This is a genomic window from Flavobacterium sp., from assembly GCF_024642105.1.
GTDB lineage: Bacteria > Bacteroidota > Bacteroidia > Flavobacteriales > Flavobacteriaceae > Flavobacterium.
Genome location: NZ_JAHEBT010000002.1, coordinates 1 through 57671, shown reverse-complemented (window position 1 = coordinate 57671; position 57671 = coordinate 1). Strand labels below are relative to the sequence as shown.

The window sequence follows — 57671 nt, the reverse complement described above, 5'->3', positions numbered from 1 at the left end:
CATCTATTCACAGTTCTGATTTTTCATCAGGAAGTTATACCTACATTGCCGAAGGTGATAAGGAATTAAAAACTTTTTCAATTGCTCACGACCAACAATTTAGAATCCCCATGATTAAACGCGCCATTCAAATTGCTGGGGGTAAATTATTGTTGTATGCTTCGCCTTGGAGCCCACCTTCTTTTATGAAAAGTAATGGCACGATGCTTCAAGGCGGAACTTTACTACCTCAGTTTTATCAAGCGTGGGCAAATTATTATGTAAAATTTGTTAAAGCATACGAAAAAGAAGGAATGCCTATTTGGGGAATTACCATTCAAAACGAACCTATGGCTACTCAAAAATGGGAATCTTGTTTATTCACAGCTGCTACTGAAAGAGATTTTCTGAAAAAATATTTAGGACCAACGATGCAAAAAGGAGGTTTGGGGTCGAAAAAAATTGTGGTTTGGGATCATAATCGTGATTTGATGAACCAAAGAGCGAATGTGATTTTTGATGACCCTGAAGCTTCAAAGTATGCCTGGGGGATGGGATTTCATTGGTACGAAACTTGGGCAGGAGAACAGCCTATGTTTGATAACGTTAGAAAAGTACGCGAAGCTTATCCGACTAAAAATCTATTGTTTACCGAAGGCTGTGTAGAACGGTTTGATGCTAAAAAATACCAGTTTTGGGGTAATGCAGAACGTTACGGAATTTCGATGATCAATGATTTTAATAATGGAACAGTGGGTTGGACAGATTGGAATATTTTGTTAGACGAAAACGGAGGGCCTAATCATAAAGGTAACTTTTGTTTTGCTCCGATTCATGCTGATTCTAAAACAGGGGAATTAATTTACACACCAAGTTATTATTATATCGGGCATTTTTCTAAATTTATTCGTCCGAATGCAAAGCGGGTAAGCACAGCTTCTAGTAGAAGTAATCTATTAAGCACTTCTTTTGTGAATACTGATGGAAAAATGGTTACTATTGTAATGAACCAATCGTCAAAAAAAATAACTTATAATTTAGTTGTAGGTAATGAAAAATCGGTAGTTACGATCCTGCCACACGCAATTCAAACTTTGGTTTATTAATTTATTAAAATAAATATTTCATGAAAAAAACGAGTATTCTTGGACTACTATTGGTTTCTTTTTTAGGTTTTTCGCAACAAAAAACAATTGATCAAAGAGTAGAGGCTTTGCTCAAACAAATGACTTTAGAAGAAAAAATAGGTCAATTAAATCAATACACTGGTAATAATCAAGCAACGGGGCCCATCACGATTAATCCGAATAAAGAAGCGGAAATTAAGGGTGGTTTGATAGGTTCGATGCTAAATGTTATTGGCACAAAATACACCCGACAATACCAAGAATTAGCGATGCAATCCCGATTGAAGATTCCGTTGTTGTTTGGCCAAGACGTGATTCATGGTTATAAAACGACTTTCCCAATTCCGTTAGCAGAAGCGGCGAGTTGGGATTTAGATGCCATTGCTTTAGGTGCACGAATTGCAGCTGTTGAAGCTTCGGCCAGCGGTATTCATTGGACATTTGCCCCTATGGTAGATATTGCTCGTGACCCACGTTGGGGGCGTGTAATGGAAGGAGCAGGAGAAGATACCTATTTGGGGTCTAAAATTGCAATTGCCAGAGTAAAAGGTTTTCAAGGGAACTTGGGCGATATTAATTCGGTAATGGCTTGTGTCAAACACTTTGTAGGCTACGGTGCTGCTGTGGGTGGCCGTGATTACAATTCGGTGGATATGAGCGATAGAATGTTATGGGAAACGTATTTGCCTCCTTTCAAAGCAGCTTTGGATGCAGGTGCGGCAACTTTTATGAATTCGTTCAACGATTTGAACGGTGTGCCAGCGACAGGAAATAGATTTTTACAAAGAGACATTCTAAAAGGGAAATGGAATTTCCAAGGATTTGTAGTTTCTGATTGGGGTTCTATTGGAGAAATGGTCAATCACGGTAATGTGAAAGATAATAAAGAAGCGGCTCAATTAGCTATTACGGCTGGAAGTGATATGGATATGGAAAGCAATGCGTATCGTTATAACTTGGCGCAATTAGTCCAAGAAGGTAAAGTTGATGTCACTTTGATTGATGATGCTGTAAAGCGTATTTTGCGTAAGAAAATGGAGTTAGGTTTATTTGAAGATCCTTACAAGTATTCCAATCCAAAACGAGAAGCAAAAGAATTAAACAATCCGTTGCATCGAAAAATAGCGCGTGATATGGCAGTTAAAAGTATTGTTTTGTTGAAAAATGAAAAACAACTTTTGCCTTTATCTAAAGACATTAAAAAGATTGCGTTTATTGGTCCATTAGTCAAAGAACACAAAGAGAACATGGGATTTTGGGCAGTAGAGCTACCTGAGTTAGATTACAATAAACATGTGGTTTCACAATGGGAAGGATTACAAAATAAAGTAGGTAAAACTGCTCAATTGTTATATGCTAAAGGATGTGAAATAGAAGGAAATAATAAAGACGGTTTTGCCGAAGCTGTTGCCGTTGCCAATCAAGCTGATGTAGTGATTGTGAGTATTGGTGAACGAGGCAATATGAGTGGCGAAGCCAAAAGTAGAAGTAATATTCACATTCCGGGAGTACAAGAAGAGTTGGTAAAAGTACTTCAGGCAACTGGAAAACCAGTGGTAGTTTTAATTAATGCAGGACGCCCCCTTATTTTTAATCAGACTGCCGATACTGCTCCCGCTATTTTATATACTTGGTGGTTAGGAACTGAAGCGGGTAATGCTATTGCAGATGTATTGTTTGGCGATTATAATCCGTCAGGGAAATTGCCGATGACATTTCCAAGAGAAGAAGGACAATTACCTATTTATTACAATCATTTCAATACCGGAAGGCCTGCGCCAAATGAAACGGCTTTCAATTACGTTTCGGCTTATACCGATTTGAAGAATAGTCCTAAATTTCCGTTCGGATTTGGATTAAGTTATACCACATTTGATTATACTGATTTGAAATTATCTAAAAATAAAATCAACGATGCTGAAACGATTGAGGTGAGTTTCAATTTGACCAATTCTGGAAAATTTGAAGGGAATGAAGTAGTTCAATTGTATTTGAGAGATAAGGTAGGATCTGTGGTTCGTCCAATTATTGAATTGAAAGATTTTCAAAAGATTCATTTGAATGCTGGAGAAACAAAAACGATTCAATTTCAAATTGATAAAGAGAAGTTGTCGTTTTATAATCAACAATTAGTATGTGGCACTGAACCTGGAGATTTTGATTTAATGATTGGCTCCTCATCATCCGATATTCGATTGAGAGCGACATTTGAACTAATCAAATAAAAAATGTAATAGCTCTCTTTTTTAATTCAAAATGAATATATTTGGTTCATTCTTTTTATTTGCTTACTTAGAAATTCAAATTCTATAGTAAAAAAATAAAAAGTATTGACTCTAAATCATTTTCCCAATAAGCTTGTAGTTATGACCTATCAGGGAATCTAAATTGAAAAAGAGAGAATTAAATTAGAGGTTGTCTTAAGCAGCCTCTTTTTATTTCCTTTTCAATACTTTTTCCAACAATAATGAACTTAAATTCTAGTATTTTAAATATAAAAATAAAATGCGTAATTTTGACGCAATGTACATATTTTTTGTTTTCAAATCCATATTTTGGATTGTATTTTTAACGAATTTTGCCAAGTAAGATTTTAAATAGTATATTCGTCGAGTTCGAAATAAATAAAAACAGAGGAGTAATAAAATTGATTAAATGTTAAAAGGGGTTTTAGCCAATAAAGAAAATTTACAGCCAGGGTTGTCGATTGATTGTGTGATTTTTGGCTTTCATGACAATCAACTGAAAGTGCTATTAATCAAAACAAAATACAGTGAACAATGGGCATTGCCTGGAGGTTTTGTTCGTATTGATGAAAGTATAGATGATGCTGCAGTAAATGTTCTGCAAGGCCGTACTGGTTTAAAAGGCATTTTCTTGAGACAATTTGCCACTTTTGGACAAGCTAATAGAAATCCAGCTGAGACCAGTCAAAAGGTTTTGAATTTTTTCGGAATCCCTTTAGAAGAAGCGCAATGGTATTTGAGCCGTTTTGTAACTATTGGCTATTATGCCTTAGTTGATTTTTTGCAAGCTGTTCCACAGCCAGAAGGGAATAACGAAATAGTAGAGTGGATTGATTATAACGCTGTGCCAGAATTGATTTTGGATCATAAAGAAATCTTTGACAAAGCACTTGAAACGCTGCGAATGGAGCTGAATTTGATGCCTGTTGGTTATAATTTATTGCCTGAAAAATTTACTATTCCAGAGTTGCAACGATTGTATGAAACTATTTTGGGTAGAAAATTAGATCGTCGTAATTTTCTTCGGAAAATCACTTCGATAGGTATTTTAGCTAAGTTAGATGAGAAGAAAAGTAATGTAGCTCACAAAGCACCTAATTTATATTCGTTTGATAAAGAACGATACGAAGAAGTATTGAAAATTGGTTTGCACCAAGGTTGGTAATACCACATTAATTAATAATTTGAAAAGGGTTGTCTGAAAAGACAGCCCTTTTTTGATTTGATTGCTAATTAATTTAACTTAATTATTTTGGAATCAATATTTTTTTAAATGTTTTTATATAGGAAATGCTTTTTTTATTATATTTCAATTCGATTTATATATAATAAAGGTTAATCAAAAGTTTAAGGGGATGCAACAAGCAGAAAAGTTATCAAAATTGAAAAAGTTCTTGGACGAGCATAAAATAACGGATTCCAATTTCCAATTGCGAATGGGAGCTAATTTTCCTATTATAACCGATTTGTTCCAACAACTATATGCTGATAGTCCTTATGGAGCACAAGCTTTTCAGGACTTGTTAGTTGCTTTGGTCAAGCATTTTGAGGAACGTTCTTCGTATCAAAAAGAACGTGATTTAGATCGCGTGGCTCATCCTAATTGGTATTCGAGTGAGAAGATAGTGGGGATGATGTTGTATGTGGATCTTTTTAATCAGGATTTCAATGGATTGAAAGAAAAAATTCCCTATTTCAAAGATTTAGGAATCAATACCATTCACTTGATGCCCTTTTTGGATGTGCCTGAATTTGAAAATGACGGAGGTTATGCTGTACGTGATTATAGAAAAGTAAATCCAAAATTTGGAACCATGGAAGATTTTGAATCTTTGGTAGCCGAATTTCAAAAGAATGACATGAATTTGGTGATGGATTTTGTCTTGAATCATTGTGCCTCCGAACACGAATGGGCCGTGGAAGGGAGCAAGGGACATCCTAAATACAAAGATTTTTTTTATTTCTTTCCAGACCGCACTTTACCTGACGAATACGAGAAAACAATGAATGAGATTTTTCCAGACACAGCACCTGGAAATTTTAGTTATTTACCTCAAAGTAATCAATGGGTGATGACCTTATTTTATGGCTATCAATGGGATTTAAATTATAAAAACCCAATGGTTTTAGTCGAAATGATTGATACGATGTTGTATTGGTCTAATAAAGGAATAGATGTTTTTCGTTTGGATGCAGTAGCTTTTATGTGGAAAGAAATTGGGAAATACAACCAGAATTTACCCGAAGTTCATATTCTATTACAACTGTTTAAATTGTGTGGCCAAATTGTAGCGCCAGGAGTAGCGTATATTGCCGAAGCGATTGTGCAACCCGAAGAAATTATCAAATATTTTGGTGAGGGAATTGCTGCTGGAGACGAATGCGATATTGCTTATAATGCTAATTTTATGGCATTGAGTTGGGAGGCAATGGCTACTCGAAGTACCGAATTGATTAAAAAATCAATGAAAGCAGTGCCAGTCAAACCTCGTAATACCACTTGGATTAACTATGCACGTTGTCACGACGATATTGGGTTAGGATTTGATGATGCATTAGTGAAAGAATTAGGATTGGATAGCTTAGCGCATCGCTTGTATATTTTACAATATTTTTGCGATGGATTCAATGGAAGTGCCGCTTTAGGACAACGTTTTATGACCGAACCAGAAACGGGTAAAGCGCGAATTTCAGGCTCGTTGGCTGCGTTGTGCGGACTAGAAAAAGCAGTAAGCGAAAACAATGGCAATGAAATTTATTTGGCTGTAAAACGAATTAATCTGCAACACGCTATTATTTTATCTTTGGGTGGTTTGCCAATGATTTACAGCGGTGACGAAATTGCAACGCCTAATAATTATGCTTATTTAGAAGATAAAAGTAAAAAGTACGACAACCGTTGGTTACACCGTTCGCCAATGAATTGGGAAGTAGTTGCGGGATTGTCTTCTTCTAATTTTGTGCCGACTCAGGTATACAATCAGTTGAAAAAATTAATTGCGATTCGGAAACAAACTCCAGCTTTTTCAGACGATAACGATTTGCAATTTTTAGACTGTGCCAACAGTCATTTGCTAGTGTACAAAAAAGCAGATCAACAAGGCGGAATAGTGTATGTAATTGCGAACTTCTCTGAATTTGATACGGTTTTTGAAAAAGATATTTTTGGAACAAACGATTATACGGAACTTCATGACTTAATTACAGATAGTCGAGTAGCAATTCATCAAAGCACTTTCATAAGTGCGTATGATGTGTTGTGGTTGAAGGCATAACTCTAAATAAAAAACTCCTTAATTTCTTAAGGAGTTTTTTATGGTTCAATTTAAAGGGGAAAGTAAATTATAAAGTTTTCACTTCTCCTGAATCGCTGTATTGAATTGAGAATTCGTGAGTGGTCAAATTGGCATTCAATTGTGCGAATTCCTCTTCGTTTCTCCAAATTAGATTCAATTCATTTTCAGCAGCCACTCCAAATTCTAAAGTTCCTGAGAATGCTTTAGAGGTATTGCGCAGACGTAGCATGTCCAATTGTTTGAGTACCACTTCTTTTTTCAGTCCTTTTTGAATATTTTCTAGGCTCAATGTAGTTCGGTTGATTTCTTTGTGACCGTCTTTACCTGCTTTTTCAACTCCTGCGTAATCATTGGCTCCCGCAAAAATATCCAGATACCAAATCTGTGGAATTCCCGGCATAAAGAGTTGGATGGCTCTAGCTAAAGCTAATTTTTGTTCGTTTTCGCCCAAAGCGCTAAAGTAGGTGGCGTTAACTTGGTAATACGAGATTTTTTTACCGTCGGCACCGTATAAGTTCTTTACCAAACCACCGCGTTCAATGATGAGGTTCATCAACTCTTCAATTTCGTTGTCTTCTAACAATCCTTTTTGGTATACTCCATTCACTTCTTTTCCTTTCAAGTCCAAAACAGGGATTCCGTCGTGACAACCCAGCATGTTTACCGTTTTCAATCCTTTGGCAACAATTTCTTTTGCCCAAGTTAGAATCGCTTTGTTGGTTCCTTTTTCAATAGCGTGAATGCACAATCCTGGCAGGAAGAAGTCGTAAATGGCATAACCTTCTTTGGCTACTTCTTCGTGCAAATGCAAACCGTATTCGGCATGAATTTCGGGTAATAATTCCAAGTTATTTCTTTTGGCAATATCGTTGATTCGTGCCAAATACTCCCAAGTCCCAGGTTTGTTGAAGAAATTGCTTTCGCCAATAGCTTTGTGCAAATAAGCAAAGGCGTCTAGACGTAGAATTTGTCCGCCGTAACTCGCTACTTTAGCCAATACGTCTTCGTAAAACTCCCAAACTAAAGGCGATTGAGCGTTTACATCCATTTGGCCTAAATACTCGCGTTTGTTGTTGACGATTTTCAGAACTTCGGTATGGAGTTGCGCATTGCTACCTAAATCAAGGCTTTGAATATCTTGGTTTTCGTCAATAGCACGATTTATTTTTTCGCAAATAGCATTGGCTTCTTCAGGAGTGATATTAAGTGATTGTAAATCGGAAACAGTTATTTTTTGAAACGTTATTTTTTGGTAAAAAGTGTTCCAGTACGGTCTTTCTTGTCCGTCAGGGAATACTATTTTTAAAATAGGCAAACCTGATTTTCGCATAAACAGTTTGTCTAAATATTCTTTATTAGGAACAATGATGCCATCTTCTCCAAGCGTTCCGTTGCCTTTCCAGAATTCGTTCCAATCAATAAAAAAGTCTTTGTATTTCGATTGATCTCCATTGGCAATCAAATCTTTAAATTGAGGAGAGGCTACCGACAAGTGATTTAAAACGATGTCAAATTTCAATTGGATATTCAATTCTTTTAAGGCTGCAATATCTTGTTTGGATACTAATTCCTCGTTGATGTCGTAATTGATAATAGAGAAACCTCTGTCTAAGTCACTATTGAAAAAGGTAGGTAATACATAAAAAAGAGAAAAAGTATTCTTGAACTCGGGCAGTTGTAGCATATTGACAATGTCCTTTAGATTGTGTCCAATGCTATCGGGATAGGCGTTCAACATAACCCCGTTAGGAATGCTTTTTTTTGGTGTGATTGCTGACATTATTTAGTATAGTTTGTTGTGTGTAGTTTTGGTATTTAATTTTTAGACGAGAATATATTCGAGCCCGCTTGATTTTTTGCCAAAGTTACTAATAAAAAATGCGAACTAAAAGAAGTGATTTTTACTTTTTTCATAGTTCAAAGTCCAGCAAACGATGATTAGGGATAGTTTTATTTTACAATATTTGCTTAAATTCAGTAGCCTTTGAGCAACTGGTTTAATTATTTTGCCTATTGGAAGATTTTCTGATTAGTAGTTCAGGGACAAGAACTACTTTCTTTTCCATCTTTAAATTAGTATTTATGTTGATTTGTTCCAGAAAAACTTTCGCAGCCATTTCTCCCATCTCTTTTGGGGATTGATTTACAGAGGAAATAGACAATTCCATGAATTTAGTAAATGGTTCATTTCCAAAACCTACTACACAAAAATCTTCAGGAATTGCAATGTTTTTTTCTTTTAATTCTTGGATAGCACCTAGCGCAGCAAAATCGCTAGAAGAAAAGATGGCATCTGGTGGATTGTGTAGGCCTAGTAATTTTTCAGTTGCTTGTTTTCCCGCTTCTACATTACTTTTTGTATGGACTACATATTCCTCACGATATTCAATTTTATTGTCGCTAAGGGCTTTTTTGTAGCCGTTTAATCGGGATTTAAAAATAGCTAAAGATTGGTCGCCGGCTAAGTGGGCAATCTTAGTGCAACCTTCTTTAATTAAATGTTCTGTGGCAAGATATCCTCCCTCAAAATCATTAATAGTAACTGAACTGATGCCTTCAAGATGTAACTGTCGGTCAAAAAATATCAGAGGAATAGTATTGCTACTAACTTGTTGTATTATAGATTCCGTTTCTTTTGTAGCATTTGAAACTGAGATTAGTATGCCATCCACTTGTGCGTTTAAAAGTGTCGTAATATTTTCAATTTCTCTTTTTTCATCTTCATGAGTTTGGCAAATAATGATTTGATAGCCTTTGGATTGTAGTTCTTCTTCGATACCACGAATCACTAAAGCGAAAAAATTACTGTCAATCCTAGGAACAATTACTCCAACATAATTACTTTTTCCATTGCGTAGTGCTTGGGCCAGCTTGTTTTGTTTGTAATTCATTTTGTTAGCGGTATCCAAAACCAAGGACCTCGTTGCCATACTAATTTTGGAATTACTATTGAATGCTCTTGAAACAGTTGCAGCTGTTATGTCAAGTTTTTTGGCAATATCATAAATGGTAACTTTTTCAGGCATCAAAAGATGTTTTTTTGGCGGTTAGTAAATGTTTCAAAAAAACGAAAATACAAATTTTATGTGTTCGAGCACATTTTTTTATATTTATCTTTGTTATGTGCAACTGTTTTTATAACATTGCAATACAAATTAACTGTTTTTCAAATAAAAATATATGAAAAATTACCTTCTATCGAATCACAATACCAATTGGAAATCCCAAAATGAATCAACGGGAATGAGGTTACTGATTTTAAGTATTTGTCTTTTCTTCAGCTTTGGAACAATAAAAGCCCAAGAATTTAATCATCCCAATCTTTTCTCATTTGAAGAGAACACTAATCCTTTTAAGGCAAATTCTTCATCATTGTTAAAAACAACTAATGAGCATTTTAAACATGGGAATCGTTCGTTAAGTTGGAAATGGGTAAAACCTTCTGCTTCAATTAATATAAATCAATCTATTGGGTATTTGAAAAATAATCCAGACCCTAAAGATACCTCGTTATCTACTTTTGTTTTTTGGATCTATGGTAAAAAGGCATTAGAAGGGAAGTCAATACGTTTTGAGTTTTTGAAAAATAAAAAAGTTTGCTGTTGGTTTGATTATGGTTTGAACTTTACTGGATGGAGAGGAGCGTGGGTTGCTTTTGATAGAGATATGCAGGGTACTCCCGAAGATGGAATGGACGAATTACGAATTATAGCCCCTAATGTAAGCACAGGAGAATTGTTGTTGGATCATGTGATTCTTTCTTCGTATCAAGATGTTCGACATCATACAGCTGATTTTCAAGCTCCTTATATCAATAAGGAAACAGATAGCCATTGGTTAATTTTGAATAAATCATGGGGCAATTCATTTGAATTTCCAGTAAAAAGTAGTGTGAGTGAAGAGGAGTTGAAAGGTCTTAGAAGCGTAGAAGAGAATCTTAAAAAACAGTTGCTGACTAAAAAAGGGATAAAGGTAGAACGATTAAAGAAACGATTTCAAAACTACGCTATTAGCTCAAATGCAGATGGCAGTATAGTTGGAAAACCAATTTATTTTGAACGTTATGCTGAAACGTATTACAGTCTTGGTGGAATTAGAAATACAACTATTTTTGACTCCATTGGTCAGTCGCTAAAAGAGGCTAATGATTTATTGTTAGATTTAGCCAATGCGTATCATAACGAGAGTGATAGCCAAAGTAAAGAAGAAATTGCGTCTATGTTTGTTCTTCTTACCAAGCACATGACTGATCAAGGATTTGCAGCAGGTAGTGCCATGGGGACATTACATCACTTAGGCTACAATATGAGGAATTATTATCCTGCGATGTTTTTAATGAAAGAGGTTTTAGTAAAAGCAAATTTAGACCAATCGATACAGCAATCTATGGAATGGTTCTCAGGCGCTGGTGAAGTGAAGCTTAAACCTACTGCTTTAGGGATAGACGTAGATTCATTCAACACTTCGCTAATAGGAAGATTGTCAAGTATTTTGATGCTTAAAGATTCTCCTGAAAAAATAACCTATCTTACATCATTCAGTCGTTGGGCAGATAATGGATTAAAGATAGCTCCAGGATTGGCGCCAGCAATCAAATCAGATAGTACAATTTTTCATCACAGAAATCATTATCCAGCTTACGCTATTGGAGGTACAGAAGGAGCGGTAGGAGCAGTGTCACTTTTGTCTAGAACACCATTTGCAATTTCGCAAGAAAGTCATGAAAATTTAAAAAATGCGTTATTGGCTTTTCGTTTTTACTGTAATCTTACCGAATGGCCTTTATCACTTTCTGGGCGCCATCCAGAAGGAAAAGGGAAGTTAATACCAGAGCATTTTTCTCAACTGGCATTGGCTGGTTCACCTGACCGAACCGAAAAAATAGACAAAGATCTAGCCTCTGCTTATATGCGTCTTACGCAGACTAAGAAAGATCGCTTTAATACTATTTTTAAAACGGAAGGTTTACAAGCGGAGTTGTCTCCTGTAGGGAATAAAACTTTTCCATATTCTTGTTTGTCTATTCATCGTCGTGGGAATTGGATGGTCTCTTTTAAAGGGTTTAGTCGCTATCTTTGGAATAGCGAAATATACGAATCGGCAAATCTATATGGTCGTTATCTTAATTTTGGGAATATGCAGATAATGGCATCTGGTGACCCCATTACTAATTCAGCCTCAGGGTTTAGACAAGAAGGTTGGGATTGGAATCACTGGTGGGGAACTACAGCTATGGTTTTGCCTATAGAACAATTGAAAGGAAATGTGTTAAATGTAGATGCTTTTTCAGGAGTGGAAGAGATGTTACTTTCAGACGAGTCCTATGCAGGAGGTGTTTCCTTGGCTAATGAACAAGGTGTTTTTGCGATGAAACTTCACGATCACGACAAATACAATGGGAAATTGAAAGCGAATAAGTCTTGGTTTATGTTTGATAATCGAATTATCGCTTTAGGATCAAATATTAGAAATGAAAGCAAAGAATTTCCTGTTGAAACAACACTTTTTCAAGAAGAAATTGTAAGTAAAACAGACGCTACCATGGTTAATGGAAATCAAATTTCAGAGTTTCCTTATGGAAATCAATTTATGGGGAAAACAATACTGGGAGATGCACATGGCAATGTTTATTTTGTGAAAAATGGAGAGGTAAGGGTAGAGCGAAAAGAACAACATTCGTTTCACCAAAAGAATTCAAAACCAACAAAAGGGGATTTTACAACTGCAGTTATATCACATGGATTTGCTCCTATTGATGGAAGGTATGAATATGCTGTTTTGGTTCAACCAACTCCAACAGAAGTGAGTTCTTTTACAAAAAAACAATCGTATAGTGTTTTGCGATGCGATAATCAAGTACATATTGTGAATGATAAAATAGCCAACACCACTGGTTATGCTTTTTTTGAAGCAGGTAATGCTAATGTGAAAACGGAAATTTTGAAAACTTCATTACCTTCGTTATTAATGACTCGTAGAGAAGGTAAACTACTTAGATTAAGTGTTGCCGATCCTGATTTGCGTTTTTATGAAGGTGCTGCAGATGAAAAATTTGATTCAAATGGAAAAAGTATTGAACGTAGTATTTATAGTAGAGATTGGATTGATAATGAATCTAAAGAATCAAAATTACAAGTTGAACTTGCAGGAATATGGGATATCAATTCAACAACATCAAACGTTTCTATAGTAAAAACTACTGCGACAACTACAATAATTGAGTTTGTATGTAGAGAAGGTATGACTAGAGAAGTGTTGCTTATCCAGAAAAAATAAGATTTTAGTTTTTTCAAAGAGAAATATAAAAGTGTTAACTAATTAAATAAAAAAACATGAATAATAAAATTTATGGTATTAAGACATCTAAATTCTATCTTACGTTATTTATCGTACTATTTGGAATTAGGATTAGTGCTCAACAATCTCCCAATGTTGTTTTTATTGCCGTTGATGATTTAAACGACTGGGTTGGATGTCTTAAAGGTCATCCGCAAACGGTGACTCCTAATATTGATAGATTAGCATCTAAAGGGATTCTTTTTACCAATGCTAGTTGTCCAGCACCAATTTGTGGTCCTTCGAGAGCTGCTGTGATGACAGGACTTTTGCCAACTACATCGGGTAATTATCTTCAGTTAGACGATTTAAATATTAAAAAGTCTAATGATGCGGTTCAAAAATCAATTTATCTTCCAGATTATTTTGAACAATATGGATATACAACTATGGGAGTTGGAAAATTGTTTCATCTTGGTGACAATGACCATGTTTTCGATGAATATAAAACGGTTTCTAATAATTTATACGGGCCATTCCCTCCGAAACGAATTAATTATAATCCAGAATGGTTTGGAAAACCAAAAGGAACAGATACTGATTGGGGAGCTTTCCCTGAAGACGAGAGTGAAATGCCTGATTTTAAATCAGCGGCTTGGGCAGTTGAAAAATTGCAATCAGCCCATCAAAAACCATTTTTCTTAGCAGTTGGTTTTGTTCGTCCTCATGTGCCTTGGTATGTTCCTCAAAAATATATGGATAGATTTCCGTTAGATAAGATTCAAACCCCACCTTATCTAAAATCTGATATGGATGATGTTCCAAAACTAGGACAAATGGTAGCTGAAGTGCCGATGATGCCAACAACAGATTGGTTGATTGAAACTAACCAATGGAAAAATGCGGTACAGTCTTATTTAGCTTGTATCAATTTTGTAGATGAACAGGTTGGGAAAGTGCTAGACGCCTTGGAGAAAAGCCAGTATGCTAAAAATACAATTGTTGTACTTTGGTCTGATCATGGCTATCATTTAGGAGAAAAGAATAGGTTTGCCAAAGCAGCATTATGGCAACGAGACACAAGATCAGTGCTTATTTTTAAATCACCTCAGGCAAAAGAAAATACTAAATGTGATAAACCAGTTCAACTTTTAGATATTTATCCTACACTTACTGATTTATGTAAATTACCTAAAAATAAAACAAATGAGGGACACACTTTACTTCCTCTTATTCAAAATCCAGTAGACTATAAATGGCCATACGTTGCGATTACAGCATATGGTAAAGGTAATGTTGCAGTAACTGATTCTCGATATCGATTGATTCAATACGAAGATAATTCGACGGAATTTTATGATTTATTTGCAGACCCGAACGAATGGAATAATCTATCAGCAGATAAAAAATACAAGAGAGAAATCGAGCGATTAAAAAAACATATTCCTAAAAATCAAGCAGCATTATCTCCTTTTTCAAAGTACAATGTGAATGAATATTTTAGAAGTACTACCAAAGAAAAATAGATCTTAAAATTAAGAACAGAAAGCGAAACATTTTTAATGTTTCGCTTTTTTAGTTTTAAAGTGTTTTTTTTTAATAGAGACAGTAAATTAAAGATAGTATTTCATAAGTTCTTGATTTTCAAAATGAATGTAAATAACAATTTGTAATTATTAACTTACAAATTAAATTAATTTATGTGCTCGAGCACATTTTTTTGGATTTTAGCTTGTTTATATGATAACGTTTACATAATATTGTCTTAATAATTTAACCTATAACTATTAAAATTATGCATGCAGAAAGAAAAATTAAGTTTAAAAAACTAGGCTTTGTAAATAAATATTTACTCGTTAGTATACTTTTATTTGGAATCTCAGTATCTGCTCAGAACCAAAATAAAACTATAAACGGTGTAGTTACAGATGAAAGTTCAATTCCTCTTGTAGGTGTAACTGTTAAAGTAAAAGGATTAAAAGTGGGAACTTTAACGGATAAAGAAGGGAAGTTTGTAATACAAGCAAATCCTACTAACTCTCTTGTCTTTTCTTATATTGGATTCGAAGATAAATCAATTGCTGTGAATAATAAAAAAGTAATCAATGTTGTAATGCAATCTTTGACTACTAGTCTTGAAGAAGTTGTAGTAGTTGGATACGGTACTCAAAAGAAGAGCGATGTAACTGGGTCGGTAGGTAAAATATCAGTTAAGGATATGTTGAGAGCTCCAGTAAGATCTTTTGATGAAGCATTGGCTGGTCGTGTTTCGGGCGTGCAAGTGACATCTTCAGATGGGCAACCAGGTGCAGGAATTAATATCGTTATTCGAGGAAATAATTCAGTAACTCAAGGGAATTCTCCATTATATGTAGTGGATGGTTTTTTAATGGAAAATCCAAACAATGGGATTATTAATCCAAAAGATATTGAGTCAATAGATGTTTTGAAAGATGCTTCGGCAACAGCAATTTACGGTGCTAGAGGGGCAAACGGTGTAATTGTGATTACTACTAAAAAAGGGAAAACTGGTGCTCCAGTTTATAGTTTTGATACTTCTTATGGTTTTCAGCAAACAATTAGTAAAATGGATTTGATGAGTCCGTATGAGTTCGTGAAATACCAATTGGAGTTAGATCCAACTTTGGTGTCAAGCACTGGATTTAAATCGCCGGCACAAATTTTTTTAACGGACGGAAAAACTTTAGACTACTATAAAGATGCACAGTCAATTGATTGGCAGGACAAAGTAACTCGTACTGCAGCAATGAAAAATGTTGATTTTTCTGTTCGAGGAGGTAATAAAGCTACGAAATATGCATTTTCTACTTCCTTCATTGATCAAGACGGAATTTTAATTAATTCGGATTACAAAAGATACCAAGGACGATTAGTTTTGGATCACAATATCACAGACAATTTAAAAATTGGGGTAAATACTAATTTTAGTCAATTAGAAAGAACAGGGATTAGTCCTGCTGCATCTACAGGAAGTGCCACAACTAATATTATGGTTTCTGTTTGGGGATACAAACCAGTAAATGGTTCAACATCAAATGAAGATTCTCTTATAGATTTGGATATCGATCCGGCTAATGATTATCGTGTAAATCCACTCCTTAACTTGAATAATTTGTATCGTTTTACTGAAACGCAGAGTTTAAATACAAATGCCTATTTAGAATACACAATAGTTCCAAGTTTAAAACTTCGTGTTTCTAATGGAATTATTGAAAATAGAGTTAAAAGTGAATCTTTCAATAATACAAATACGTATTATGGAAGACCAGGAAATAATAATGGGATCAATGGATCTGTTTCTTACTCACAATCGAGTAACTGGTTGAATGAAAATACCTTGACTTGGAAACCAAAATTAAGCAAAAAACATACTTTAGATGTTTTGGGTGGATTTACCATTCAAAAACAAACTAGCAAATCGTATGGAAGTTCAGCTAATCAAATTCCTGTTGAATATGAAAGTTTGGGAATTGCTAGTTTAGATAAGGGTGTGGCATTACGAGTAGATACCTTTCAGTCTGTATGGACTATGGCATCTTTCTTAAGCAGAGTCAACTATAATTTTAACTCCAAATATTTCCTTACCGCTTCTATGAGAGCAGATGGTTCCTCTAAGTTTCCTTCAGAGAACCATTGGGGATATTTCCCTTCGGGAGCATTGTCTTGGAAATTCAAAAATGAAAAATTACTTAAATCAAGTAAAATACTTTCAGACGGTAAAATACGTGCTAGTTATGGACAAACCGGAAATAATAGAGTAGGTGATTTTGATTATTTAACGACTTATTATAATCCGATAGGGAATAGTTATGTTTTCAACAATCAATATGTAGAGGGAGTAGTGCCATTGACTCTAGGAAACTCAAAATTGAAATGGGAAACTACAGAGCAAGTAGACTTAGGGTTGGATTTAGGATTTTTCAAACAACGCATCACATTGGAGGCGGATGTATATAGAAAAACGACAAAAGACTTATTGTTAAGAGCTGATTTACCATTGTCTTCAGGGTTTAGTACGGCTTTAAAGAATGTTGGAGCTATCCAAAATAGAGGATTGGAGTTAACGGTAAATACTAAAAATATCCAAACCAAAGATTTCAGCTGGTCAACTTCATTTAACATTGCTTTCAATCAAAGTAAAGTAGTTGCATTGGCAGATAATCAAGAAGATATTCAAAGTTCTATCAACTGGGATAATAAATGGTCTAGTACGCCAGCCTATATTACAAAAATAGGACAGCCTCTAGGTTTGATGTATGGATACGAGTCGTTGGGGACTTATAAATATGCAGATTTCAATATTACTAGAATTGCCGATGGTTCTATTGTTGATCCTACTGCTGTTGATCCTGCTCAATATGCTAGTTATAATTTTGTGTTAAAAGCAGATGTAGCTACTAATGGAAATATAAGGGCTAATATTAAACCGGGAGATATTAAATATAAAGATCAGAATGGAGATCTTTTTGTAAATTCAAGTGATTATACTGTAATAGGGCGTGGTTTGCCAAAACATATTGGAGGATTTACTAATAATTTTACCTACAAAGGATTTGATTTGAATGTGTTCTTTCAATGGTCTTATGGGAATGATATTTTAAATGCAAATCGAATTTTGTTTGACGGAAACTCTGTAAACAATATGTTATTGAACCAATTTTCAAGCTATGAAAATCGTTGGTCACCGACAAATCCTACTTCAGATGTTTTCCGTACTAAAGGATTTTATACAGGAGGTTATTCGTCACGATACGTCGAAGACGGTTCTTTCTTGCGTTTGAAAACTATTTCTTTAGGATATAATTTTGATTCCAAATGGGTTCAAAAAATGAATATTAAATCGATACGTTTGTATGTTTCTGGACAAAATTTATTTACTTGGACCAAGTATTCTGGACCAGACCCTGAGGTAAATGTGTACAATACAGCATTGACTTCTGGATTCGATTTTTCGGCTTATCCTAGAGCGCGTACCTTTACTTTTGGAACTAACATCAATTTTTAAATAAATAAAAATAAAGAGATGAAAAAGATATATTATTTAGTAGCAGTTATTGTGTTTGGGGTTACTTCTTGTGACCATTATTTAGATACAGAACCAATTGACAAAATTTCAATCAAACAATATTATACAGATGAAAAAGGTTTAACCAGTGCTTTGGTTGGAGTCTATGATGTCTTAGGATCGGCTAGTTTGTATGGAAATAACGTATTTAATGGGTATAATGCTTGCACCGATGAAGGTTATTTAGCGCGTACTACACAGACGAATGATCTTCAATATCTTTCGGTTAATGTAATTGATCCTTCTAATGCTGAAATTACAGGATTGTGGGCTGCGTGTTATGTTGGATTAAATCGTGCCAATGATTTGATTGCCAATATTAATTTAGCACCAATGGACGAAACCAAACGTCAAGTTATTCTGGGTGAAGCGTTATTTTTAAGAGGGTATTATCACTTTTTATTGGTCACTAATTTCGGGAATGTACCTATGAAATTAGAGCCAACAACGACTCCGAATGATGTTTATGCTAAAGCAACTCCAATGAGCGAGATCTATGCGCAAATTTTGAAAGATATGACTTCAGCTGAAGCTAAAGTAGCTACATCAACTTCTTATGGTTATTCAAGTCGTGTGTCTAAAACCGTAGTGCAAGGAATTTTAGCAAGAGTATGTTTGCAAATGGCGGGTTATCCTTTGAATGACACAAGCAAGTATAGTGAGGCTTTGTCATGGACTAAAAAAGTAATCGATTCAGGAGAACATGCTTTAAGAACCACTTATAATACTGCTATATCTGGAAACAATGCTTACAGTCAGATTTTCATCAATCAAGCACAAGACATCTATGATGTTAAGGAAAGTATGTGGGAAATTGAATTTAAAGGAAATAGTACAGATGGGTATTCAGAAACAGGACGTTTAGGAAACACCAACGGAATCACAATTACGGGTTCAGCTTATCCTACAATTGGATACAGTTATGGATTTATTAGAGGGACTGCTCGACTTTACAAAGCCTATAAAACGGGTGATTTACGCCGTGATTGGGTATTGGCGCCATTTAAGTACAATGGTACAACAGGAGCTAAAACGAACATTACTACAACTACAGGTTATGGAAGAGATAGTGCTAAATGGAGAAGAGAATTTGAATTATCTTCGCCAAAACATAAAAATAACACTCCAATTAACTTCCCAGTATTGCGTTATGCCGATGTTTTGTTGATGTTTGCCGAGGCGGAAAATCAAGTGAACGGACCTACAACGGCTGCTTACAACGCTGTGAATCAAGTAAGACGAAGAGGCTTTGGTTTAAGTATCAGTACAACGAGTACAACTTCCGATTTGGCTGCAGGTTTATCTAAAGATAATTTCCAATTAGCTGTTGAAAATGAACGTATGTTAGAGCTGTGCTTTGAGGGAACACGTCACATGGATTTAATTCGTTGGAATAAATATGTAAGTACAATGAACTCTGTTGGAGCTGAAATTACTGCAAATGGGGGGACTGGAGATTCGTATGGTGGATTAGGAGGTAGAAATGTAACTACAAGAAACTTACTTTATCCAATTCCGTTAAAAGAATTATCTGTAAATAAAAATATGACTCAAAACGAAGGGTGGTAATTAGTTCATAGAAATGAAATTAAATAATTATATTTTAGTGGTTGTATGTTTTTTTGGGTTGGTGTCACTAGCCCAAAAGAACAAAGACCAACAATTGATGCAAAAACTGATTGCGTCTAATTTTGATTTTGCGGCAAAACAATATCAATTTTTAATTAGCAATACACCTTCAGATTCTTTGCCAAGAACATTTCGAAATAATAAAAACATTAACACAGATGCGTATTGGTGGTGTAGTGGGTTTTATCCAGGCACGTTGTTCTATATTTACGAATACACTAAAAATCCAAAAATTCTAGCTGAAGCAAATAAGAAATTAGCCGTTTTAGACACTGTAAAATACTTTACAAAAAACCACGATTTAGGGTTTATGATGTTTTGTAGTTTTGGAAATGCCTACCGACTAACTAAAAATGAGTATTACAAAAAAGTAATACTACAGTCGGCTAAATCGTTAGCCACACGTTATCGTCCTAATGCTAAAGTAATTCAGTCATGGGAGATTACAGATGGGGGACTAAGACAAAAAGGTTTCGTGGGACCGGTTATTATCGATAACATGATGAATATTGAGATGTTAGAATGGGCAAGTCAAAATAGTGCAGATAAAAGTTTTGCTTCTATTGCTGAAAACCATGCAAATACAACCATAAAAAATCATTTTAGACCGGATTATAGCAGTTATCATGTATTGGATTATGATTTGAATACTGGAGAGGTTCGTAAAAAAGTTACAGCCCAGGGTGCCGCTGATTCTAGTGCGTGGAGTAGAGGACAAAGTTGGGCTTTGTATGGCTATACAATGATGTATCGTTTTACTAAAAATCCAGATTATTTAAAACAAGCTAGAGGTGTTGCTCAATTTATACTTACTAATCCTAATTTACCCGAAGATAAAGTACCGTATTGGGATTTTAATGCACCTGACATTCCTAATGCACTTAGAGATGTATCTTCGGCTTCGATAAATGCTTCTGCATTATTGGAACTAGCACAGTACACTTCAGGTAAAGAAAAAAAGGAATATCTAGAGGTAGCCGAAACTATTCTTAAAGTATTATCTAGTCCAAAATACAGAGCTGAATTAGGCAAAAATGGAGGATTTCTATTGATGCATAGCGTGGGATCAATTCCTCATAAAAGTGAAGTTGATACTCCTTTAACCTATGCTGATTACTACTTTTTGGAGGCATTACTAAGATATAAAAAGTGGTACTTGTAATAGTATTTACTAAAAGTAATTCAAACAAAAACACAAAATGAGAGACAATACAATCCATACCAAATTCAGTAAAAATTTTGTAAAATTTAGTTTTTTATTTTTTCTGATCAATTTTGTCGCTTTTGCACAAAAAGAGGCTACCATATTTACAAATTTTAAGAAAGACAGAAGTGTATTGCCTGAATTCTCTTATGCTGGTTATCACCATGGAGAAATCGCTACTCCTAATGTCAATAATTATAAAGTATTTGATGTAACAACTTTTGGTGCTATTCCTGATGATACGATATCAGATAAAAAAGCCATTCAAAAAGCTATAACTGCGGCTAATAAAAACGGCTCAGGAATTGTTTTTTTTCCTAAAGGAAGGTTTTTGGTAAATGAGAATAAGGATGAACCTAATAAAATAATATCAAAAGGTAGTAAGATTATTTTTAGAGGAAGTGGTTCAGAGCAAGGAGGAACTGAACTATACATGAAGAATACATTGCCACCTGCAGATCCTTCAAAAATGTGGACTGTACCACCGTTGTTTCTTTTTACTTCTGGCGGGGCTGACCAAAAAATAGGAACAGTTACAACCTCTCAAAAGATAGGCAGCCTTGATTTGAAAGTGAGCACTACTGAAGGTTTACAACCTGGAGATTGGATAATTCTTAAATTATTAGATAACAATCCAGAACTCATTAAAAAAGAACTAGGAGAAAATGAGGTTAGTTCTGAATGGACTTATTTAATAAATAAGGGTATTGATGTTAAAGTATTCTATCAAATCAAATCAATTTCTTCTAATACAATTACACTTGCGGCTCCAATTTCTTATGATATCGATTCTAAATACAATTGGGAAGTCTATAAATTTGCTAATAGCGAGGAGGTAGGTATTGAAAATATTGCTTTTGTGGGTAATTGGAAAGAAAAATTTGTACACCATCGCTCTTGGCAAGACGATAGCGGATATACGATGTTAAATTTTTCTCGAATCACAAATTCTTGGATTAAAAAATGCCGATTCACAGATTGTAGTGTGGCTGCAATTGTAGCACAAAGTGCCAATGTTTCGGTACTTAATTGTAAAGTTACAGGAAACGGAGGACACGAAGCAATTACTTCTAATGGCTCAACGAATGTATTAATCGCTAAGTGTATCGATGAAGCTTCGCAATGGCACTCATTTGGATCTTCGCATGGATCGATGAATACGGTTATATGGAAGTGTACGTATCCTGCTACTACCTGTTTTGAATCTCATGCAAGTCAGCCAAGAAATACGCTTTTAGATAATGTATCTGGAGGACTGATGCGTAGTAGAGCAGGAGGTGCAATGCAAAACATGCCCAATCATATGCAAGGTTTAGTGATGTGGAATTACAGCCAGACGAATGAAAAAGCGGATAATTTTGAATTTTGGCCTAAAACCGAAAAATATTGGAAAATTCCAAGTCCTATGATTGTTGGATACAAAAGTTCAGGTACTACATTTAACTTAAATCAACTTTCTTATTCAGAATCTTTAGACAAGGAAGTAGTACCAGCTTCTCTTTATGAAGCACAATTAGAATTAAGACTGAAAAAAACACCAGAATGGTTGAGTATTCTTAAAAAGGAATAAATGATGAAAAGTAGTCTAACAATAAATAGAGTTAAAAGAATTTTTTTGGTTTTTCCAATACTATTGATTGGATTAGTTGGTACTGCTCAAAATAGTACTAAGAGTACTACCAAACCGAATTTGTTAATTATTCTTGCTGATCAATGGAGAGGTCAAGCCCTTGGATTTGAAGGAAAAGAACCAGTTAAGACACCTTATCTTGATAAATTTGCTAAAGAAAGTTTAGTATTACAACAAATGGTGAGTAACTATCCCGTTTGTTCACCTGCCAGAGCGATGTTGATGACAGGACAATTTCCAATTAAAAATCGTGTGTACAGCAATGTCAATTCTTCGTCAGCACCATTTGGAATTGAATTACAAAAAGAGGCTGTTTGTTGGTCGGATGTTTTAAAATCCAATGGATATTCCAATGGATATATCGGAAAATGGCATTTGGATTCACCTTATGAGCCTTATATTCCTACATCTAACAATATTGGAAAAGTAGCTTGGAATGAATGGACAGCTCCTGATAGACGACATGGTTTTGACTATTGGTACGGTTATGGAACTTATGATGTGCATAATAAACCGATGTATTGGGATACCAATGCTACTCGTGATAATTTTCATTATGTAAATCAGTGGGGACCTATACACGAAGCTGATAAGGCGATAGAATTTATGAAAAATGAAGGAGGGAAATTGCGTAAATCGGATGCACCTTTTTCATTAGTAGTTTCCATGAATCCGCCTCATTCACAGTATGAAACAGTTCCTGAAAATTATTATAATATTTACAAAGACGTACCCTTAAGTTCTTTGGTTAAGGATGCTAATATTCCACCAGTAGGAACAGAGAATGGCGACCAGTATAGAAAAGATATTCGTTATTATTATGCCAATATTACTGGAGTTGATGAACAAATAGGCCGAATTATTCAAGGATTGAAAGATCAAAAATTAGATGACAATACGATTGTAATTATAATGGCTGATCATGGCAATTGTTTAGGGAAACACGATGAGGTGTCTAAGAATAATATTTTTGAAGAATCCTTAAGAATTCCATTTATCATTTATTGGAAAGGTCATATCATGGCTCGAAAAGACAATCAGTTTTTGGGAAGTATTCCAGATGTTTACCCAACAATTTTAGACTTGATGGGGCTTAAAAATGCCATTCCAAAAGATTTAGACGGTACAAGCTATGCTCAATATTTCTTAAATGGAAAAGGGAATACACCTTCAGAACAATTTATTTTGGGAGCGATTATAAGTAACAATGCTAAAATTAATACTGGATTTAGAGGTGTTCGTACCAAAGATTACAAGTTAGCGTATGTCAAAAAGAAAAACAAAGGTGCTTTTGAATTATACGATTTGAATGCAGATCCTTTTGAGATGAAAAATATTTATAATCCAAACAATACAATTGTTAAGAAATTAAAACCTGTTTTAAAGCATTGGCTTCAAAAAACCAATGATGGATTTACAATAGAAGAAGAGTAAAAAACGAAACCTCTTGTATTTAAATCGATGTTAGCAGGTATTCCTGCAATAAAATTGAGAGGGTTAATTATAGAGAGACAATAACTAAGAACAGATGATGTTCTTAAAAACATATTTATGAAATCAAATTTTGAAGCTCGTTTTGCAGTAAGTCCGAGAGAAGCGCAACAAATGAATACTCAAGAATTGCGTGATAATTTTTTAATTGAAACCATTTTCGGTTCGGATGAGATTAGACTTACCTTATCGCATTATGATAGATTTATTATTGGTGGGGTAATGCCCGTAACAAAAAAAATAGAATTAACGAATCCCAGTGATTTAAAAGCACAGTATTTCTTAGAAAGAAGAGAAATAGGTATAATTAATATTGGTGGAAAAGGGATTGTTCTTGCTGATGGAGTCCGATTTGAAATTGATTTTAAAGAAGCTCTTTATATTGGAAGAGGAACTAAAGATGTTGTTTTTGAATCGGTGGATAGCAATAATCCGGCTAAATTTTATATCAATTCCGCTCCAGCTCATCAAACTTATCCGTCAAAAAAGATAACTAAAGCAGAAGCCGAAATAGTAGAGTTAGGTTCTTTAGAAACAGCGAATCATCGTACAATAAATAAGCTGATTGTTAATAGCGTAGTGTCTACTTGTCAAGTTCAAATGGGAATGACCGAATTAAAGACAGGTAGTGTGTGGAATACAATGCCAGCGCATACTCATGACAGACGTATGGAAGCCTATTTCTATTTTGGAATTCCAGAAAATCAAAGTGTTTGCCATTTTATGGGACAACCACAAGAAACAAGGCATATTTGGATGCAAAATGAGCAGGCTGTAATATCGCCAAATTGGTCGATTCATTCTGGATCAGGGACTTCAAACTATACCTTTATTTGGGGAATGGCAGGAGAAAATTTAGACTATGGCGATATGGATCATTGTGCAATTACAGATTTAAAATAAAACGGTATGAAATCATTTAAATTTTTATTGTGTTTCGCTTTTATTTTTCCAACCTTTTTTTGGGCTCAAAATATAGCAACCATTACCATTCAAAATAACTCGGCTCTTACTAGAAAAGAAGCTGTTGTGTCTATTAAATGGGGAACTATTTTATCGAAATACCCACAAATAGATACAACCAATTTTATTGTAATTAATCCAAAAACAAAAAAGCAACTTCCTTTTCAGTTAGAACATCAGGGGCTTAAAAAAATACAAAATCTGTTAGTTCAAGTTGATGTAAATGCGACATCGACACTTTCACTTTCGATACAAAAAGGAAAGCCTGAAATTTTTGAAACCAAAACCTATGCTCGTTTTGTACCGGAACGAAAAGATGATTTTGCTTGGGAAAATGACCACATCGCTTTTCGTACCTACGGTAAAGCTATTGAAAACACAAAAGAAGATGCGTATGGGATTGACATTTGGGTTAAAAGAACTAAAAAGATGATTGTCAACGAACGATATAAATTAGGAGATTATCATGTTGATCACGGTAACGGAATGGACTACTACCATGTTGGTCATTCGTTAGGCGCAGGCAATATGGCACCATTTGTCAAGGATACTATTCGTTATTCAGGAAATTATTATCAATGGAAAGTGTTAGATAATGGTCCGTTACGTACTTCATTCAAGTTGAGTTATGATACTTGGAATGCAGGAGGTATAAAAGTGAAAGCGACAAAAACAATCTCATTAGATGCAGGGTCTCGTTTGAATCGCATAGAAAATGTCTATTCGTATGAAGGAGGTCAACCTCTACCTGTTGTTGTAGGAATTATTAAAAGACCTGAAACAGGGATAATTTCTTTGAATGAACAACAAGGAATACTAGGATATTGGGAGCCTACACACGGGGTTGATGGTACAACTGCCGTGGGGTCTATTTTATTAACTCCTGTAAACACTATGTGGGTAGATACGACTCAATTATTAGCAAAGACTTTTGTGAAAAATAATGAACCAGTTGTTTATTATACTGGAGGTGCTTGGGACAAAGAAGGAGATATAACTAATGCTAAGGCATGGTTTAATTATTTAGATGTTTTCTTCAATGAATTAAAAGCACCATTAATTGTAAATGTGAAATAAATCAAGATAAATAATAACTATTTAAAAAAGAAAATTATGTCAATAAACCTTTTTGATTTAACGGGAAAAACAGCACTTATAACAGGAGGTGTACATGGTCTAGGAATGGCAATGGCTAAAGGATTAGGTCATGCAGGGGCAAAAATTGTTGTTAACGATCTTTCACAAGAAGCATTAGATAAGGCGATTGCAGAATATAAATCTGTTGGAATTGAGGCTTATGGATATGTGTTTAACGTTACCGATGAGAAATCTGTAATTGCTAGTGTAAAACAAATTGAATCAGAAGTTGGACCTATCGATATTTTAATCAATAATGCAGGAATTATTAAAAGAACTCCAATTATTGAAATGGAAGTAGAAGATTTTACTGCAGTAATCACGGTGGATTTAATTAGTCCTTTCATTGTATCAAAAACAGTAGTAAAAGGAATGATTCAACGAGGTGGAGGAAAGATTATCAATATTTGTTCCATGATGAGCGAACTAGGAAGAGATTCTGTAAGTGCTTATGCTGCTGCTAAAGGAGGTTTGAAAATGTTGACTAAAAACATGGCTACAGAATGGGCTAAGTTCAACATCCAAACAAACGGAATCGGACCGGGATATTTTGCAACAAGTCAAACAGCTCCGATTAGAGTTGATGGACACCCATTTAATGAATTTATAATCAGTAGAACACCAGCTGCTCGTTGGGGAGACCCAGAGGATTTACAAGGAGCTGCTATATTTTTGAGTTCTAAAGCTAGTGATTTTGTAAATGGCCATATACTATATGTTGATGGAGGAATCTTAGCAACAATAGGTAAACCTTCAAACGAAGATTAATTCTTTAACGTATAAAAAACACTGCCGTAACAACTAAATCATAGTATTACCAATAAATTGAGATTAAGATATGAGTAAAATAAAACTTGTACTATTGATGTGCTTACTTGCTGGAAAAATATTTTCGCAGCAGAATCCTAATGTAATTTTTATCTTGGTAGATGATTTAGGTTATGGAGATTTAAGTTGTTACGGAGCTACAAAAATACATACTCCTAATTTAGATAAATTAGCAAAACAAGGGGTTCAATTCTCGAATGCACATGCCACTTCTGCTACATGTACTCCTTCTCGTTACGCAATAATGACTGGACAATATCCTTGGCGCAAAAAAGGGACAGGTATTTTACCTGGAGATGCTGCACTGATAGTTCCAACAGACCAACTTACCTTACCCTCTTTGTTTAAAAAAGCGGGCTACAAAACAGGAATAGTAGGCAAATGGCATTTAGGATTGGGAGATAGTCTAGAAAAGGAATGGAATGGAGAACTAAAACCAGGTCCTAATGAAGTAGGGTTTGATTATTCCTTTATTTTTCCAGCAACTGCAGATCGTGTACCTTCAGTATTCGTTGAAAATCATAGAGTAGTTGCTTTAGATGCTACCGACCCAATCAAGGTAGATTATAAACAAAATGTTGGAACGGATCCAACTGGTAAAGACCATCCTGAATTATTAAAAATGCAGTCTTCTCCTGGTCAAGGACATAACAATACCATTGTAAACGGTATTGGAAGAATTGGTTATATGAGTGGAGGTAATAAAGCGAGATGGACTGATGAAGAAATGCCTCTCACTTTTTTGTCAAAAGCAAAAGAGTACATAGAGACCAATAAGAGCAATCCATTCTTTTTATACTATGCATTGACAGAGCCCCATGTTCCAAGAATGCCTTCTACTATGTTTAAAGGCAAAAGTGAATTGGGGTATCGAGGTGATGCCATCTTGCAATTAGATTGGACAGTGGGCGAAATTATGAAACAATTGAATTATCTGAATATTGCCGAAAACACAATTATAGTATTTAGTAGTGATAACGGCCCTGTACTTGACGATGGTTATCAGGATGAAGCGGTGACAAAATTAAATGGACACACACCTTCTGGAGTATTGCGAGGAGGTAAATATAGCGCCTTTGAAGCAGGTACTCGAGTGCCTTTTATTGTGAGTTGGCCAGGAAAAACTAAGTCAATGGTTTCAGATGCTTTAGTTTGTCAGGTTGATTTGATTCATTCATTTTCTAAAATGGTAAATATAAAGTTACAAGAGAATGAAATTTTAGATGGACAAGATATGTGGGATGTTATGCTTGGAAAATCAACCAAAGGGAGAACCACTTTGGTAGAGCAAGGGATCAACTCAATTGCAATTATTCAAGACAATTGGAAATACATAGAACCTAACAATGCACCTACAATGGATGTTTTGACTAATACCGAATTAGGTAACAATCAACAGCCACAATTGTATAATTTAAGTACAGACATTTCAGAGAAAGTAAATCTTGCTAAAACTCATCCCAAAGAATTAAAAAGATTAGCGGATATCTTGCAAAAGATAAAAGCTAAAAACTAATCAAATGGGTTGTGGTTTTTAAGAGGATTTAATTGTATAAAAAGATAAAATGAGGTATAAGCAAGTAATCACGAGTTTTTTAGCATTGGTAATTTTGGCCTGTAATAAAAAAACGGAAGAGGTACAATCTAAAGTAAACGAAAATGCTAAAAGTTGCGAATCGTCATTGCCCTCTCGTTATTCGATGGGGACAAAAGAAGGTACTGTAGCTACATCTATAGCACTTTCCTATGACGGGATGGTGCAAATACCTGAAGGAGAATTTAGTATGGGTGCCGCTGATAATGAGGGAAGACCTGATGAATACCCTCAACATAAAGTTAAAGTGAGTCCATTTTGGATGGATGAAACGGAAGTTACGAATGCTCAATTTAAAAAATTTGTAGCAGCAACAGGGTATGTCACTACTGCCGAAATAAAACCCGATTGGGAAGAAATCAAGAAACAACTGCCTCCCAATACACCAAAACCAGACGAGAGTGTTTTAGTGGCGGCTTCATTGGTTTTTAAGCCAACAACAACGGAGGTTGACTTGAATGATGCTTCACAATGGTGGAGTTGGACAAAAGGAGCTAACTGGAGACATCCACAAGGACCCAATAGTACTATAGAAGGAAAAGATAATTTTCCAGTGGTACATGTCTCTTGGGATGATGCCAATGCGTATGCAAAATGGTCTGGAAAAAGATTGCCAACAGAAGCTGAATGGGAATTTGCTGCCCGAGGCGGTTTAGTGAATAAAAAATATTTTTGGGGGAATGAAGCCCCTGAGCAAGGAAAACCAAAAGCCAATATTTGGCAAGGAAAGTTTCCTTATTTAAATATTTCATCGGATAAATTTAAGGGACTAGCGCCTGTAAAATCGTTTGTGCCAAATGGGTATAAATTATACGATATGGCTGGAAACGTTTGGGAATGGTGTAGCGATTGGTACGATCCAAACTATTACTCCAATGTAAAAAATAGCGTTGCAGTTGCTCCTAAAGGACCCAATACAAGCTATGACCCTATGGAACCAACTGTTCCTAAAAGAGTAGTAAGAGGAGGCTCTTTCCTTTGTAATGCTTCTTATTGTAAAGGATATAGAGTAACCGCAAGGATGAAATCATCACCAGATACAGGTTTAGAACACACAGGTTTTAGGTGTGTAGCGGATGTAAAATAATAGAATTAAGTGCTAGTAGTTTTGATACAAAAATTACTGCTGAAAAATAATTAGTAGAAATGCAATCAATATCGAATAAATATAAAGTTAAGTTTATAAAGAACAAAACATTAGTTATATCAGGGAAGGGAGATTCTCCTCTTTGGGATAATGCCGAAATATTAGATCAATTTGTTTCTCCATGGAATAGCGAAACTATACCAGAAATTAAATTCAGATCGTTATGGGATGGCACTACACTTTTTTTCTGCTTTACAGTCTTTGATTCGTTAGTGCATATTAATAAAAAAGACGATACGGTATATAGTATCAATGAATCAGATAGGGTAGAACTTTTTTTTAGAAAGAATGAAAATTTAAACCCTTATTATTGTTTAGAAATCGATGCGTCTGCTAGGATTATGGATTTTAAGGCACATCCGAATAAAGAATTTGATTTTAATTGGAATTGGCCAGAAAATGGTTTGGAAGTACAATCGTTTATTAGTGATGATTATTTCACGGTAGAAGGAGCTATTAGTATTGACTCTTTAAAAGAGTTAGATTTGGTACAAAATGGAAGAATTGAAACGGGTATTTTTAGAGCAAAATATAGTAAAAAAGAAGGAAAGAATGGGTATGAACCTACTTGGATTACTTGGATAAATCCAAATACAAATTCACCAAATTTTCATATTTCAGATTCTTTTGGAGTACTGCTATTGATGTCCAAAACGGATGAAGATGACGAGTGTACTATCGAAACAATAAGTACAACAGAGGCTAATCGTATTTTTGCAGAAATTGTGAAATAACCGAGAAGTACTGTGTAAATTAGTAGTTTTTAGTTTTGTTAAAACCAATACAGAAGTAATTTTGTGTTGGTTTTTTTGTCTATTGTTTTTTGAATTGTCTATTCAAAATCCCCATTCCTACATACAAAACAGGAGAGATTAAAAACTCTTGCATGGACTGAGCAAGATCTTTAGTGGGTTGTGATACCATTCCAAAAGTCCAATCGTACAAGCCGATAGAGGTAATGGTAACTAAGAGCGAAATATGAATGCAATGCCACAACATTCCCATCCATTTTTGTTGAAGTGTACCCAGATGAAAAGAGCCTACAACATAAACAAGAATTGTGGTGCCAAATTTTATCAAATGCCGTATTTTTCTTGGAATAAGAATAGCATCAGGAGTATCGGCAAAATAGATGTAATAGGCGGAGTAAATCAATACAATGATAACCAATCCCATTACAAAACGGCGGCGCTCTGTTTTATATAACGACATTCTTCAATTTTATATTTTTAGTAAATAGCATCCAAATCATAAAAATGATTCCGTACAGTGTTATTTTAAAACCATAGTGATGTGCAAATTGGAACAGATCGTAATGATAATGCAATTTTATATATATTAAACCACTACAGCGAATAATGTTTGCCCAATAAATAATTAAAGTGCCCAAGACAATGTAGACTCCTTTTTTTAAATAAGAAGCAGGAAAACACACTATAAATCCAATATACAACACGATTAATTCGAGTCCATTACAAGGATCTGCAATTAGAATAATAGGCTTTCCGTGTTGTCTTACCTGTGCCACTTCCAAAATTTGTATTTGTCCTTCAAAGATGGATTCTTTTATTTCTGAGGTTGAGCTAAACCCTTTTTCAGTAGTGAATAGGTTTAATGCCCAAGCTGTACCTTCCCCAACATGATCGGTAAGAGGTTTATCCAGGAATCTATTATCAAATAAAAAAACTAAATACACCACTTTCCACACTGCAAAAACAACCAAAGCATTTCTAAGAAATGCTCTGATTGTTGCAGGGGTTTCATTTATAAAAGAATGGTAATAGTGTACAATACTATTTTTCATTTTTAAAATTTTTTGTTCAACATTCTTTGTTCAACATTCGTTATTGAATAGATGCTGACTCGAGCGATAGCGAACAGGCGAAGCAACCAAGTTCAGCATGACAGACGAGTTGTTTTTTAACTTAATAGACTTCATAAATTAAACCATATAAGGCACATAAAGTCATATAAGTTCTAAGCAATAAAACGTACATAACGATACATCTGTCACCCTGAAGTCATTTCAGGGTCTGATTCCTAACCTCGTATATAGAGGCTGACTCGAACGAATGCGAACAGTCGAAGCAAACTAGTTCAGCATGACAGACGTCTCGCGTTTTCCAACTTCATACTTCGTATATCGTATATCGTATATCGCAAATCACAAATCGTATATCGTCTATCGTATCTCGGTACTTCCTTTTATTTTTTTCTTTCTTTTAATTTTTTGGCACCATAGATAGCGCCTCCCACTAAAAGAGCAGTTAACCCACCATCTACAGGAACACCATCTCCAGTTCCATCTGCGGGTGGATTAGCTTGTGCATAGGTGGTAGTACTTACTAATACAAATAATAGTGTGGCGAAAAACAAGTTGTATTTATTCATGATTTTAGACTTAATTAGTTAATAATTTTTATAGTTTGTGTTTGGTTAGTATCGGTAGTTACTTTAATAATCAGTACCCCTCTAGTAGATGGTAATCCTGTTAATGAACTAGTAGTACTATTGATATTTTGTTGTTTCAATATTTCATGTCCTTGCAGATCATATACCGCTACATCTTTCAAGATAGCGCCATTAGTATTAATGTGAAATACTCCTTGTTTTTTTACTGCAGTTATAGGAGCCTCTAATCCCATAGTATTAATAGCTGATTTAGCATACGCCAACTCAAAACGTGAATTAGTCGTTCCAGCAGTAGCCGTAAAAGTATAGCCCCCTGTTTTTAAATTGGTAAGGGTACCCGTAGCATTGTCTTTTAACAATACTTCTTGATCAGTAGCAAATACTCCATCCGTTTTGTTAAGAGCAATAGTGTAGGTCCCTTTAGTTGCCGCTTTGAAAGCTAGAGGAACAGTATCAGTATCAGCAAAAGGTAAGGCACGACCTTGAATAGTATAGTTTTTACCATTTAATAAAGACGTTAAACTAGTTTTTGGATTCCCAAATTCTTCTCCGTCATATAAATTGTCTGCCTCATTAGTAGCACCATCTACATATCCTACTAATAATTGGCTTAGACCCTCTCCATTTGCATTAGTTAAATCCAACCAAAGTCTATGTTTTTCAGTTGCAATAGTAGAATTAGCACTTTTGGTAGTAGCCATTTTAAAGAATTGGTCTGCATTGGCAGCTGTTCCAGTAACAGTTCGCATCCCATTGTTAAAGGTGATGTTGGCAGCAGCAGTATTCTTAGCTTTAACAATAAATCCTTGACCTACTTGAATAATTCCATTTGGAGTACTTGTATTATTCATTCCAGTTATTGTTGAACTACCCAAAGCAGCAGGAGCACCAACACTGCCTGTTGAGTTCCAAGTAGCATATTGCATACTTGTACTTTCATAACTTGTACCATCGCTTTTAATATTGTGGCTTAAAAAATAGAGTGTACCTTCAATCACAGCAGTGTTAGTTGTTACAAAAGTAGTTGCATCGATAGGAGAAGGATAGGGATTTCCAATTAAATTGTATCCAGAACCACTAAAGTCAGACGCAATTGTAAAAGTACCATTATTTGGAACCCCTGTAAATTGCCCATTAAAAGTCTGGGGACTAGATGTGTAATTATAGGGAGCACGAATAGCATACCCTTTGCATCTTGCGAAATTAGAAGAGCTTGATAACCCTGTATTATCGTAGCTATCAGTGCCAGTATTGTAACTATAGAATCTAATTGTTGGAGTTGTGGCCGTCAATGGAGAAAAAGTATATAATTTTTGAGATGTCACAGGGGATGACCATAAGGTATAGTCGTACAGTACCATCGGAGCTGAGTTTCTTTTAACAGTAATATTACCAACATTATAACTAGTTGTGGTTTGTATTAAATTAGCATTATTTTCTAGTGTAAAATTACTTCCATTTCCTACATACAATATTCCAGTTAATGATATCTTGGTATTAGACGGAATAGTTACTATTGCATTGTTATCTACTGTTAAGGATTTAGCAGTAATATTTGTAGCTTCGTTGTAATTACCTGAAATAAATGCGTCTAAGGAGCTAGTTGGTGCTCCATTAGACCAAGAACTTCCGTTCCAGAATGTTGAAGTAGTAAAATTTATATTCGATGGATTCGTCAAAATTGCATCTGTAGATGAAGCTGCTTGCATCACAGTAGCTGAAGTTGTTTTTGCTGTAATATCTGGAATGGCAGATAAAGTTGCAGATTCAAAATCATAAGCCGCTAATAAACCAGTTGTAGTTGGTGCTGTTGTTGCATTAATACTTGTATTAATATCGTTTATTATTTGGTACGGCGTTAAAGCAGTATCCCAAATGTGAATATCATCAATAGACATTAAAACTGGTGTTCCTCCTGTACTTGAAGCTCCAAAATAAAGATCAGAGGTATTAGTCATATCGATAGCTCCTGGTGCTGTTGAGGAAATTAATACAAAACCATCATAATATAATCTGGTTTTTCCATCAATATCGTTTAATACTAAAGCAAAATGATGCCAATTACCATCATTTATAGTGGAAGCAAGAGAATTGTTATTTGAATTACCATATGCAGCTGGTGTGGTGCTAGATGATAATAGTCTTATATCCGTATGAGGTAATGTAGTGCTGCTTCCAAAAGTAATTCCATATTGTCCATTTCCAGCAGAACTAGAGTCGTTTTTTAGCATAATTTTACTAAAATTAGTGTTATTTCCTGAAGGAATTTTAATCCTAAATGTAATAGTTTTAGATTGAGATGCTGTAACATTAATTGCTGAACTATTTGTGATTTTAAGACGAGATCCAGTTGTAGAAATGTTAAGATAGTTATTAGTTTGAGCCTGAGTCGCTATGGTCAAACTTAAGAATGAGATAATTAATAAAGTAATTTTTTTCATTGTTATTCAGTTTAGTTAGGTAATTGTTTTTTATGGTTTCATTTTTTTGGGTTGCGAAATAAATTGCACATCAGAGATACTAAAAGTACCATTGCGTTTGGATCCACTGTAAGGAGCATCGCTCCCTTGGTAATGCAAGGCTAAGGTTACGGTTTTTCCGTTAGGGCTTTTGGCATAGCTGCTGAGGTCCACAATAGCTTTTACAAACTTGGCTTTATCAGCAGTAGTGGCTAATTTTCCAGAAAGTAATGGGATCACTGTCCATTTAGCTGTGCTTGCATCTCCTTTGTAATCGGTTGAAACTAGTATAGTAATGGTGGCCAAATCGCCTTCGCCGTATTTGCGTTGTGTCCAAAAAGAAGCATACCTATAGGCATCTCCCGCAGGAATTAAAGGGTTAGACTCAGTCAAATCTACCGTTGTAAAAACAGTATAGACATCAATGGGAAAATTAGTACTCGTAATGGCATTGGTTCCCGAAGTAATAATAGCCCTTTGATCACGCCCTTCGTTTTGAGGAATTCGGTTAGCCGGTCTGCTATCGGCTTCTCCAAAGCTACTGTCTGAGGCATCAGGAATATCCGAAACTATTTTGTTGAGTTCCGTCAGGACTTGTCCTCCTTGTTGTACCACCTGTCCGGTAAAACCTCGTTTACCGCCGTTGTACCTGAAATCTTCATAAAAGAATGTGGTTTGTGCCGAGACACAAAAACAGACGAAGTTGAAGATAAAATACAGATAAAATTTAGTCATAATTATAGTATTTAAGGTTTAGTTAATAATTTTAATGGTTTGTGTTTGATTGGCATCTGTAGTTACTTTAAGGATCAATACTCCTCTTGTTGGAGGCAATCCTGTTAAGGAACTGGTTGTGCTGTTGATGTTTTGTTGTTTCATTAGTAAGCGTCCTTGCAGATCATATACCGCTATATCTTTTAGAATAGCGCCATTAGTGCTTACTTGAAACACTCCTTGTTTTTTTACTGCGGTTATTGCTGCTTCTAATCCAATGGTATTACTAGCTGATGTAGCATAAGCCAACTCAAAACGAGAGTTTGCTGTTCCAGCAGTAGCCGTAAAAGTATAGCCTCCTGTTTTTAAATTGGTAAGGGTACCTGTTGCATTGTCTTTTAACAATACCTCTTGATCAGTAGCAAATATTCCGTCAGTTTTGGCAAGGGCAATAGTGTACGTTCCGTCAGTTGCGGCTTTGAAAGCTAATGGAACAGTGTCTGCATCCGTAAAAGGCAAAGCACGCCCTTGAATAGTGTAATTTTTATCGTTCAATAAAGAGGTTAAACTGGTTGAAGGAGTACCAAATTCTTCTCCATCATACAAATTGTCGACTTCATTAGTAGCACCATCTACATACCCTACTAACAATTGACTTAGACCCTCTCCATTTGCATTGGTTAAATCCAACCAAAGTCTATGTTTTTCAAGAGTAGTAGCACTTTTAGTATTAACTACTTTAAAGAATTGGTCAGCATTGGCAGCTGTTCCAGTAACAGTTCGCATACTATTAGTAAAAGATAAATTTCCCGCAGTTGTTGCTTTTACAATAAACCCTTGCCCTACTTGAATGGTTCCGTTTGGAGTATTTGTATTTTGGCCAATTCCTGATACACCCAAAGCAGCAGCAGTAGCACCTGTACTATTCCAAGTAGCATATTGTATACCACTACCTCCAGAGCTAGTTTCATATGTAGTTCCATTGCTTTTAGCATTGTGGCTAAATAAATATAAAGTACCATCAATAAGTGATGTATTGGCTGTTACAAAAGCAGTTGCATCTATTGGAGAAGGATACGGATTTCCTACTAAATTGAACCCAGGACTAGTAGCTACTAAAGGAATACTAATAGGCCCATTGTTAGGCACTCCCGTAAATTGTCCAGTATAAATAGTTGGAGTTGAAGTGTAGTTATTAGGAGCACGCACGGCATAGCCTTTTCCGTTAGTGAAAGTAGAAGCGCTTGTAAAGCCAGTATTGGAATAATTATTACTTGATGTTACGTAATTATAGAATCGAGTGGTTACCGTAGTAGGAGAAAAGCTAAACAAATTTTGTGCTGCTACGGGCGAAGACCATAAAGTATAGTCTAAACGTACCATTGGAGCCGAATTTCGTTTTACAGTGATTGCTCCGGTGTTAGCAACATCAGAAGTTTGAATTAATTTGGCATTATTTTCCAAGGTGAAGCTTCCTGAACTCACCGTTAGAGCACCTGCTAAGGTTACATTATTCCCTGAGGGAATACTAACAATGGCATTGCTGTTTACAGTCAAATTATTGGCGGCAATAGCAGTGTTTTCACTGTAATTTCCAGCAATAATAGCATCTGTAGTAGTGTAAGGAATTCCATTAGACCAAGCGCTACCGTTCCAAGTGGTGGTGGTAGGGGTAAGAACAATGTCAACAGGCAATCCGTCTTTGGCTGCAATTGTTAAAGTAGTTGTCGAGGTACCCACAGCTGCAGATACTGAGCCTCCGCTAGAAGTATTCACATTCCATTTTCCATTAACTGTTAGAATAATTGAGGTGGCCTGGCTAGGGCCATAATTGGCTGCAAAATTCAAATCAGGATTGACAACAGATAGTGCTAAAAGATTTCCTGTTTGATTGGTCATGATTAGGCAAGGAACATTGTTACTCTGAATAGGAGTAGTGGTTCCATAAGTTCCAGCAGCAAAAAGAGAATACCCATACATCGTATTGTATTTTACAATATGTGCGGTAGCATCTTTTTGAATTACTTGATAAAATGCGGTTCCACTATTGGCCATAGTATTGCTAAAAGTGACCATATCTGTGGGAGTAGTTTTTGGAATAATTACGTATTCATAATTACCACTTGTAGGGGCAGTACCATGACTGATGTAAGCCGAAGCAAAGTTTCCAGTGGTAGTAGTTACACCACCGTTTTGGTTTGCTGAAGTCTGAGATTTTCGGTCAATTACGATTGAATTGCCACTTTTAATAAAATAACCCGTACCTACCGCATCAATCATCCAATGGTTAGAAGCGTTGCTTAAAGAGGTATTGCTGTAAGGAAATGTCGTTACGGCTGCATTGTCCACATTGATTGAAATGGTAGTGCTTGCCAAACTATTTTGGAACAAATTGGTAGCAATCAAACCGTTGGCACTCTTAATGTTACTTCCTAAACAAATGAGTTTTCCATCAAAACAAAACACCGATTTTTTGAATTTGAAACTAGTGTCGTGGGTAGAAGATAAAGCCGCTTGAGTGAAATCCATCCCAAACACACCGTAATTTCCTTCTATTTTTTGGTCAATATAGTACGTTCCTTTTGTTCCAAAGCGCAAGCTTGCTGCAAAATTGGAAAGTGTTGTTTCGTCTTGTCTTGCAACAGCAGCTTCTAAATTAGCATCTGATAAATGTTTAGTCGTTGCGCCTGGTGTTTTGTTCCAGTCCCAACCATCGATATCTAGCCCTGAATTGGTATGACCACCGGGATAGAGTATTTCTACGGCTCCATAACTTTGGTAACGTCCAAAACGGTTATTAGAACTATAAATTTCGGTCCCGTAAAAGTATTTGTTGAATCCCTTAATATCGGCTACCCAGTCCGACTGTCTGTAAGTGCCTAAATTGGTAAAATTAACTTGCCAAAACCCTGTTGGTGGTGTTTCAGTCCCATAAGAATAGTTGGTACCGTACACGTAATTGCTTGCTTTTAACAAATCGGCATCTGGGGGATTAGTTAGTCCCAAGTTGGTTAAAGCATTTTTAAAAGAAGGATTTACAAAAGGATTTCGCCCTGATAATGAATTCGGAATATGTCCTCCTTCAGAAACTACTCTAGCTAATAAAATCGATTTTTTTAAGATAGTGCGTGCAGTTGTATTGATAGCAAATGTTCCTTGACCTTGAGCTATGTAGCCTATTGCTTGTGCTAAGCTGTTAAAAGAAGGAAAAGAATACCCTGGATAATTAATGTTGTGATGGAAACCAGTAAAATCAACTTTCATTCCTTCTCCTTCTTCAGAATAGAGCGTCAAAAAATTTTCGATGTATTGTTTGAAGCCTTTTAAATATTGCACTTTTTCAGTATCTGTAGTTTTGTACAGACAGGCACCTAATCGAATGACAGTTCTTGTATTTCCGTCGTCCATATTGCTGTTGGAAGCATTTGGTGACCAAATCCCATCAACAGCGCTATACCATTCTACCATTTTTTGGGCTTGATCCCATAATCCAGCGGCAGTTAATTCGGCTTGCATTAAATGAATAGAGTAGGGAATGTTTCGGAAAGAATAACCCACGTGGTGTAATGTTTCCATTAAACTTCCATCAGCATAGCCTTGGTCCAATAAGTAGCGAACGGAGTTCAGAAAATAATCTTTGCTAGTTGCACTTGACGTATATTTATAATCACGAGCAAATACAAGTATAAAATTTTCCACTACTTGTAAGTTTTCGGTATCAGGGTTGTCTTTGCCAAACAAAGGTTGTCCTTTTACAATTCCATTAGTATAGGAAATGTTTGCCGTAGTATATTGATTAGTAGCTGTGGTTAAAGCAGTAGCGTTAGGTGCACTCCCTTTAATCATAGTATCGTATTGTAATTTTACAGCAGCCAAATCGGATAATTCAGTCGTGGTTGGAGTAGTTGCTGCAATTGTTTTGGGCAAGGCTTGGTACTTCATCATTTCCATCCAATGCAAATCCCCGGTAGAATTAGTAATAAACGGTAATTGATAATCCTTGGCGCGATCTTCAATACGATCAAAGGTAAAATCAATAAAATCAAAAAAGAAAGTACCACTACCTGTTGTTGGCGCTTTTATTTTTATAGTGGTAATATTCGTTGATGGGGAGGTACTAGTAGTAGACATTTCGGCATCATAGTCAGCAGTTGCAGCTCTCCAACCCGTATAATTTACTCCGAAAGAATAATAAAATTGTTTGTTGCTATTGTCATAAAACTCAATTTGTAATTGCCCTCCAGGTATTGCTGCGTTATTGTACACCCACATTCTAAAAAAGTGGAAGTAATATCCCAATACTTCAGAAGTAGTCAACCCGTGACTCTGTAAATTACTTATAGTGATTACGGCATTAGCAGACCAATCCCATTTGAGCGATTGATTCCCATGTTTATAGTGATCAGTTGAGGTACTCAAAGTTCCATTAGTTGTTGACCAGTAGGACGGAACTGTAGTCTCAAAAGATTCATCTTGTGAGTAGGATGTAAGAGGTACACCTAGTAGTACAATTAAAAATGCAAAATAATTTTTCAATGCGATTATTTTTTGATTGTTATTAACGTGTATAAACAAGTTGAATACTTATTTAACGCTGTTAAATTGACAAAAAGTGCTCGAGCACATTTATTTAACGCTGTGAAAATATAAAAAAAATGTGTTCGTGCACACTTTTTTGTAAAAAAAATTATAAATAGTAATTTATTTGTAGGATTTTTTTGTTTTTTGTAGAATTTTGAGAGGTTATTTTTGTGCTATAAAAAACTATTTTGCTAATACGTTGTATATTCAATAATGAAATAGGTGTTATGTAAACAAAAAAAGAGAATGAGGTTTAATTCCTATTCTCTTTTTTTCAATAAATAAAGTAAGACGCTTAAATCTTACTTTTATTTAGATTTTGGTAGGTTGCTGTAACCTGACGTTAATTGTATATCTACAGGTAATCCGTCTTTGCTTCCAATGGTAAGTGTTGTAACTCCATTAGCATTTGTTGCTGTTGCTGTACCGCCACTAAAAGAAGCAATAGTCCATATTCCATTGAGCGTTAATAGGATTGGAGTAGTTTGGCTAACCCCATTATTAGCGGCAAAATTTAAATCTGGATTTACAAAAGATAAGTCTAAATTGTCACCAGTTTGTTTGGTCATCACTAAACAAGGAGCACTATTGTTTTTAATAACAGTTGAAGTTCCATAATCTCCAGCACTGAAAAGCGAATAACCGTACATCGTGTTGTATTTTACAATGTGTGCGGTGGCATCTTTTTGGATGACTTGATAGAAAGCGTTCGATGCATTCGACATATTGGTACTCAAAGTAGTCATGTCAGCAGTAGTTGTTTGTGGGATGATTACATATTCGTAGCCCGCATTTATAGGAGCGGTACCATGACTGATATAAGCAGAGGCAAAATTACCGTTGGTACTAGTCCCTTTGCCTTTTTCATTTTGCGAAGTTTGACTTTTTCTGTCAATTAGTATTGAATTTCCACTTTTAATAAAATAACCGGTACCTGCAGCGTCAATTATCCAATGATTAGCAGTAGCACTCAAGGTATTCGTATAAGGAAAAGTAGCTACAACTGTGTCGTCAATAGTAATAGTAGATGAAGTAGTGTTTAGCTGATTTTGGAACAAATTAGTTGCAATCAATCCGTTATCACTATTGATGGTACTACCTAAACAAATGATTTTTCCGTCAAAGCAAAAAACGGATTTTTTGAATTTGAAACTAGTGTCATGAGTAGGGGATAAATTCGCTTGAGTGAAATCCATTCCAAATACACCATAATTGCCTTCTATTTTTGAATCAATGTAATAGGATTTTTTGGTTCCAAAGCGTAAACTGGCCGCAAAATTGGAATCGGTTTTCTCGTCTTGTCGGTCTTTTGTAGCCACTAAATCAGTATCGGACAAATGTTTGGTTGTTGCTCCAGGTGTTTTATTCCAATCCCAACCATTTATATTCAGTAGCGAATTAGCGTGTCCCCCTGGATAAAGAATTTCAATAGCTCCATAACTTTGGTATCTTCCATACCTATTGTCAGATTTGTAAATTTCAGTTCCCCAAAAGTATTTGTTGAATCCTTTAATGTCAGCTACCCAATTGGATTGTCTGTAAGTTCCCAAATTAGCAAAGTTAACCTGCCAAAATCCTGTTGGAGGTGTTTCATCTCCGTAAGAAGAGGTCTGCTTGTCTCCTGAAAAACTATAGTTGTATGCCTTTAATACACTTGAATCAATTGGATTTGTAAGTCCTAAATATTTTAATCCATAGTCAAATTTCGGATTTACATAAGGATTTCTGCCTGAAAGAGAATTAGGAATAGCTCCTCCTTCGGTAATTACTCGGGCTAGTAAAAGTGCTTTTTTTAAGATAGTGCGGGCATTAGTAGTAATTGCGAAAGTTCCTCCAGAAATGTATTCAACAGCTTGAGCCAAATTACTATAAGCTGGAAAGCTATAACCAGGAAAGTAAGTGTTATGATGAAAACCAGTAAAATCAATTTTCATTCCTTCTTCCTCTTTTGAATTTAAGGTAAAAAAGGTCTCGATATATTGTTTGAAGCCTTTTAAATACTGTACTCTTTCAGCAGCTGTATTTTTGTATAGGCATGCTCCTAATCTAGGGAGAGCCCTAGTATTTCCATCGTCCATATTGCTATTTGAAGCGTTTGGAGACCAAATCCCATCTATAGCACAATACCATTCTACCATTTTTTGAGCTTGATCCCATAGCCCAGCCGTAATCAATTCAGCTTGCATTAAATGAATAGCAGAGGGAACGTTCCTAAAAGTATATCCAATATGATGTGCTGATTCTACCAAGCTTCCGTCTGCATAACCTTGGTCAAGCAAATAGCGAATGGAGTTAAGAAAATAGTCTTTACTACTTGCAGTTGCGTTGTGTTTATAATCACGAGCAAAGGTAAGAATGTAATTTTCGACAACTTGAATATTTTCAGTAGCAGGATTGTCTTTACCAAACAGCGGTTTTCCTTTTATAATACGATTAGTATAGGTGATTTTTGCAGCATTGTATTGTGCAATCGCTTCTTTTACATCTTTTTTATTGGGAACATTCCCTTTAATCATAATGTCATATTTTTGTTTTACTACAGCTAAGTCCGCTAATTCAGCAGCAGTTGGAGTAGTCGCTTTAACCGTTTTAGGAAGTGATTGATAATGCATCATTTCTAACCAATGAGAGTCCTCGGAATTTGTAATAAAAGGCAATTGATAATCCTTAGCACGTCGATTCATTCGCTCTGCTGTGAAATCGATAAAATCAAAAAATAACGTACCACTTCCAGTAGCAGGCGCTTTTATTTTTAAGCTAGTGATATTTTTGGAGGTTTTATTTCCAGACATTTCATTTTTATAGTCTGCACTTGCTGCTCTCCAACCTGTAAAGTTTAAACCAAAAGAGTAGTAATACTGTTTTTTACCAGTATTGTCATACAATTCAATTTGTAATTCTCCAGTAGGAACTTTTGAAGCATTATACACCCACATTCTGAAAAAATGATAGGCATTATTTACAATTTGAGAAGGAGTTAGTCCATTACTTTGAAGATGATCAACAGTGATTACCGCATTACTATTCCATTCCCATTTTAGAGATTGATTTCCGTGTTTGTAATGATCTGTTGAGGTACTTAAAGTGCCATTAGTTGTTGTCCAATAAGTAGGAACTGCAGCTTCAAAAGATTCATCTTGTGAGTAGGCATTGAATTGCAAACCTAAAAATAGAATTACGATTATTAAGTAATATTTGTTTGACATGAAAATGTTTTTTTTTTTGATTTTTATTTTCAGCTAATAAATTATGGATTGAAATTTTGATTTAAAATTAGTACCAAACTAAAAAAAGAATGAGATTTTAAGCCCTCATTCTTTTACGTACAAATTCAATAAAAAACTACTAAAATATTTAAAACTATGTACTTATTATTAATATTTCCATCTTACAAAAGCTTCCATTGCTGCATAAGTAGAAAGCCCTAATTGTTTGTAAAGCATTGCTGTTTCTTTGTTTCTGTCTTCTGCTCTTTGCCAAAACTCACGCGCATCCGAACCTTGGAATACTACTCCATCTTTTTGAGATTGGTGTTTGAAAATCCCATGTCTTTTTTCCAATACTTGGTCAGGGCTCATTGGGACAGCCATTTCAATTTCATCAATTCCCCATTCTTGCCAAGCACCTCTATACAACCAAACCCAACAATCTTTCATGAAATCTTTTGATTTCAATCTCTTAACTGCTTCAAAAATAGCATCCAAACAAACTTTATGAGTTCCGTGTGGGTCAGCTAAATCACCTGCGGCGTATATTTGATGCGGTTTTATTTTTTCAATAAGATCGATTGTTAATTGAATATCTACTTCTCCTAAAGGTTTTTTCTCTATAGTTCCTGTTTCATAGAAAGGAAGTTCCATAAAATGAATTTGCTCATCTGGCAAACCAACGAAATAACTAGTTGCTCTTGCTTCTCCTTTTCGAATTAGTCCTTTTGTGTATCGAACTTCAGGAATATCTACTTCGCTATTTTTTTTGTTTTTAAGAAAGGCTGCAGTTTTTTCATAAATTTCATTGGCCTCATTATTTTTGATTCCAAATTTTTGATTGTAGTCACAAACAAATTTTGCAAAACGCAATGCTTCGTCATCAGCTACCGCGATATTTCCAGAGGTTTGATATGCTACATGTACCTCATGCCCTTGGTTTTGTAACCTCATAAAAGTACCTCCCATACTGATAATATCATCATCAGGATGCGGACTAAAAATAAGCACTCTTTTTTTGGCAGGTTCAGCTCTTTCAGGTCTTTTAGAATCGTCTGCATTCGGTTTCCCTCCAGGCCATCCGGTAATTGTATTTTGTAATTGATTGAATATTTTTATATTAATGTCATAGGCAGGTCCTGAATGGGCTAATAAATCACTCATTCCATTCTCAATATAATCGGCATCTGTAAGCATTAATACCGGTTTTTTGAGATGAAGGGCTAATCCTAACACCGCTTTTCGTATCAGTTGGTCTGTCCAAACTACTTTTTCAACTAGCCAAGGAGTATTAATACGGGTTAATTTAGACGAAGCTTCTTTATCTAAAACAAAAACAGCGTTATTGTGTTCTTGCAAAAAGGAAGCAGGTACTAAATTGGTTACAGGTCCTTCAACCGAAGTTTTAATGATATTTGATTTGCTTTCACCCCATGCCATTAAGATAACTTGTTTGGCTTCCATTATTTTTTTAACTCCTAAAGTAATTGCGGTTCTAGGAGTATTACTCAATCCTGAAAAATCACTACTTGCAGCCACTCTTGTAATATGGTCTAAAGCGACTAATCTTGTTTTAGAGTTTTGTAAAGAGCCCGACTCATTGAATCCGATATGACCATTCCCACCAATTCCTAAAATTTGTAAATCAATACCTCCTAAAGCTTCAATTTTAGCTTCATAATTAGCACAATAATCCGCTATTTCTTCTTTTGACAACGTTCCGTCAGGAATATGGTAGTTCTCAGGTAAAATATCTACTTGGTCTAGTAATAATTCTTTCATAAATCGCACGTAGCTATTTATAGAATCAGGTTGCATTGGATAATATTCATCCAAGTTAAATGTAATTACATTTTTAAAACTTAAACCTTCTTCTTTATGCATACGAACTAATTCGCTGTAAAGTCCTTTTGGAGAAGATCCAGTAGCTAAACCTAAAATGCAAGGCTCATTTTTTTCTTGTTTTAGTTTAATAAGCGCTGCTATTTCTTTTGCAACAGCGATGGATGCCGAAGTTGAATTTTCAAAGACAACAGTATTAATATTTTCAAATCGTTTTTCAAATCCTGTCGATTTATCGATAGTACTCTTTAACATATCTTATTACTTTATTTGTTTTATTTTTAATTTTTTGACCAACTTCTGTACTTATGTCCCTTTATTGCATAAAAAAGAATCATACAATAAGCAGGGAGTAACACTAAATAAGCAATTTGATTTCCACTTCTAGTCTTTTCAAAAGTAGTATGTGCTTGGCTAGTCATATTAATAGCATCTGCCAAAGCGCCATAAATCAATGGAAAAACCGCACCTCCCACAATTGCCATAATAAGCATTGCACCACCAATTTTGGTATAACCTCCTAAATCTTGTAATGACATTGGCCAAATGGCAGGCCAGCATAGTGCATTTGCAAGACCCAATAGTGCTACTAAAAGCAATACAACGGGTAGGGGAGGTATTCCAGGAAGAGATACGATTATATTTGGAGAAATAAACACGATAAACAGAATCAATATCATTCCTAGCAGTCCAGAGATTTTTAAGGCTAAAACTTGCGAGATATATTTAGGGATTAATGTGATTCCAAGAATGTAACCAATTACCATCGCAGTCATGGTAAAAGAGGTCAGTTTTAAATAGAAGTCTCCATTTTCTCCATAAACCCCTAGTTTTTTTCCGAAACTACCGATAGAATCTCCAGCTATCACTTCAGCGGCCATGTACAACATCAAAGTAATTACACCTAAAACTAATTGTGGACGTTGAGCTACATTTTTAATTTGTTGAAATATACTTAAATGTGATATATCATTGTCTTCATCTAAATTAATTTCAGGAAGAGGTGAAAATTTTACCAAGACCGCCAAAATAAGTATGATTAAACCCATATAAATATAGGGAGTTTGCAATTGTAAGGCTAACGAATCCAACGCAGCTGATTTAGCAGCACTATCAAGAATTGCAATTTTTTCGGCAGTATAGTCAGCCATATTTGACAGAACCAACGCGGTTAATGCTATTGGCGCAATGAATCCAGCAAACTTATTTGCTAAGCCTAAAATACTGATGCGTGCCGCTGCACTTTCACGTGGTCCAATCACTACTACATAAGGGTTAGCAGCAGTTTGTAAAATGGCTAAGCCTGTTCCCATAATGAATAGGGCACCTAAAAATAAACCAAAAGTTCTTGTCCCCGCAGCAGGATAAAATAGAAATGCGCCTAATGAAATTACGATTAGACCTAGTGATAAACCATTTTTATACCCTACTTTTTCAATTAACCAAGAAGAAGGAATTGCCATTACAAAATAAGCAATATAAAAAGCAAAGGTTACAAAATAAGCTTGAGATTCAGTAAGCTCACAAGCTAATTTAAAAAAAGGAATTAGGGGTCCGTTTAACCAAGTTACGAATCCAAAAATAAAAAACATACAGGTCAGAATAGCCATTGGAATCAAAGTGCTACTTTGCTCATTTTTAAGGGAACCTTTCATTTTTTTCATAATTTTTTAGTTGTGTTGTAGTTTGTGGTTTAGTGTAAGCGTTTTTTTTATGGTAATTTAATTATTTTATCATTACTAATTCATTTTCATAGAAACTAATAGTTTCTTCGAGAGCTTTTTCAATGGTGTATTTTGGTTGAAATCCTAATTGGTTAAATTTAGAAGGATTGGCAATTGAATGTTTAATGTCTCCAGGTCTTTCTTCTAAAAATTGGATTTTAGATTTAGAGTTGGTTATGTCTATAATCTTTGTGGCTAATTCCAGAATAGAGGTGCTATGTCCCAAGGCCACATTATATACTTCACTACCTGTTTTTGAAGCCAAAATATTTGCTTGTACTACATCTTTAACGTAGATGAAATCTCTTGTTTGAGAACCATCTCCATAAATAACTATGGGTTCGTTTTGAAGTGCTTTATTAATAAATATAGGTACTGCAGCTGCATAAGCTGATTGTGGGTTTTGGCGCGGTCCAAAAACATTAAAATAGCGTAAAGAAGTAGTGGGGATATTCCACTGATCGTGGTACATTTTTAAATAAAATTCGCCATCTAGTTTAGTAATTGCATACGGAGTCATTGGTTCAGGAGTCATAGTCTCTACCTTTGGCAAGATAGGATTGTTACCATAATTAGCTGCAGAAGAGGATAACACCACTTTGCAACCATTGTTTTTTCTTGCGGCCTCCAAGATGTTTATTGTCCCAATACTATTAATTTCGATACACTCTTGTATTTGAAGTAAAGATTCAGGTACGCTAACTAATGCTGCTAAATTAAAAACAGCAGTTGCATTTTTTACTAGGCTTTCAACCAAGTCCTTGTCTCTAATATCACCTTTCTCAAATTGTACATTCAATCCTTTAAGGTTGTTTTCAAATCCAGTTCTTAGACTATCTAAGACAATTACTTCATGTCCTTCTCCAGACAGGTATTCTGCAATATGGCTTCCAATAAAACCAGCTCCTCCAGTAATCACATATTTATTCATAGCTTCATTTCTTAAGTTTAGTGTCACTTTTGGAATTAGTTTTCATCCCAATTTAAAACTGGGTAATGTTTTTTTAGATAGGCTTTTACTTCAAGGATATCTTCTTTTGCAGTTAAATCTGGAACATGTTCAGAAAATGGAATTCCGATGGTGCAATTTGGATTCTCTTGAATTGCATTTAAGAGTACAGTAGGTAATTCTTTTTCATCTCTTTCTGGATGAACAGGGCAATTTTTTAAATAAGGGTACAATAAAGCTCCGTCAAATTTGAAAGCATTCATACTAACTCTTAATTTTCCTTCAGCATCTTTATAATCTTCAATACTATCAGCCGATGGTTTCTCTAAAATATCAAGTAATTGATTGTTAGTATCCAATCGAGCAATGGCGAACCTAGAAATTCGTTCTGCAGGAAATTCCATAGCATCCCTGTTGTAACTTATAAAGGCATTTGGGCTACTGGTCTCTCTAAGAGCAGATAGCGCACTAACAGAATATAAATTGTCGCTATTGCAAACAGAATATAATTGGTGTTGAAGTTCAGGATATTGCTCTACAGCTTGAAATAATGCATCAGCAGTTCCAAATGGCTTAACTCTACCTTCTGGAATATATTGAGTAGCAAAAGAAATGGTAAGGCCGTGAAAGTTATTGTCGGAATTTTTATCGCCGTAGAACTCTTTGAATAATTCTCCTTGTTCTCCAATAATGATATATATATTTTTATAACCCGCTTTCTTAGCATTTAATAAAAGATAATCTAATAAAGGTCTGCCGTTTGGACCAACACCAATTAATCCTTTACTTCTTTCATTAGCTTGAGCAATTTCTTCTTTGGTTAGATTATTTGTTAAAACTTCTTTCTTCATTCTGGAAGAAGCTCCTCCTGCTAAAATAATTAAATTGTTGTGCATAATTAAAATTTATTGTAGGTATTTGACCTGTTTAAAACACCTAATTTAGGTTGTTGTGTATGATGGAATCGTTAATTAAAAAAACAATTATTGTTTTATTGTGAGTCAATCTGTTCAATCTATTTGTAGATTGCTAAATGTTAAAAATCAATCACTTGTAAATGTTTTTTTGTAAAAAGAATGATTTTATGGTTGCGAAACTATATATTTAATTTTAATTAAACAAGGAAAATTAAAAAAAATGTGCTCGAGCACATAAAATAATAAATTTATTGTTATATTTGAAAAATAAAGCGGTATTAAATAGAGGGTGTGTGATGAATAATTAACATTGTGCATCAAGTCAAAGTACCAAAATTTGCTATTATAAAAGTTTTTATACATTTGTCGTTATGACTGAAAAATATACAATTAAAGATATTGCTAAGCTTGCAGGAGTTTCTAAAGGTACTGTTGATAGGGTTTTGCATAACAGAGGAAAGGTTTCTCAGAAAGCTTTAGATAAAGTGAATGAGGTATTGGATAAGATTGATTATGAGCCAAATCTTATCGCTAGAAATTTGAAGAACAATAAAATTTATCGCATTGTTGCAATAATTCCAGATCCTAGTATTGACCCGTATTGGCAACCTTGTGTTAGCGGATTAGAACAAGCCATAAAGGAGTTTAGAGCATTTAGTGTCTCAATAAAAATATTTTATTTCAATCCTGAAAGTAAATCTTCTTTTTTAAGTGTTAATAAAGAAGTCATAAAGAGTTCTCCTGATGCAATTCTTTTGGCGCCATTGTTTTATAAAGAAACTTTAAATGTAGTTAAGGAATATAACGATTTGGGAGTCCTTGTAAGTACGATTAATAATCAAGTGCAATCTGAATTTATTAAAAATTTCGTGAGTCAAGATTTGTTTAAGAGTGGTAGAGTAGTTGCAAAACTATTTGACTTATTGTATGGCAAAGGACAAATTGCGATTGTGCATATTGATGAATCGTACAAGAATGCGACTCACATGCAAGAAAAAGAGTCAGGATTTCGAAATTACTTTTCTGAAAAAAAGGAATGTGATTATGAAATTGTCACCTTGAATTTAAAGAATCCTAATTATGAAGCTAATTTTTTTAATTTCATAAAAGGCAATCCAAATCTGTCCGGTATTTTTGTGACTACCTCAAAAGCCTATCAAGTGGCAAAAATGATTAAAGAAACACAATCAAGTAAAAAAATAGGGGTTATAGGATATGACTTAATTGATAAGAATGTATCCTATTTGAATGAAGGTGTAATTGACTTTCTGATTCATCAGAATCCTAAAAATCAAGCCTATATAGGGATAACGTGTTTGGTTGAATATTTTCTTTTTAATAAAGAAATTCCAAATGCTACTCTTTTGCCTATTGAAATAATTAATACTGAAAATGCTAATTATTACCTGACTTAGAGAATAATTAATCTTAAATTTATAGTTCACCTTATAGAATCGGAATTAGTTATGCTGCGATGCATCTCATCATCGTTTGCAATGATGTTTTTTGTACGATTGTAGTCTTGTGTAATTAGTACAATTGTATCGGTTAAAGCCGAGACTTTAAAAATCAATTAAAACAGAATTTAATTTTTTATAATTGGTTTTTCTTTTAAAAATGTGTTCGAGCACATTTTTCTTGTTTTTTCTTGTTTTGTATTAATTTAATGGCTACTATTGTGAAAAAATTAGATTGTAGTTGTGATCAAAAATCGATTTTAAAGCTCTGATTTATTAGATTTTATGACCGATTTTTGTGTCAATTATTTCATAATTTTTCCTTGGTTCAATTATAAAATTGTAAACAACAACTGATTTATTGGAATCAATAAAAAGGGTTTGTGATTAGTTGATAGGATGTTAAATAACCAGAGTAACAGTGGTTATGAATTAGAATATAAAGAAGAAAATAAATTAATATGATTACAGAAAATAACAATTTGAAAGTTTCTACTCCGGGGAGGATTTGTTTATTTGGAGAGCACCAAGATTATTTAGGGCTTCCAATTATCGCTGCGGGTATTTCTCGTAGAGTTACCATTACAGGAGCGAGAAGAGATGACAAACTAGTCACTATTTATATGCCGGATATTGATGATAAAGATACGTTTGAAATTACAGATGAGATCAAATATGTTAAACCTCGTGACTACTTCAGGAGTGTTGTCAATGTATTGCAACGTGAAGGATACCGTTTTTCGTCAGGATTTGACTTGACTATTAAAGGAGATATTCCTATTAACTCAGGAACATCAAGTTCTTCTGCTTTAATAGTTACTTGGGTGAATTTTCTAATTCAAATGGCAGATAACTATCAGCCTGTATCGCAACAAATTATAGGCGAATTGGCGTATCAAGCTGAGGTATTGGAATTTGGAGAGCCTGGAGGGATGATGGACCAATATTCTACAGCTTTAGGGAATATTATTTATATGGAATCAGAGCCTCAAATAAGTATTAATTCGTATAGTCCTGCTTTAGGAACTTTTGTGTTGGGAGATTCGAAAGAGCCTAAAGATACTATCAATATTTTAAAACATGTAAAGTTTGGCATGTTGGATATATTAAAGAAAATCGGCGATTTTGACCCAGAATTTGATTTAAAAACATCTCCAAAAGACTCTGTACAAAACTATGTCTCACTATTGACCGATGACGAACTACTCTTATTAGCAGGAAACCTCTCTGATCGAGATGTTCTTCTTGAAGCAAAAGAAATGTTCGAAAAAGGAGCAATTGATGATGTGAGATTTGGAGAGTTGTTAACAATTCATCAAAATAGTTTGAGAGACGCTAAAAAAGTGTCTACACCTAAAATTAATAGAATGATTGACGCCTCATTAAAGGCAGGTGCATTAGGCGCAAAAATAAATGGTTCTGGAGGTGGCGGATGCATGTTTGCGTATGCTCCAAAAAATCCTGAATTGGTTGCTGAAGCTATTGAGAAAGAAGGAGGTATAGCGTATATTATTACTATTGGTGACGGAACTAAAGTTGATAGATAAAAACAATTATAACACAGAATAAAAATAAAAATTTAGAATGACTTTAATTAAATCGATATCTGGAATAAGAGGTACAATTGGGGGAGCAGTAGAAGACTCTTTTACACCTAATGATATTGTAAAATTTGTAGCTGCATTTGGTTATTGGCTAAAAAAAAGAGATGCACATAAAAAAAAGATTGTAATAGGAAGAGATGCAAGACTCTCAGGTGAAATAGTCTCTAAAATAGTAAGTGCTACATTACAATCATTAGGGTTAGATGTTGTCGATTTAGAATTATCCACAACTCCTACTGTAGAAATGGCGGTAGTTGCAGAAAATGCTTTAGGAGGAATTATTCTAACAGCAAGCCATAATCCTAAAGAATGGAATGCATTAAAATTATTAAATTACAAAGGCGAGTTTGTCAACGGAAATGATGTTGCCGAGATTTTAGATTGGGCTGATAATGGGAAGTATGAATATGTTGGAGTAGATGAGTTAGGAAATTATTCGGTGAAAAATGATTACATCACGTATCATATCGATCAAATTAAAGCATTGCCATTAGTAAATACTGAAGCAATAAGAGAAAGAAAGTTTAAAGTTGCTGTAGATGCCGTAAATTCAACAGGTGGAATTGCCGTGCCAATGCTTCTTAAAAGTTTAGGAGTTGAAACCATAGCGCTTTTAAATTGTACTCCTGACGGAAAATTTGCTCATAATCCGGAACCGCTAACAGAAAATTTAACGGAATTACAGGGAATGATGCTCGAACAAAAATTTGATATTGGGATTGCAGTTGACCCTGATGTGGATAGGTTAGTATTAATGTGTGAAAATGGAACACCTTTTAATGAAGAATATACTCTTGTAGCTGTTGCTGACTACATTTTGTCAAACACTATTGGAAATACAGTGTCTAACTTATCTTCTACTAAAGCACTTAAAGATGTTGCTCAATCAAAAGGAGGAAATTATTATGCTTCTGCTGTTGGTGAGGTGAATGTTGTAGAAAAAATGAAAGAAGTGAATGCAGTAATTGGTGGTGAAGGAAATGGGGGTATAATTTATCCAGATTTACATTATGGAAGAGATGCATTGGTGGGAATTGCATTAATGCTAAGCAGTTTGGCAGTAAATAAAACAACGTTATCTGCTTTAAAAAGCAATTATCCTCAATATTATATGTACAAGCATAAAATAGAATTAAGTCCCAAAATGACCTTGACAGCTATTTTAGAAAAAATGAAGCAGTTGTATTCTCAATCTACTATTATCACGATTGACGGTATAAAAATTGAAATGGAAGAGGATTGTTGGGTACATTTAAGAGCTTCAAATACAGAACCTATTTTAAGAATATATTCTGAGGCTAAAACGTATGAAAAAGCCAAAGCGATAGCACTTCAAGTTTGCGCTCAAATTTAACGATGGAAGTTTCGTAAAAAGGGTCTCGTTTGAATTCTCTTAATAAAATACAGTAATAATCAAATTGTCTCATCTAAATTAATTTGTATGCAACCTAAATTGAAGTGTTATTTTGTACTATTTTTTCTTCTTTGTAGTATTGGTATGATTGCACAACAAAAAATAAAGCAACAGCCTAACATAATAATTATTTTATCAGACGATGCTGGATATGCTGATTTTAGTTTTCAAAGTAATCGTTTAATTCCAACTCCCAATATTGATAGAATAGCAAATGAAGGGGTGAAATTTACAAATGCCTATGTTACAGGATCTGTTTGCGCTCCTTCTAGAGCAGGAATGCTAACAGGGATAAATCAAGCTTGTTTTGGGAATGTGTATAATTTTATTAAAAATAGAAAATACAGTATAAAAGAAACAGAATACGGAATTCCAGAAAATGTAAAACTAGTAGGAGAATACTTGGCTCCTCTGGGATATAAAAGTGGAATAGTAGGGAAGTGGCATGAAGGATTTTCAGGACCGTTTCTGCCTAACAAAAGAGGGTTCGATTATTTTTGGGGATTTCTCTGGGGTAGTAGCAAATATTTTTCTGGTCAGGCCAATGAAGTACAAGAAAACGGCAAGCCTGTCCCAGCAGATAGCATTCCTTATATGACAGATGCGATAGCTGATAAAGCTCAAGCGTTTATTGAATCCAACAAAAACAATCCATTCTTTTTGTATGTTTCGTTTAATGCGGTTCATGTCCCTCAAGAGGCTAAACCTAAAGACATGGACAAATTTAAGGGCAAGTTTGACGATAAAATAAGAGTGTTGAATGCGGCAATGACAAATTCGTTAGACGAAAATGTTGGAAAAATTCTGGATAAGTTAGAAAAGTTACATCTAGCAGATAATACCATTGTCATTTTTACAAATGATAATGGGGGTGAAAAATCGCATATTCATGCCGATAATTTTCCTTTAAGAGGAATGAAAAGTGATGCTTATGAAGGAGGAATAAGAGTTCCTATGGCTATAAGATGGAAGGGACAAATTAAACCCAACTCTGTTTGTAATCGAATTGTTAGTACGTTGGATTTCGTACCTACTTTTATTGATGCGGCTGGGGGTAATTTTAGAAAAAACCAACAATTACAAGGACAGAATATAATGGACATATTAAGTATCTCTGATAAAACAGTTGATAATAGAACCTTGTATTGGTGTCTTGCTAAGGATAAAGGAGCTATTCGAAGCGGAGATTGGAAGTTAGTTTGCTTGCCAAATAAAACACCAGAGTTGTATAATGTGAAAAATGATATTGGGGAAGAAAAAAACGTATATTCTATTCATTTAGATAAAGCTAACGAATTGTTTAATAATTACAAAAAATGGAAAGATTCGTTGCCTCCTTTGACTTATTACCCTATAGGAGCAGAGGCGTCAGAATAGAAATTGAGGATTGTATTTTAAAATGTATTTAATAAAAAACCTGTAATTATGATTACAGGTTTTTTTTATAATTAGATAGTCTTAGAGTAAAATAAATATCTTGTTTTTAAAAAACATAAAAAAAAACTCCTTAATTTCTTAAGGAGTTTTAGTGTTGTGGGCAATATAGATTTAAAATCGAACCAACTTATTGATTTTCTGAAGGTTATGGGTTCGATATAAAATAAAAAATGACCTTAAAACTGAATTTAAGGTCATTGGTACGACTGTGGGCAATATAGATTTAAAATCGAACCAACTTATTGATTTTCTGAAGGTTATGGGTTCGATATAAAATAAAAAATGACCTTAAAACTGAATTTAAGGTCATTGGTTCAACTTGTGAGCGCTATAGATTTAAAATAAATACAACTTGTTGATTTTATGATGATTACAGGTTCGATATAAAACGATTTCCAATTTATGGTAATGGGTAATTTATCAATATTAGTGATGGCTTAAAATGATTAAGCTATTATTTTGATAATCAATACTTAAGTAAAATTTTTTTACAAAAGGAGAGGCTGTATGTCTCTCCTTTTGTATATTTAATATCTCTTAAATCTTCTAAAATGGCTTTTTATCAGTCCTCGTGTATCAAATCTTGCGAAACCGCTGTTAACTGTTGTTTTTAGTTTAAGTGTAGAAACCAATCACAAATTTCTTCCAAACCATTTCTATATTTTAGTCTCTCAATGGACATTTTTTCTACCGCTATTGTATTTAGATGCTTTTTACACTTTGATTCCTTTTTCTTTTGTTCCTCGTCAGATAATTCTTCCCATTGTCTACCATTACTAGTAGCTTGAAGCGTTTGAGCTACAATTTTAGGAACGTCCATTTCATCCGTAATTTCAGGCAAAGTAATTATTAAACCATTTAATGCGTAAGATTCCTCAATAGCTTCTTTTGTCAAGTAATTTTCGAGTTCTGTTTTTGTTGTATTAAATCCTTTTTTATTCTGTTGTTGATTAATTTTACCTACATATTCTCGATACTCAGGAATGTCATTATCGTAGATATGTATTTCAGGTTTACCTAAACCATCAAGATATTTATTATCTATGTAGAACTTAAGACAAGAACCACCTGAAATCACAATTGCAATGTCTTGTCTCTCGTCTAGAGGTATAATATTGTTATTATGCGCATTCAATATTTTACTATACCTTTTTAAAGCATTGACATCATGATTTCCTTCAACAAAAAGAAGTTTTAAAATTTTATCTGCTGGATTTGGAAGTACACCAAGTGTTTCGATAACTCGATTAATTGTTTCCTCGTTTAATTTCTGATTTTCAAAATTAATTCCGTACTCAATAGTATTCACCTTTTCTTCTTCTTTATGAATGTATATTAAAGATTCTATTGGGATTTCTCGCACAAGATTGGCGCTATGAGTAGTAAACATTACTTGAATGTTTGCTCTCTCACTAAGATTTATTAAAGAATTGATTAATATTTTTTGATGATTTGGATGTTGGGCTGTTTCTGGTTCCTCAATAGCATAAATAATTGAGGGTGCGGAATTCTCAAATTTCTTTTTTTCTGCTTGAGCTTGAAAGAAACTTAGAAGAACGAGTCTTTTAACTCCACTACCTCTTTTATTTAATGGAACATTATTTTCATTTAAAAGTGTTAAATCAAAAATTTTGTCCCAGCTCGGAAGTTTACTAAAATCAGACTTCATTTTTTCCGCGAGACTTACGTCAATTTTTTTAAGTTTTTCAAGTGTTTGCTCAGCGACGATTGTTGATTTTGCTTTAATTTCCTCTTCTATTTTATCTAATAACGTTTTGATTTCGGGAATAGCAAGCGTTTCTTTTATTGCCTGATTCATAGGATCCTGAACATCTTTGTCTTTGTCATTAATAGTTTTGTCTACTTTGAATAAAGTAAAAATTGGGAGAAAATCTTTTAGTTTAGACCAGACTGCTTTTAAATTATTCTCTGTGTCTAAACTCCCTTCCACTTTTAGCTCTATTAATCCTTTTGGACTTCCTAAATGAAGTTTAATTGCTTTTCTTATTGGTGGATTTTTTGTTTTGTTTATGCCAGCTAAATCAACATTTAGTTCTGTTGCCAAAGACTTGAGCGGTGAGTTTTTTAAAGTCAATATATTGACTAGTTTTTCATGAGTTTCGTGGTTAGCAATTATAAACGTTGATTTAGTAATTGTACCTCCAATTTTAAAACCCTTTTTTATCTCGAGTAATCCGTTTTGATTTAATAATGACTCTTCTTGTAGGGATGTCTCAACGCTTGAGTCAAGTATTATTTTTTCCTTGAAATCATCAAATAAACATGTCATTTCTATAACATCATCTTCAGCATTAACCGATAAATCTGTTTTTTCAATACCATCATTGAAGAAAATGTTCAATGCCTCAAGAATAGTAGATTTACCAATGTCGTTTTTACCAATTACACAATTGAGGTCTCCAAGAATGATGTTTATTTCATCTTTGTAAATTCGAAAATTTCGAAGTTTGATACTGACTAATTTCATATTAATGTTGGTTTAAAATAGGTAGTTAACATCCAAATATACGCATTGCGTCAATCTAAGATTGAAAGTATGGATACATCGTGTTTATCACTAATGCTTTATTTTATAATAATTTACTTTTCCAAATTTGAAATTAATTTTCGGATAAATTTTACGGTTTTTTTAAGATTTATATTACGGTTTTGTTTTTGTGGCAAGAACAATGACAATGTGTTTGATTTTGTCTTTTAATCTATTTGAAAAAATCAAGATAATTGAGTTCTAAAATGTCGAGTAATTGGAAAAATACATCTAAGGTTAGTTTAGCATTGCCACGTTCAATTTTAGCATAATAACTTTGAGTTAAGTTTAATCTTGTGGCAATAAATTCCTGAGTGTGGTTTCTTTCGATTCTTGCTAATCGAATTGATTTTAAGACGTTTGGTACCCTGCTTTATTACAAATTAGTTATCATCAGTTTCATTGAGGGGGGTACAATTTTATAAAAAAAATAGAATTAAAACCTAATTCATTTTCATTTAGTCTTATTTGGAATTATTTAGCTTTAATGTGAATTGGATATTAATTTTTTGTTTTTGAAATTTGTAAAGCATGTACATACGAGGTATTTATTTCAGTTTTAAAATGTGAGATAAATCAGAAAACATCATGTGTTTCAGGAGTACCCAAATCGTTCTTATTCCACCCAACTTTTTATACCTATGAAAAATTACCCTCTTTCAAAACCTAGTTCGTACGATTTAAATTTTCGCTAATAATTTCTATTAGAACCGTAAAGAAATTTTTAAAAAACCGTAAAATTTATCCGAAAATATTTTCAAAATTGCTTAATTG

At 34.5% G+C, this 57671-nt stretch carries 36 protein-coding genes (1 of these 36 running past the window's edge); 21 read left to right on the top strand and 15 right to left on the bottom strand.

Annotated elements, in window-relative coordinates; all coding sequences use genetic code 11:
- The 4 genes from Q0L65_RS01310 to Q0L65_RS01295 form a co-directional block, all read left to right on the top strand.
- Positions 1-1085 carry the 3' portion of a glycoside hydrolase family 30 protein gene (locus Q0L65_RS01310; RefSeq protein ID WP_296682613.1) on the top strand. Its footprint begins 313 nt before the window's first position, so the window shows 1085 of its 1398 coding nt (coding positions 314-1398); its start codon lies off the left edge, out of view; its stop codon occupies positions 1083-1085.
- A gap of 20 nt (positions 1086-1105) precedes the next feature.
- Positions 1106-3331, top strand: a complete 2226-nt coding sequence (locus Q0L65_RS01305) for a glycoside hydrolase family 3 N-terminal domain-containing protein (RefSeq protein WP_296682584.1) — start codon at positions 1106-1108, stop codon at positions 3329-3331.
- A gap of 430 nt (positions 3332-3761) precedes the next feature.
- Positions 3762-4517 (top strand): NUDIX domain-containing protein, encoded by a 756-nt coding sequence (locus Q0L65_RS01300; protein ID WP_296682582.1) that lies wholly within the window; start codon positions 3762-3764, stop codon positions 4515-4517.
- 190 nt (positions 4518-4707) lie between these two features.
- Positions 4708-6627: an alpha-amylase family protein gene (locus tag Q0L65_RS01295; protein ID WP_296682580.1), complete on the top strand. Its 1920-nt coding sequence runs from the start codon at positions 4708-4710 to the stop codon at positions 6625-6627.
- 67 nt (positions 6628-6694) lie between these two features.
- Here Q0L65_RS01295 and Q0L65_RS01290 read toward each other — a convergent pair whose 3' ends face one another.
- Together Q0L65_RS01290 and Q0L65_RS01285 are read right to left on the bottom strand one after the other, a co-directional pair.
- The gene (locus tag Q0L65_RS01290) at positions 6695-8428 is read right to left on the bottom strand and encodes a glycosidase (RefSeq protein ID WP_296682578.1); all 1734 of its coding nucleotides are present in this window, start codon (positions 8426-8428) and stop codon (positions 6695-6697) included.
- A 217-nt stretch (positions 8429-8645) separates the two neighbouring features.
- Positions 8646-9674, bottom strand: coding sequence for a LacI family DNA-binding transcriptional regulator (locus Q0L65_RS01285; protein ID WP_296682577.1), 1029 nt, complete (start codon positions 9672-9674; stop codon positions 8646-8648).
- A 154-nt stretch (positions 9675-9828) separates the two neighbouring features.
- On the opposite strand from Q0L65_RS01285, the gene Q0L65_RS01280 reads away from it, so the two are divergent.
- From Q0L65_RS01280 to Q0L65_RS01220, 13 genes are all read left to right on the top strand, one after another.
- A complete protein-coding gene (locus tag Q0L65_RS01280; RefSeq protein ID WP_296682575.1) occupies positions 9829-12924 on the top strand; it encodes a chondroitinase family polysaccharide lyase in 3096 nt (1031 codons plus the stop codon).
- Between the two features lie 56 nt (positions 12925-12980).
- Positions 12981-14450 carry a sulfatase gene (locus Q0L65_RS01275; RefSeq protein ID WP_296682574.1) on the top strand — a complete coding sequence of 490 codons (1470 nt, stop codon included), beginning with the start codon at positions 12981-12983 and terminating at the stop codon, positions 14448-14450.
- A 269-nt stretch (positions 14451-14719) separates the two neighbouring features.
- Positions 14720-17950 (top strand): TonB-dependent receptor, encoded by a 3231-nt coding sequence (locus Q0L65_RS01270; RefSeq protein WP_296682572.1) that lies wholly within the window; start codon positions 14720-14722, stop codon positions 17948-17950.
- A gap of 18 nt (positions 17951-17968) precedes the next feature.
- A complete protein-coding gene (locus Q0L65_RS01265) occupies positions 17969-19579 on the top strand; it encodes a RagB/SusD family nutrient uptake outer membrane protein (protein ID WP_296682571.1) in 1611 nt (536 codons plus the stop codon).
- Between the two features lie 13 nt (positions 19580-19592).
- On the top strand, positions 19593-20801 hold the full coding sequence (locus Q0L65_RS01260) for a glycoside hydrolase family 88 protein (protein WP_296682569.1): 1209 nt from the start codon (positions 19593-19595) through the stop codon (positions 20799-20801).
- 37 nt (positions 20802-20838) lie between these two features.
- Complete coding sequence (locus Q0L65_RS01255; RefSeq protein WP_296682568.1) at positions 20839-22413, top strand: DUF4955 domain-containing protein; 1575 nt, start codon at positions 20839-20841, stop codon at positions 22411-22413.
- The gene (locus Q0L65_RS01250) at positions 22414-23907 is read left to right on the top strand and encodes a sulfatase (RefSeq protein ID WP_296682566.1); all 1494 of its coding nucleotides are present in this window, start codon (positions 22414-22416) and stop codon (positions 23905-23907) included.
- Positions 23908-24024: 117 nt separating this feature from the next.
- A complete protein-coding gene (gene kduI / locus Q0L65_RS01245) occupies positions 24025-24867 on the top strand; it encodes a 5-dehydro-4-deoxy-D-glucuronate isomerase (RefSeq protein ID WP_296682564.1) in 843 nt (280 codons plus the stop codon).
- Between the two features lie 6 nt (positions 24868-24873).
- Positions 24874-26004 carry a DUF4861 family protein gene (locus Q0L65_RS01240; protein ID WP_296682562.1) on the top strand — a complete coding sequence of 377 codons (1131 nt, stop codon included), beginning with the start codon at positions 24874-24876 and terminating at the stop codon, positions 26002-26004.
- Positions 26005-26040: 36 nt separating this feature from the next.
- Positions 26041-26832 carry a gluconate 5-dehydrogenase gene (locus Q0L65_RS01235; protein WP_296682560.1) on the top strand — a complete coding sequence of 264 codons (792 nt, stop codon included), beginning with the start codon at positions 26041-26043 and terminating at the stop codon, positions 26830-26832.
- Between the two features lie 70 nt (positions 26833-26902).
- Complete coding sequence (locus Q0L65_RS01230; protein ID WP_296682559.1) at positions 26903-28408, top strand: arylsulfatase; 1506 nt, start codon at positions 26903-26905, stop codon at positions 28406-28408.
- Between the two features lie 49 nt (positions 28409-28457).
- Complete coding sequence (locus Q0L65_RS01225; RefSeq protein ID WP_296682557.1) at positions 28458-29573, top strand: formylglycine-generating enzyme family protein; 1116 nt, start codon at positions 28458-28460, stop codon at positions 29571-29573.
- A 59-nt stretch (positions 29574-29632) separates the two neighbouring features.
- Positions 29633-30367: a sugar-binding protein gene (locus tag Q0L65_RS01220; RefSeq protein ID WP_296682555.1), complete on the top strand. Its 735-nt coding sequence runs from the start codon at positions 29633-29635 to the stop codon at positions 30365-30367.
- 79 nt (positions 30368-30446) lie between these two features.
- Here Q0L65_RS01220 and Q0L65_RS01215 read toward each other — a convergent pair whose 3' ends face one another.
- From Q0L65_RS01215 to Q0L65_RS01165, 11 genes are all read right to left on the bottom strand, one after another.
- Positions 30447-30845 (bottom strand): hypothetical protein, encoded by a 399-nt coding sequence (locus Q0L65_RS01215; RefSeq protein ID WP_296682552.1) that lies wholly within the window; start codon positions 30843-30845, stop codon positions 30447-30449.
- A complete protein-coding gene (locus Q0L65_RS01210; RefSeq protein WP_296682551.1) occupies positions 30832-31437 on the bottom strand; it encodes an exosortase/archaeosortase family protein in 606 nt (201 codons plus the stop codon). The genes Q0L65_RS01215 and Q0L65_RS01210 overlap by 14 nt, the downstream gene beginning before the upstream one ends.
- A 401-nt stretch (positions 31438-31838) precedes the next feature.
- Entirely contained in the window at positions 31839-32024 is a 186-nt protein-coding gene (locus Q0L65_RS01205) for a PID-CTERM protein-sorting domain-containing protein (protein ID WP_296682549.1), read from the bottom strand.
- Between the two features lie 14 nt (positions 32025-32038).
- The gene (locus Q0L65_RS01200; RefSeq protein WP_296682547.1) at positions 32039-34486 is read right to left on the bottom strand and encodes a LamG-like jellyroll fold domain-containing protein; all 2448 of its coding nucleotides are present in this window, start codon (positions 34484-34486) and stop codon (positions 32039-32041) included.
- A 30-nt stretch (positions 34487-34516) separates the two neighbouring features.
- Complete coding sequence (locus tag Q0L65_RS01195; protein WP_296682546.1) at positions 34517-35239, bottom strand: hypothetical protein; 723 nt, start codon at positions 35237-35239, stop codon at positions 34517-34519.
- 18 nt (positions 35240-35257) lie between these two features.
- Complete coding sequence (locus tag Q0L65_RS01190; RefSeq protein WP_296682544.1) at positions 35258-39754, bottom strand: chondroitinase family polysaccharide lyase; 4497 nt, start codon at positions 39752-39754, stop codon at positions 35258-35260.
- Positions 39755-40107: 353 nt separating this feature from the next.
- Positions 40108-43005 carry a chondroitinase family polysaccharide lyase gene (locus Q0L65_RS01185; protein ID WP_296682542.1) on the bottom strand — a complete coding sequence of 966 codons (2898 nt, stop codon included), beginning with the start codon at positions 43003-43005 and terminating at the stop codon, positions 40108-40110.
- A gap of 168 nt (positions 43006-43173) precedes the next feature.
- Entirely contained in the window at positions 43174-45102 is a 1929-nt protein-coding gene (nagB, locus tag Q0L65_RS01180) for a glucosamine-6-phosphate deaminase (protein WP_296682541.1), read from the bottom strand.
- A gap of 26 nt (positions 45103-45128) precedes the next feature.
- Positions 45129-46511 carry a sugar MFS transporter gene (locus Q0L65_RS01175; protein ID WP_296682539.1) on the bottom strand — a complete coding sequence of 461 codons (1383 nt, stop codon included), beginning with the start codon at positions 46509-46511 and terminating at the stop codon, positions 45129-45131.
- Positions 46512-46572: 61 nt separating this feature from the next.
- Positions 46573-47529 carry an NAD-dependent epimerase/dehydratase family protein gene (locus Q0L65_RS01170; RefSeq protein WP_296682537.1) on the bottom strand — a complete coding sequence of 319 codons (957 nt, stop codon included), beginning with the start codon at positions 47527-47529 and terminating at the stop codon, positions 46573-46575.
- An 8-nt stretch (positions 47530-47537) separates the two neighbouring features.
- Positions 47538-48416, bottom strand: a complete 879-nt coding sequence (locus Q0L65_RS01165; protein ID WP_296682535.1) for a sugar phosphate nucleotidyltransferase — start codon at positions 48414-48416, stop codon at positions 47538-47540.
- A gap of 392 nt (positions 48417-48808) precedes the next feature.
- Here Q0L65_RS01165 and Q0L65_RS01160 point away from each other — a divergent pair, with 392 nt between their 5' ends.
- The 4 genes from Q0L65_RS01160 to Q0L65_RS01145 all read left to right on the top strand — a co-directional run bounded on the left by Q0L65_RS01160 (position 48809) and on the right by Q0L65_RS01145 (position 54289).
- Positions 48809-49852, top strand: coding sequence for a LacI family DNA-binding transcriptional regulator (locus tag Q0L65_RS01160; protein WP_296682532.1), 1044 nt, complete (start codon positions 48809-48811; stop codon positions 49850-49852).
- 503 nt (positions 49853-50355) lie between these two features.
- Positions 50356-51441: a galactokinase family protein gene (locus tag Q0L65_RS01155; protein ID WP_296682530.1), complete on the top strand. Its 1086-nt coding sequence runs from the start codon at positions 50356-50358 to the stop codon at positions 51439-51441.
- Between the two features lie 37 nt (positions 51442-51478).
- Positions 51479-52852 carry a phosphoglucosamine mutase gene (gene glmM / locus Q0L65_RS01150; RefSeq protein WP_296682528.1) on the top strand — a complete coding sequence of 458 codons (1374 nt, stop codon included), beginning with the start codon at positions 51479-51481 and terminating at the stop codon, positions 52850-52852.
- 144 nt (positions 52853-52996) lie between these two features.
- On the top strand, positions 52997-54289 hold the full coding sequence (locus tag Q0L65_RS01145) for a sulfatase-like hydrolase/transferase (RefSeq protein WP_296682526.1): 1293 nt from the start codon (positions 52997-52999) through the stop codon (positions 54287-54289).
- Positions 54290-54959: 670 nt separating this feature from the next.
- Here Q0L65_RS01145 and Q0L65_RS01140 read toward each other — a convergent pair.
- Entirely contained in the window at positions 54960-56837 is a 1878-nt protein-coding gene (locus tag Q0L65_RS01140) for an ATP-binding protein (protein ID WP_296682525.1), read from the bottom strand.
- A 232-nt stretch (positions 56838-57069) separates the two neighbouring features.
- Positions 57070-57243, bottom strand: a complete 174-nt coding sequence (locus Q0L65_RS13970; protein WP_366051138.1) for a helix-turn-helix transcriptional regulator — start codon at positions 57241-57243, stop codon at positions 57070-57072.
- Between the last annotated feature and the right edge of the window lie 428 nt (positions 57244-57671).

What these genes read in the sequence shown, in the direction of transcription:
- Q0L65_RS01215 (WP_296682552.1), bottom strand. Translation starts at nt 30,845, where the DNA reads ATGTCGTTATATAAAACAGAGCGCCGCCGTTTTGTAATGGGATTGGTT.
- Q0L65_RS01290 (WP_296682578.1), bottom strand. Translation starts at nt 8,428, where the DNA reads ATGTCAGCAATCACACCAAAAAAAAGCATTCCTAACGGGGTTATGTTG.
- Q0L65_RS01250 (WP_296682566.1), top strand. Translation starts at nt 22,414, where the DNA reads ATGATGAAAAGTAGTCTAACAATAAATAGAGTTAAAAGAATTTTTTTG.
- Q0L65_RS01280 (WP_296682575.1), top strand. Translation starts at nt 9,829, where the DNA reads ATGAAAAATTACCTTCTATCGAATCACAATACCAATTGGAAATCCCAA.
- Q0L65_RS01205 (WP_296682549.1), bottom strand. Translation starts at nt 32,024, where the DNA reads ATGAATAAATACAACTTGTTTTTCGCCACACTATTATTTGTATTAGTA.
- Q0L65_RS01275 (WP_296682574.1), top strand. Translation starts at nt 12,981, where the DNA reads ATGAATAATAAAATTTATGGTATTAAGACATCTAAATTCTATCTTACG.
- Q0L65_RS01295 (WP_296682580.1), top strand. Translation starts at nt 4,708, where the DNA reads ATGCAACAAGCAGAAAAGTTATCAAAATTGAAAAAGTTCTTGGACGAG.
- kduI (WP_296682564.1), top strand. Translation starts at nt 24,025, where the DNA reads ATGAAATCAAATTTTGAAGCTCGTTTTGCAGTAAGTCCGAGAGAAGCG.
- Q0L65_RS01260 (WP_296682569.1), top strand. Translation starts at nt 19,593, where the DNA reads ATGAAATTAAATAATTATATTTTAGTGGTTGTATGTTTTTTTGGGTTG.
- Q0L65_RS01155 (WP_296682530.1), top strand. Translation starts at nt 50,356, where the DNA reads ATGATTACAGAAAATAACAATTTGAAAGTTTCTACTCCGGGGAGGATT.
- Q0L65_RS01185 (WP_296682542.1), bottom strand. Translation starts at nt 43,005, where the DNA reads ATGTCAAACAAATATTACTTAATAATCGTAATTCTATTTTTAGGTTTG.
- Q0L65_RS01240 (WP_296682562.1), top strand. Translation starts at nt 24,874, where the DNA reads ATGAAATCATTTAAATTTTTATTGTGTTTCGCTTTTATTTTTCCAACC.
- Q0L65_RS01200 (WP_296682547.1), bottom strand. Translation starts at nt 34,486, where the DNA reads ATGAAAAAAATTACTTTATTAATTATCTCATTCTTAAGTTTGACCATA.
- nagB (WP_296682541.1), bottom strand. Translation starts at nt 45,102, where the DNA reads ATGTTAAAGAGTACTATCGATAAATCGACAGGATTTGAAAAACGATTT.
- Q0L65_RS01175 (WP_296682539.1), bottom strand. Translation starts at nt 46,511, where the DNA reads ATGAAAAAAATGAAAGGTTCCCTTAAAAATGAGCAAAGTAGCACTTTG.
- Q0L65_RS01305 (WP_296682584.1), top strand. Translation starts at nt 1,106, where the DNA reads ATGAAAAAAACGAGTATTCTTGGACTACTATTGGTTTCTTTTTTAGGT.
- Q0L65_RS01145 (WP_296682526.1), top strand. Translation starts at nt 52,997, where the DNA reads ATGATTGCACAACAAAAAATAAAGCAACAGCCTAACATAATAATTATT.
- Q0L65_RS01230 (WP_296682559.1), top strand. Translation starts at nt 26,903, where the DNA reads ATGAGTAAAATAAAACTTGTACTATTGATGTGCTTACTTGCTGGAAAA.
- Q0L65_RS01285 (WP_296682577.1), bottom strand. Translation starts at nt 9,674, where the DNA reads ATGCCTGAAAAAGTTACCATTTATGATATTGCCAAAAAACTTGACATA.
- Q0L65_RS01270 (WP_296682572.1), top strand. Translation starts at nt 14,720, where the DNA reads ATGCATGCAGAAAGAAAAATTAAGTTTAAAAAACTAGGCTTTGTAAAT.
- Q0L65_RS01160 (WP_296682532.1), top strand. Translation starts at nt 48,809, where the DNA reads ATGACTGAAAAATATACAATTAAAGATATTGCTAAGCTTGCAGGAGTT.
- Q0L65_RS01220 (WP_296682555.1), top strand. Translation starts at nt 29,633, where the DNA reads ATGCAATCAATATCGAATAAATATAAAGTTAAGTTTATAAAGAACAAA.
- Q0L65_RS01210 (WP_296682551.1), bottom strand. Translation starts at nt 31,437, where the DNA reads ATGAAAAATAGTATTGTACACTATTACCATTCTTTTATAAATGAAACC.
- Q0L65_RS01255 (WP_296682568.1), top strand. Translation starts at nt 20,839, where the DNA reads ATGAGAGACAATACAATCCATACCAAATTCAGTAAAAATTTTGTAAAA.
- Q0L65_RS01195 (WP_296682546.1), bottom strand. Translation starts at nt 35,239, where the DNA reads ATGACTAAATTTTATCTGTATTTTATCTTCAACTTCGTCTGTTTTTGT.
- Q0L65_RS01265 (WP_296682571.1), top strand. Translation starts at nt 17,969, where the DNA reads ATGAAAAAGATATATTATTTAGTAGCAGTTATTGTGTTTGGGGTTACT.
- Q0L65_RS01140 (WP_296682525.1), bottom strand. Translation starts at nt 56,837, where the DNA reads ATGAAATTAGTCAGTATCAAACTTCGAAATTTTCGAATTTACAAAGAT.
- Q0L65_RS01300 (WP_296682582.1), top strand. Translation starts at nt 3,762, where the DNA reads ATGTTAAAAGGGGTTTTAGCCAATAAAGAAAATTTACAGCCAGGGTTG.
- Q0L65_RS01165 (WP_296682535.1), bottom strand. Translation starts at nt 48,416, where the DNA reads ATGCACAACAATTTAATTATTTTAGCAGGAGGAGCTTCTTCCAGAATG.
- Q0L65_RS01235 (WP_296682560.1), top strand. Translation starts at nt 26,041, where the DNA reads ATGTCAATAAACCTTTTTGATTTAACGGGAAAAACAGCACTTATAACA.
- glmM (WP_296682528.1), top strand. Translation starts at nt 51,479, where the DNA reads ATGACTTTAATTAAATCGATATCTGGAATAAGAGGTACAATTGGGGGA.
- Q0L65_RS01225 (WP_296682557.1), top strand. Translation starts at nt 28,458, where the DNA reads ATGAGGTATAAGCAAGTAATCACGAGTTTTTTAGCATTGGTAATTTTG.